This window comes from Ruegeria sp. O11 (genome assembly GCF_056535285.1).
In genome coordinates, this window is the sequence record NZ_JBQERS010000003.1 from 57672 (window position 1) to 113250 (window position 55579).

Annotated in this window: 57 protein-coding genes and 3 tRNA genes (2 of these 60 only partly in view); 32 read left to right on the forward strand and 28 right to left on the reverse strand. The window is 55.7% G+C overall.

Going from position 1 to position 55579, the window contains the following annotated elements; translation table 11 throughout:
* Positions 1-1250, reverse strand: the 5' portion of a protein-coding gene (locus ACRZ91_RS08555) for an ATP-dependent helicase (RefSeq protein WP_480904242.1). Its footprint begins 1147 nt before the window's first position; 1250 of the gene's 2397 nt are visible here — the first part of the coding sequence; it begins with the start codon at positions 1248-1250; its stop codon lies off the left edge, out of view.
* Positions 1251-1417: 167 nt separating this feature from the next.
* Here ACRZ91_RS08555 and ACRZ91_RS08560 point away from each other — a divergent pair, with 167 nt between their 5' ends.
* The 3 genes from ACRZ91_RS08560 (at position 1418) to ACRZ91_RS08570 (ending at position 7425) form a co-directional block, all read left to right on the forward strand.
* Positions 1418-3208: a sensor domain-containing diguanylate cyclase gene (locus ACRZ91_RS08560; RefSeq protein WP_480904245.1), complete on the forward strand. Its 1791-nt coding sequence runs from the start codon at positions 1418-1420 to the stop codon at positions 3206-3208.
* A gap of 324 nt (positions 3209-3532) precedes the next feature.
* Entirely contained in the window at positions 3533-6970 is a 3438-nt protein-coding gene (locus ACRZ91_RS08565) for a pyruvate carboxylase (protein WP_480904247.1), read from the forward strand.
* Between the two features lie 71 nt (positions 6971-7041).
* Positions 7042-7425: an MAPEG family protein gene (locus ACRZ91_RS08570; RefSeq protein WP_480904249.1), complete on the forward strand. Its 384-nt coding sequence runs from the start codon at positions 7042-7044 to the stop codon at positions 7423-7425.
* Positions 7426-7440: 15 nt separating this feature from the next.
* On the opposite strand, the gene ACRZ91_RS08575 is transcribed toward ACRZ91_RS08570, so the two are convergent.
* On the reverse strand, positions 7441-7596 hold the full coding sequence (locus ACRZ91_RS08575) for a hypothetical protein (RefSeq protein ID WP_170543596.1): 156 nt from the start codon (positions 7594-7596) through the stop codon (positions 7441-7443).
* 146 nt (positions 7597-7742) lie between these two features.
* Here ACRZ91_RS08575 and ACRZ91_RS08580 point away from each other — a divergent pair.
* The 5 genes from ACRZ91_RS08580 (at position 7743) to ACRZ91_RS08600 (ending at position 10230) form a co-directional block, all read left to right on the forward strand.
* Positions 7743-7817: transfer RNA gene (locus ACRZ91_RS08580), tRNA-Gly, on the forward strand.
* A gap of 34 nt (positions 7818-7851) precedes the next feature.
* Positions 7852-7926: transfer RNA gene (locus ACRZ91_RS08585), tRNA-Gly, on the forward strand.
* Between the two features lie 112 nt (positions 7927-8038).
* Positions 8039-9256 carry a RidA family protein gene (locus tag ACRZ91_RS08590; RefSeq protein ID WP_480904251.1) on the forward strand — a complete coding sequence of 406 codons (1218 nt, stop codon included), beginning with the start codon at positions 8039-8041 and terminating at the stop codon, positions 9254-9256.
* Positions 9257-9660: 404 nt separating this feature from the next.
* On the forward strand, positions 9661-9825 hold the full coding sequence (locus ACRZ91_RS08595) for a hypothetical protein (protein ID WP_010442610.1): 165 nt from the start codon (positions 9661-9663) through the stop codon (positions 9823-9825).
* A complete protein-coding gene (locus ACRZ91_RS08600; protein ID WP_480904253.1) occupies positions 9826-10230 on the forward strand; it encodes a hypothetical protein in 405 nt (134 codons plus the stop codon).
* Here ACRZ91_RS08600 and ACRZ91_RS08605 read toward each other — a convergent pair.
* Positions 10227-10466: an Lrp/AsnC family transcriptional regulator gene (locus tag ACRZ91_RS08605; RefSeq protein WP_480904256.1), complete on the reverse strand. Its 240-nt coding sequence runs from the start codon at positions 10464-10466 to the stop codon at positions 10227-10229. The genes ACRZ91_RS08600 and ACRZ91_RS08605 overlap by 4 nt on opposite strands.
* Positions 10467-10620: 154 nt before the next feature.
* On the opposite strand from ACRZ91_RS08605, the gene hisB reads away from it, so the two are divergent.
* On the forward strand, positions 10621-11208 hold the full coding sequence (hisB, locus tag ACRZ91_RS08610; protein WP_480904259.1) for an imidazoleglycerol-phosphate dehydratase HisB: 588 nt from the start codon (positions 10621-10623) through the stop codon (positions 11206-11208).
* On the forward strand, positions 11209-11847 hold the full coding sequence (hisH, locus tag ACRZ91_RS08615; RefSeq protein ID WP_480904262.1) for an imidazole glycerol phosphate synthase subunit HisH: 639 nt from the start codon (positions 11209-11211) through the stop codon (positions 11845-11847).
* A 4-nt stretch (positions 11848-11851) separates the two neighbouring features.
* On the opposite strand, the gene ACRZ91_RS08620 is transcribed toward hisH, so the two are convergent.
* On the reverse strand, positions 11852-12253 hold the full coding sequence (locus tag ACRZ91_RS08620) for a DUF2147 domain-containing protein (RefSeq protein WP_010442615.1): 402 nt from the start codon (positions 12251-12253) through the stop codon (positions 11852-11854).
* 133 nt (positions 12254-12386) lie between these two features.
* Here ACRZ91_RS08620 and hisA point away from each other — a divergent pair, with 133 nt between their 5' ends.
* Together hisA and ACRZ91_RS08630 are read left to right on the forward strand one after the other, a co-directional pair.
* Complete coding sequence (hisA, locus tag ACRZ91_RS08625) at positions 12387-13109, forward strand: 1-(5-phosphoribosyl)-5-[(5-phosphoribosylamino)methylideneamino]imidazole-4-carboxamide isomerase (protein WP_480904266.1); 723 nt, start codon at positions 12387-12389, stop codon at positions 13107-13109.
* A gap of 4 nt (positions 13110-13113) precedes the next feature.
* Positions 13114-13578, forward strand: a complete 465-nt coding sequence (locus ACRZ91_RS08630) for a DUF2867 domain-containing protein (RefSeq protein ID WP_480904269.1) — start codon at positions 13114-13116, stop codon at positions 13576-13578.
* Positions 13579-13590: 12 nt separating this feature from the next.
* Here the strand turns inward: ACRZ91_RS08630 and ACRZ91_RS08635 are convergent, their stop codons facing one another.
* Positions 13591-14037, reverse strand: a complete 447-nt coding sequence (locus ACRZ91_RS08635) for a DUF302 domain-containing protein (protein ID WP_029622109.1) — start codon at positions 14035-14037, stop codon at positions 13591-13593.
* Positions 14038-14157: 120 nt separating this feature from the next.
* On the opposite strand from ACRZ91_RS08635, the gene hisF reads away from it, so the two are divergent.
* From hisF to ACRZ91_RS08655, 4 genes are all read left to right on the forward strand, one after another.
* Complete coding sequence (gene hisF, locus ACRZ91_RS08640) at positions 14158-14919, forward strand: imidazole glycerol phosphate synthase subunit HisF (protein ID WP_480904273.1); 762 nt, start codon at positions 14158-14160, stop codon at positions 14917-14919.
* Positions 14916-15233 (forward strand): phosphoribosyl-ATP diphosphatase, encoded by a 318-nt coding sequence (locus ACRZ91_RS08645; RefSeq protein WP_480904276.1) that lies wholly within the window; start codon positions 14916-14918, stop codon positions 15231-15233. Before hisF ends, ACRZ91_RS08645 begins: the two co-directional genes overlap by 4 nt.
* 69 nt (positions 15234-15302) lie before the next feature.
* On the forward strand, positions 15303-15869 hold the full coding sequence (locus tag ACRZ91_RS08650; RefSeq protein ID WP_170543578.1) for a hypothetical protein: 567 nt from the start codon (positions 15303-15305) through the stop codon (positions 15867-15869).
* A gap of 186 nt (positions 15870-16055) precedes the next feature.
* Positions 16056-16652: a LysE family translocator gene (locus ACRZ91_RS08655; protein WP_480904280.1), complete on the forward strand. Its 597-nt coding sequence runs from the start codon at positions 16056-16058 to the stop codon at positions 16650-16652.
* 114 nt (positions 16653-16766) lie between these two features.
* On the opposite strand, the gene ACRZ91_RS08660 is transcribed toward ACRZ91_RS08655, so the two are convergent.
* The 4 genes from ACRZ91_RS08660 to rlmB form a co-directional block, all read right to left on the reverse strand.
* Complete coding sequence (locus ACRZ91_RS08660) at positions 16767-17237, reverse strand: CoA-binding protein (RefSeq protein WP_480904283.1); 471 nt, start codon at positions 17235-17237, stop codon at positions 16767-16769.
* Between the two features lie 201 nt (positions 17238-17438).
* Positions 17439-17810: a YHS domain-containing (seleno)protein gene (locus ACRZ91_RS08665; protein ID WP_170543575.1), complete on the reverse strand. Its 372-nt coding sequence runs from the start codon at positions 17808-17810 to the stop codon at positions 17439-17441.
* Positions 17811-17985: 175 nt separating this feature from the next.
* A complete protein-coding gene (locus ACRZ91_RS08670) occupies positions 17986-18258 on the reverse strand; it encodes a hypothetical protein (protein ID WP_480904808.1) in 273 nt (90 codons plus the stop codon).
* A gap of 12 nt (positions 18259-18270) precedes the next feature.
* Positions 18271-19044, reverse strand: a complete 774-nt coding sequence (gene rlmB / locus ACRZ91_RS08675) for a 23S rRNA (guanosine(2251)-2'-O)-methyltransferase RlmB (RefSeq protein ID WP_480456464.1) — start codon at positions 19042-19044, stop codon at positions 18271-18273.
* A gap of 116 nt (positions 19045-19160) precedes the next feature.
* On the opposite strand from rlmB, the gene ACRZ91_RS08680 reads away from it, so the two are divergent.
* Positions 19161-19244 (forward strand) — tRNA-Tyr (locus tag ACRZ91_RS08680).
* A 203-nt stretch (positions 19245-19447) separates the two neighbouring features.
* Here the strand turns inward: ACRZ91_RS08680 and ACRZ91_RS08685 are convergent.
* A complete protein-coding gene (locus ACRZ91_RS08685; protein WP_480904286.1) occupies positions 19448-20293 on the reverse strand; it encodes a LysR family transcriptional regulator in 846 nt (281 codons plus the stop codon).
* 106 nt (positions 20294-20399) lie between these two features.
* Here ACRZ91_RS08685 and ACRZ91_RS08690 point away from each other — a divergent pair, with 106 nt between their 5' ends.
* The 5 genes from ACRZ91_RS08690 to ACRZ91_RS08710 are packed head-to-tail and all read left to right on the forward strand — an operon-like array spanning position 20400 to position 25194.
* Positions 20400-20999 (forward strand): amino acid synthesis family protein, encoded by a 600-nt coding sequence (locus ACRZ91_RS08690; protein WP_480654411.1) that lies wholly within the window; start codon positions 20400-20402, stop codon positions 20997-20999.
* Positions 20971-21759 carry an alpha/beta fold hydrolase gene (locus ACRZ91_RS08695; RefSeq protein WP_480904289.1) on the forward strand — a complete coding sequence of 263 codons (789 nt, stop codon included), beginning with the start codon at positions 20971-20973 and terminating at the stop codon, positions 21757-21759. Before ACRZ91_RS08690 ends, ACRZ91_RS08695 begins: the two co-directional genes overlap by 29 nt.
* Entirely contained in the window at positions 21746-22669 is a 924-nt protein-coding gene (locus ACRZ91_RS08700) for a flavin reductase family protein (protein ID WP_480904292.1), read from the forward strand. The genes ACRZ91_RS08695 and ACRZ91_RS08700 overlap by 14 nt, the downstream gene beginning before the upstream one ends.
* 3 nt (positions 22670-22672) lie before the next feature.
* Positions 22673-23707 carry an LLM class flavin-dependent oxidoreductase gene (locus ACRZ91_RS08705; RefSeq protein ID WP_010442631.1) on the forward strand — a complete coding sequence of 345 codons (1035 nt, stop codon included), beginning with the start codon at positions 22673-22675 and terminating at the stop codon, positions 23705-23707.
* Between the two features lie 8 nt (positions 23708-23715).
* On the forward strand, positions 23716-25194 hold the full coding sequence (locus ACRZ91_RS08710) for an aldehyde dehydrogenase (RefSeq protein ID WP_480904296.1): 1479 nt from the start codon (positions 23716-23718) through the stop codon (positions 25192-25194).
* A gap of 126 nt (positions 25195-25320) precedes the next feature.
* Here ACRZ91_RS08710 and ACRZ91_RS08715 read toward each other — a convergent pair whose 3' ends face one another.
* The 6 genes from ACRZ91_RS08715 to ACRZ91_RS08740 all read right to left on the reverse strand — a co-directional run bounded on the left by ACRZ91_RS08715 (position 25321) and on the right by ACRZ91_RS08740 (position 31380).
* The gene (locus ACRZ91_RS08715; protein WP_170543561.1) at positions 25321-26016 is read right to left on the reverse strand and encodes an ABC transporter ATP-binding protein; all 696 of its coding nucleotides are present in this window, start codon (positions 26014-26016) and stop codon (positions 25321-25323) included.
* A complete protein-coding gene (locus ACRZ91_RS08720) occupies positions 26009-26740 on the reverse strand; it encodes an ABC transporter ATP-binding protein (protein WP_170543559.1) in 732 nt (243 codons plus the stop codon). Before ACRZ91_RS08720 ends, ACRZ91_RS08715 begins: the two co-directional genes overlap by 8 nt.
* Positions 26728-27669 (reverse strand): branched-chain amino acid ABC transporter permease, encoded by a 942-nt coding sequence (locus ACRZ91_RS08725; RefSeq protein WP_480904301.1) that lies wholly within the window; start codon positions 27667-27669, stop codon positions 26728-26730. Before ACRZ91_RS08725 ends, ACRZ91_RS08720 begins: the two co-directional genes overlap by 13 nt.
* Positions 27669-28595, reverse strand: a complete 927-nt coding sequence (locus ACRZ91_RS08730) for a branched-chain amino acid ABC transporter permease (RefSeq protein ID WP_480904304.1) — start codon at positions 28593-28595, stop codon at positions 27669-27671. Before ACRZ91_RS08730 ends, ACRZ91_RS08725 begins: the two co-directional genes overlap by 1 nt.
* Before the next feature lie 30 nt (positions 28596-28625).
* Positions 28626-29918, reverse strand: coding sequence for an ABC transporter substrate-binding protein (locus ACRZ91_RS08735; RefSeq protein ID WP_480904307.1), 1293 nt, complete (start codon positions 29916-29918; stop codon positions 28626-28628).
* A 91-nt stretch (positions 29919-30009) separates the two neighbouring features.
* Positions 30010-31380 (reverse strand): hypothetical protein, encoded by a 1371-nt coding sequence (locus ACRZ91_RS08740; RefSeq protein WP_480904310.1) that lies wholly within the window; start codon positions 31378-31380, stop codon positions 30010-30012.
* Positions 31381-31434: 54 nt separating this feature from the next.
* On the opposite strand from ACRZ91_RS08740, the gene ACRZ91_RS08745 reads away from it, so the two are divergent.
* On the forward strand, positions 31435-32202 hold the full coding sequence (locus tag ACRZ91_RS08745) for a copper chaperone PCu(A)C (RefSeq protein WP_480904312.1): 768 nt from the start codon (positions 31435-31437) through the stop codon (positions 32200-32202).
* A gap of 69 nt (positions 32203-32271) precedes the next feature.
* Here the strand turns inward: ACRZ91_RS08745 and ACRZ91_RS08750 are convergent, their stop codons facing one another.
* Positions 32272-33075 (reverse strand): ferredoxin--NADP reductase, encoded by an 804-nt coding sequence (locus tag ACRZ91_RS08750; protein WP_480904314.1) that lies wholly within the window; start codon positions 33073-33075, stop codon positions 32272-32274.
* A 225-nt stretch (positions 33076-33300) separates the two neighbouring features.
* Here ACRZ91_RS08750 and ACRZ91_RS08755 point away from each other — a divergent pair, with 225 nt between their 5' ends.
* The gene (locus ACRZ91_RS08755) at positions 33301-34467 is read left to right on the forward strand and encodes an amidohydrolase family protein (protein WP_170775395.1); all 1167 of its coding nucleotides are present in this window, start codon (positions 33301-33303) and stop codon (positions 34465-34467) included.
* A gap of 61 nt (positions 34468-34528) precedes the next feature.
* On the opposite strand, the gene ACRZ91_RS08760 is transcribed toward ACRZ91_RS08755, so the two are convergent.
* Genes ACRZ91_RS08760 through ACRZ91_RS08790 form a run of 7 tightly spaced genes read right to left on the reverse strand, consistent with a single transcriptional unit; the run spans position 34529 to position 42018 of the window.
* On the reverse strand, positions 34529-34954 hold the full coding sequence (locus ACRZ91_RS08760) for a MarR family transcriptional regulator (protein ID WP_170776845.1): 426 nt from the start codon (positions 34952-34954) through the stop codon (positions 34529-34531).
* Positions 34955-34962: 8 nt separating this feature from the next.
* Complete coding sequence (locus ACRZ91_RS08765) at positions 34963-35547, reverse strand: amino acid synthesis family protein (RefSeq protein WP_480904317.1); 585 nt, start codon at positions 35545-35547, stop codon at positions 34963-34965.
* Positions 35544-36125, reverse strand: coding sequence for an amino acid synthesis family protein (locus tag ACRZ91_RS08770; protein ID WP_480904320.1), 582 nt, complete (start codon positions 36123-36125; stop codon positions 35544-35546). Before ACRZ91_RS08770 ends, ACRZ91_RS08765 begins: the two co-directional genes overlap by 4 nt.
* Entirely contained in the window at positions 36112-36975 is an 864-nt protein-coding gene (locus tag ACRZ91_RS08775) for a UPF0280 family protein (RefSeq protein WP_480904323.1), read from the reverse strand. The genes ACRZ91_RS08770 and ACRZ91_RS08775 overlap by 14 nt, the downstream gene beginning before the upstream one ends.
* Positions 36972-38456 (reverse strand): 6-hydroxynicotinate reductase, encoded by a 1485-nt coding sequence (locus tag ACRZ91_RS08780; RefSeq protein ID WP_480904326.1) that lies wholly within the window; start codon positions 38454-38456, stop codon positions 36972-36974. Before ACRZ91_RS08780 ends, ACRZ91_RS08775 begins: the two co-directional genes overlap by 4 nt.
* A complete protein-coding gene (locus ACRZ91_RS08785; protein WP_480904329.1) occupies positions 38456-41191 on the reverse strand; it encodes a molybdopterin-dependent oxidoreductase in 2736 nt (911 codons plus the stop codon). The genes ACRZ91_RS08780 and ACRZ91_RS08785 overlap by 1 nt, the downstream gene beginning before the upstream one ends.
* Positions 41191-42018, reverse strand: coding sequence for an FAD binding domain-containing protein (locus ACRZ91_RS08790; protein ID WP_480904332.1), 828 nt, complete (start codon positions 42016-42018; stop codon positions 41191-41193). Before ACRZ91_RS08790 ends, ACRZ91_RS08785 begins: the two co-directional genes overlap by 1 nt.
* A 172-nt stretch (positions 42019-42190) precedes the next feature.
* Here ACRZ91_RS08790 and ACRZ91_RS08795 point away from each other — a divergent pair, with 172 nt between their 5' ends.
* Genes ACRZ91_RS08795 through ACRZ91_RS08825 form a run of 7 tightly spaced genes read left to right on the forward strand, consistent with a single transcriptional unit; the run spans position 42191 to position 48723 of the window.
* The gene (locus ACRZ91_RS08795; RefSeq protein ID WP_480904335.1) at positions 42191-42922 is read left to right on the forward strand and encodes a GntR family transcriptional regulator; all 732 of its coding nucleotides are present in this window, start codon (positions 42191-42193) and stop codon (positions 42920-42922) included.
* Between the two features lie 5 nt (positions 42923-42927).
* Positions 42928-43953 (forward strand): ADP-ribosylglycohydrolase family protein, encoded by a 1026-nt coding sequence (locus ACRZ91_RS08800; protein ID WP_480904338.1) that lies wholly within the window; start codon positions 42928-42930, stop codon positions 43951-43953.
* A complete protein-coding gene (locus tag ACRZ91_RS08805; protein WP_480904340.1) occupies positions 43950-44882 on the forward strand; it encodes a PfkB family carbohydrate kinase in 933 nt (310 codons plus the stop codon). Before ACRZ91_RS08800 ends, ACRZ91_RS08805 begins: the two co-directional genes overlap by 4 nt.
* Positions 44883-44923: 41 nt before the next feature.
* The gene (locus ACRZ91_RS08810; protein ID WP_480904343.1) at positions 44924-45964 is read left to right on the forward strand and encodes an ABC transporter substrate-binding protein; all 1041 of its coding nucleotides are present in this window, start codon (positions 44924-44926) and stop codon (positions 45962-45964) included.
* A 28-nt stretch (positions 45965-45992) separates the two neighbouring features.
* Positions 45993-46856, forward strand: coding sequence for an ABC transporter permease (locus tag ACRZ91_RS08815; protein WP_480456439.1), 864 nt, complete (start codon positions 45993-45995; stop codon positions 46854-46856).
* Entirely contained in the window at positions 46853-47638 is a 786-nt protein-coding gene (locus ACRZ91_RS08820) for an ABC transporter permease (RefSeq protein WP_480904347.1), read from the forward strand. The genes ACRZ91_RS08815 and ACRZ91_RS08820 overlap by 4 nt, the downstream gene beginning before the upstream one ends.
* Positions 47638-48723 carry an ABC transporter ATP-binding protein gene (locus ACRZ91_RS08825; protein ID WP_480904350.1) on the forward strand — a complete coding sequence of 362 codons (1086 nt, stop codon included), beginning with the start codon at positions 47638-47640 and terminating at the stop codon, positions 48721-48723. The genes ACRZ91_RS08820 and ACRZ91_RS08825 overlap by 1 nt, the downstream gene beginning before the upstream one ends.
* A gap of 397 nt (positions 48724-49120) precedes the next feature.
* Here the strand turns inward: ACRZ91_RS08825 and ACRZ91_RS08830 are convergent, their stop codons facing one another.
* The 4 genes from ACRZ91_RS08830 to ACRZ91_RS08845 all read right to left on the reverse strand — a co-directional run bounded on the left by ACRZ91_RS08830 (position 49121) and on the right by ACRZ91_RS08845 (position 55070).
* Complete coding sequence (locus tag ACRZ91_RS08830; RefSeq protein WP_480904353.1) at positions 49121-50638, reverse strand: ABC transporter permease; 1518 nt, start codon at positions 50636-50638, stop codon at positions 49121-49123.
* Between the two features lie 10 nt (positions 50639-50648).
* Positions 50649-51698, reverse strand: coding sequence for a quaternary amine ABC transporter ATP-binding protein (locus ACRZ91_RS08835; protein ID WP_480904356.1), 1050 nt, complete (start codon positions 51696-51698; stop codon positions 50649-50651).
* Positions 51699-51762: 64 nt separating this feature from the next.
* Positions 51763-52731 (reverse strand): ABC transporter substrate-binding protein, encoded by a 969-nt coding sequence (locus tag ACRZ91_RS08840; protein WP_480904359.1) that lies wholly within the window; start codon positions 52729-52731, stop codon positions 51763-51765.
* 35 nt (positions 52732-52766) lie between these two features.
* Positions 52767-55070, reverse strand: a complete 2304-nt coding sequence (locus ACRZ91_RS08845) for a DUF1989 domain-containing protein (RefSeq protein WP_480904362.1) — start codon at positions 55068-55070, stop codon at positions 52767-52769.
* Between the two features lie 122 nt (positions 55071-55192).
* Between ACRZ91_RS08845 and ACRZ91_RS08850 the strand changes: the two genes are divergently transcribed.
* Positions 55193-55579 carry the 5' portion of a LacI family DNA-binding transcriptional regulator gene (locus ACRZ91_RS08850; protein WP_480904365.1) on the forward strand. The gene runs 627 nt beyond the window's last position, so only the first 387 of its 1014 coding nucleotides appear in the window; its start codon is at positions 55193-55195; its stop codon lies off the right edge, out of view.

The window sequence follows — 55579 nt, forward strand, 5'->3', positions numbered from 1 at the left end:
CGAATCTCCATCCGCTCATAGAACCGAGGGCCACCAATCACTTTGTAGGGCAGGCCAATGGTCAGGAACCGGTCCTCGAATGCGCGCATCTGGTGCGAAGCCCGCACGAGGATAGCCATCTCATCCAGGTTCATCGGCCGCACGCCCCGCGTACCGCCCTGCATCGCATCGATTTCCTCACCGATCCAGCGCGCCTCTTCTTCGCCATCCCAATGGCCAATCAGACGAACCTTTTCGCCCTCTTCTCGGTCAGTCCAAAGCTCTTTGCCCAAGCGGCTTTCATTGCCACGAATGACGTTGGACGCAGCGGCCAGAATATGCGGGGTTGAACGGTAGTTCTGCTCCAACCGCACCACGAATGCGCCGGGAAAATCCTTCTCAAAACGCAGGATGTTTCCCACCTCGGCACCGCGCCAACCATAGATCGACTGATCGTCGTCACCGACGCAGCAGATATTCTTGTGCGCACCAGCCAACAGCCGCAACCACAGGTATTGGGCGACGTTGGTATCCTGATACTCGTCCACAAGGATATAGCGGAACCAGCGTTGATATTGCTCTAGCACATCCGGATGCGTCTGGAAGATCGTGACCATGTGCAGCAGCAGGTCACCAAAATCCACCGCGTTAAGCTCGCGTAGGCGAGTCTGGTATTGAGCATAGAGTTCGATGCCTTTGTAATTATAGGCCCCCGCATCTGCAGCGGGCACCTTGTCGGGCGTCAGTGCTCGGTTTTTCCAGTCATCGATGATCCCGGCCAGCATCCGGGGAGGCCACCGCTTTTCATCAATATTGTTGACCTTCAGCAACTGCTTGAGCAGCCGAAGTTGATCGTCAGAGTCCAAGATGGTGAAGTTCGATTTCAGATCGACCAGTTCTACGTGGCGGCGCAACAGTTTGACGCAGATCGCATGGAATGTACCCATCCATTGCAGTCCGCTTTTTACGTCAACTGGGTACTGCTGTACCCGATCCTTCATTTCTTTCGCAGCTTTGTTTGTGAAGGTTACCGCTAGTATTTCGTTAGATCGCACACGCCTAGTATGCAGAAGTTCTGCAATTCTCGAGATAAGCGCTCTAGTTTTGCCAGTTCCTGCGCCAGCAAGAACGAGTACAGGGCCGTCCAAAGCCTTAACCGCCTTAAGCTGTTCATCGTTCAACCACTCGAGATGCGATGAGGAACGGGCAGGCATCGCCCGTGCCGATAGCGAGGCGCCCTCGAAGGCGTCCATTTCATCAAAACTGCTCATGGGTTCAAACTACGCTGGATGCGCGCCAAGGGAAAGGGTTTGTTCACGCCTTGTTCACAAGGATTTTGCAGCCACATCCACTAAATTCTAAACAATCATCCACCGCCGTTAACCCCCTGTCAAACCTTGGCAATGATGCTTGGTTCAATGCAGTGGGAGTGCGGAATATGAAATTGAAGGATCGGCGACCGCTTAGCCATCGCCTGAAATGGGCAGGAATCACCATTCTGCTTATAGCGCTGGCTGCGACCGCGGGATGGAGCATTCATGCCCTGCCCGCTCCGGTCGTAGACCGTATGCTCAGAACCGATATTCTTAAACAGGCCGAGCTTTGGAAGCGCCGGGTTGTGTTGCATCTAGAGGATCCAGAAACCGCCCTGCGCACAGGGCATATCGATCATCATGATGCCGAGTTTCTTTCTACAATGCCCGAGGCTTCGGATGTTTATCGCTTCAAACTGTTCGACACGTCCGGACGGGTGGTCTGGTCGACCCGCCCCGAGGAAATCGGCACCTCGGAACCGCGAAACTTCTTTCGCAGTGACGTGGCGCGGGGCATGACCCACTACATTCAGGAAACTGTTCCTTTGTCCGAAATTGACGGGCTTGATCTGCACACGGAAAACACCAGCAAAACCACCCAGCATCACGTGGCCGAGGTATTCATGCCGGTCACCAAGAACGGCCGCTTCATAGGCGCGATCGAGTTCTTTACGGATTTCACCGACCTGCGCAGTACATTCATTTACCGGTTGCGGGTTTCTCTGGCGATTCTAAGCGGGATTGCCCTGTTTGCGTTGAGTGCGGTGAGTCTGGTGACCTATCGCACCAACCGGTATCAGCTCCAGTCGCTGAAAAACAGGTCAGACAAGGAACGCGAGCTCATGGATGAACAACTGCGCCTCGCGCGCGAGGTGCGTCTGCTGGGTGAGCTGAATGAATGGCTGCAATCCAGCCGGTCATTGGATGAGCTTTTCGAGATGGTATCGCGTTTCATGACCCATATTCTGCCTGAGGCAGAGGGCAGCGTGTATGTCTACTCAAACTCGCGCGATGTGCTGGATGGCTGTGCCAGCTGGAATGGTGGCTCGCACAAAGCCCACATTCATCCCGAGGGGTGCTGGGGTCTGCGACGTGGACGGACTTATGAATTCGGTGCCTCCGAGGTCGATTTTGTCTGCGAACATGCCGAACCTCATGACGGGCGGCCCTATTTCTGCTTTCCCATTCTTGCGCATGGCGAGACAGTGGGATTGCTGCATCTGCGCGCTCATGAAGGCAGCGGAGAGGCGTTCCATGACAGCAAGAAACTGGCACAACTGTGTGCAGAGCAAATCAGCATGGCCATCGCGAATGTCAGAATGCGGGATCAGTTGCATGACCAGTCCGTCCGCGATCCGCTGACCGGATTGTTCAATCGCCGCCACATGACTGAGACATTGCGAAAAGCCATCAGTCGCAGTCAGCAAACCGGCTCTCCGCTGAGCCTGATCGCGGTGGACGTGGATCATTTCAAAAAGTTTAACGATACGCATGGACATGACGCAGGTGACATGGTGCTGCGCGCGGTTGGATCGGCCCTTGAAACTGGGTGTGATCGGGATGAAGTGGCCTGCCGGATCGGCGGCGAGGAATTCATGCTGATCCTACCGGACAATACGCCGGATGATGCGATGACCCGTGCGGAACAGATCCGGCAGGCGGTCGAAGCGATCACGGTTCGGTATGGCGAGAAATCACTGCCGCGCATCACCATCTCAGTTGGGGTTGCACATTATCCGACCCACGGTGTGATGCCGCAGGATCTGATGCGTGTTGCTGATGATGCGCTGTATGCGGCAAAGGACAAAGGTCGCAATCAGGTGCAGGTTGGAAAATCCAATCAGACCGTCACGGACATTGCCGACCGAAAAAGGCCGGTGGCTTCAGGTTCCTCGACCTCTCTTGCTAAGCCTTGAGCCCATGCCAGTCGTTGCCTGCTTGCGACCGGCATGGCGTCTAGGACTTCGCTGATCTGGAAATCTTGGCCCTGTGCGCTTCCGAATCACTCGGATTGAGACGGATTTCAGAAGTGAAATCCGCAGCCCTAAGCACTTAGGGTACAGAAAATCTGACATCATAGATACAGTATTTGATGCTGCGGCGCAGCGCGTGTAAAGAAAAGCGGTAATAGGCGGCGATTGCGAGCGTTAACATGCCGGTTCTACCCAGAACTACATATGTACGTGGCTGTATTGTCCGCCTATTCACAAGGCCACACCTAGTAAAGACCGGGACCTGCAATGACAGACTTCAAGAAAATCCTGATCGCCAACCGCGGCGAGATTGCCATTCGCGTGATGCGCGCTGCCAACGAGATGGGCAAACGGACCGTCGCGGTTTTTGCCGAGGAAGACAAGTTGGGGCTGCATCGTTTCAAGGCGGATGAGGCATATCGTATTGGTGCGGATCTGGGACCGGTCGCGGCCTATCTGTCGATCGACGAGATTATCCGAGTGGCTAAGGAATGTGGTGCGGATGCAATCCATCCCGGTTACGGCTTGCTGTCCGAGAACCCGGATTTCGTAGATGCCTGTGTTCAAAATGGCATTACCTTTATTGGTCCCAAGGCCGAAACCATGCGCGCATTGGGCGATAAGGCCAGCGCCCGGAAAGTGGCGATTGCGGCTGACGTTCCAGTCATCCCGGCAACTGAAGTATTGGGCGACGACATGGCCGCCATCAAAACTGAAGCGGCCGAGATTGGATACCCATTGATGCTGAAAGCCAGCTGGGGCGGCGGCGGGCGCGGAATGCGTCCGATCCTGTCCGAAGATGAGCTGGAAGAGAAGGTTCTGGAAGGTCGTCGCGAGGCCGAAGCGGCGTTTGGCAATGGCGAGGGTTATCTGGAGAAGATGATCACCCGCGCCCGCCATGTCGAGGTTCAGATTCTCGGCGACAAGCATGGTGAGATCTATCACCTCTATGAACGTGACTGCTCGGTCCAGCGCCGCAACCAGAAAGTCGTTGAACGCGCCCCTGCCCCTTACCTGACCGATGAACAGCGCGCCGAAATATGCGAGCTGGGCCGCCGCATCTGCGCCCATGTGAACTATGAATGCGCGGGCACGGTTGAATTCCTGATGGATATGAACACCGGTAAGTTCTACTTCATCGAGGTCAATCCGCGCGTGCAAGTCGAGCACACTGTCACCGAAGAGGTAACGGGCATCGACATCGTGCAGGCACAAATCCTGATTGCCGAGGGCAAGACGCTGGCCGAGGCTACCGGCAAAACCAGCCAGAACGAGATCCGCCTGAACGGTCACGCCCTGCAAACCCGTGTGACTACCGAAGACCCGCTGAACAACTTCATCCCCGACTATGGCCGCATCACCGCCTATCGCTCGGCCACCGGCATGGGCATCCGTCTGGACGGCGGCACCGCTTATGCGGGCGGGGTGATCACGCGGTTTTACGATTCATTGCTGACCAAGGTCACCGCCTGGGCGCCTACCCCCGAGAAAGCGATCGCCCGGATGGACCGCGCCCTGCGCGAATTCCGGGTGCGTGGCGTTTCCACCAACATCGCTTTTGTCGAGAACCTGCTGAAGCACCCGACCTTCCTGTCGAATGAATACACGACCAAGTTCATCGATGAGACACCGGATCTGTTTCAGTTCAAGAAGCGTCGCGACCGCGGCACCAAGGTTCTGAACTATATCGCGGACATCACCGTGAACGGGCATCCCGAAACCAAAGATCGCCCCGAACCACGCGCCGACCTGAAAGAGGCCAAGCCCCCCGCGCCCAAGGCCGAGCCCCAAATGGGCACGCGCAACCTGCTGGAGCGAAAAGGCCCGCAGGCAGTTGCCGACTGGATGAAGGCGCAGCGGCAACTGCTGATCACTGACACCACCATGCGTGACGGGCACCAGTCCCTGCTGGCCACCCGGATGCGCTCGATCGACATGATCAAGGTGGCGCCAAGTTATGCGGCGAATCTCCCCCAGTTGTTCAGCGTTGAATGTTGGGGTGGCGCGACGTTTGATGTGGCCTATCGCTTCCTACAGGAATGCCCGTGGCAGCGTCTGCGCGACCTGCGCGAGGCAATGCCGAACCTGATGACCCAGATGTTGCTGCGTGGTGCAAACGGGGTTGGCTATACAAACTACCCCGACAATGTGGTGCAGGAGTTCGTGCGGCAAGCCTCGCAGAATATCGATGTGTTCCGCGTTTTCGACTCGCTGAACTGGGTCGAGAACATGCGCGTCGCCATGGATGCAGTGATCGAGAACGGTAAGATCTGTGAAGGTACAGTCTGTTATACCGGCGATATCCTCGACCCGGATCGCGCCAAGTATGACCTGAAATATTATGTCGGTATGGCAAAAGAGCTGCGCGATGCGGGCGCACATGTTCTTGGCCTGAAAGACATGGCGGGCTTGTTGAAACCAGCCTCGGCACGCATTTTGATCCGCGCGCTTAAGGAAGAGGTCGGGCTGCCGATCCACTTCCACACCCACGACACTGCAGGTATCGCCAGCGCCACTATTCTGGCGGCCTCTGAGGCGGGCGTGGACGCGGTGGATTGCGCGATGGACAGCTTCTCCGGCAACACCAGCCAAGCAACATTGGGCACCGTGGTCGAAGCGCTGCGCCATACCGAGCGTGACACCGGGCTGGACATCAAGGCCATCCGCGAGATCAGCGACTATTTCGAGGCCGTCCGTGGCCAATACGCGGCCTTCGAATCCAGCCTGCAGGCCCCGGCCTCCGAGGTCTATCTGCACGAAATGCCCGGCGGTCAGTTTACCAACCTAAAGGCACAGGCGCGTTCGCTGGGTCTGGAGGAGCGTTGGCACGAGGTCGCCCAGATGTACGCCGATGTGAACCAGATGTTCGGTGATATCGTCAAGGTGACACCGTCGTCCAAAGTGGTCGGTGACATGGCACTGATGATGGTAAGTCAGAACATGACACGCGAACAAGTCGAAGACCCTGACACCGACGTCGCCTTCCCCGACTCGGTCGTGGACATGATGCGCGGCAATCTGGGTCAACCTCCGGGCGGGTTCCCTAACACGATCATCACCAAGGTACTAAAAGACGAAGCACCGAATACGGAACGCCCAGGCAAAAATGTCGAGGCCGTCGATCTGGAAGCCACCCGCGCCGATCTGTCCAAACAGCTTGAGGGCAAAGAGGTCGATGACGAGGACCTGAACGGCTATCTGATGTATCCCAAGGTGTTCCTGGATTACATGGGCCGCCACCGGACCTATGGCCCGGTCCGTACCCTGCCCACGCGCACCTTCTTCTACGGCATGGAACCCGGCGAAGAAATTACTGCCGAGATTGACCCCGGCAAAACGCTGGAAATTCGCTGTCAGGCCATCGGCGAGACTGACGAAAACGGCGAAGTACGCGTGTTCTTTGAACTCAATGGCCAGCCACGTGTGATCCGCGTGCCGAACCGGATGGTCAAAGCCACTACCGCGCAGCGGCCCAAAGCCGAATTTGGGAATCCCGACCATATTGGCGCGCCGATGCCGGGCGTTGTGGCCACCGTTGCCGTCTCGGCAGGTCAAGAAGTACACGAAGGCGATCTGCTGCTGACCATCGAAGCGATGAAGATGGAAACCGGCATCCACGCCGAGCGAGACGCAACGGTCAAGGCCGTCCACGTCCAACCTGGCGGCCAGATTGACGCCAAGGACCTGCTGGTCGAACTGGAATAAGCCAGTTATCACATTGGGGCATACAGGGCCGCGCAGTTCTCTGCGCGGCCTTTTCAATATCAGGAGCTGTCATGCTGTCCATCACCCCGATCTACGCTGCACTGATTGCATTTCTGTTCATTGCGCTCAGCGTGAACGTCATCCTGCAGCGTCGCAAAGGTAAAATCTCGGTCGGAGACCACGGCGACAAGGCCATGATCAAAGCCATGCGGACGCAGGCCAACTGTGCCGAATATGCTCCTTTCGCATTGCTGCTGATCGCCATGGTTGAGTTGCAGGGCGCTGAAGCATGGCTTGTTAATCTGCTGGGTCTGATGTTGCTGGCCGGACGGCTGTCGCACGCCTACGGCTTCGGAAAGACGCCACAAACAATCATCTTGCGACAGATCGGAATGTTACTGACATTCTCGGCGATTTTAGTCGCGGCCAGCGCGGGTCTTATTCTGGCGCTTTGAAGCACCTGATCGCTGCTATCCGATAGGATCGTGCCAACCAGGCTGAGCGCCGCTAAATCGGTGCGAGACTTCGGATTCCATGCGCTCGCTGTCAAATTTCGAAACCATGATCACTAGAATGATCATGACACCCAACGCTATGGCTTTCAAATCTGAGACATCGATCATCATAACACCTTCCCGCGCAGCTTATTTTGCTTTCCATTTGTTCTTGAACGCGTGAGGGGCAAGCATTCCGTCGAAATAATTTTCCAACGGCCCCATTTTCCTCTTGCAGCCACGTGTGGGAATTAATACATCCCTCCTCACTCAACGGCGCGGGCGTAGCTCAGGGGTAGAGCATAACCTTGCCAAGGTTAGGGTCGGGCGTTCGAATCGCCTCGCCCGCTCCATTGAGAGGTCTTCGGACCGACATAAGTATCTGATGCGGGCGTAGCTCAGGGGTAGAGCATAACCTTGCCAAGGTTAGGGTCGGGCGTTCGAATCGCCTCGCCCGCTCCAGATACCAGACCTTCAACACCTGTTTGAATGTGGTGCTTTACGGAACACGTTTCTGTTTTGACATCGTATTGGCTTCCATCCAACAGTTGCCAAATCAGGCGCGGAGGATGGATTGACCAGACGATACAGTTTTCCTGACGGGCATTGGGATTGGCCCGTCAAATTGACTCATCACCACGCCGTCCGTGCCGGGGACATGATTTTCACTGGCGGGCAAGTCGATCTGGATGCGCAAGGCAATGTGCGCAACATTGGCGATCTGACAGCGCAATGCAGAAACTCTATGGCCTATATGGCCAACCTGTTCTCTGATCTGGGTGTTGATTTCGATGATCTGGTGCGCTTGGTCGTCTATTACGTAGGGGATGCGAATGACGAAGGCCATTTACTGGAGCTTCTAGGCCAGATCATTGGCGACACGGCCCGCCCCGTGATCAGTATGATCAACATGCCAGAGCTATGTTATCCGGACATGCTCACAGAGATAGAAGGCGTTGCAATGCGGCGCCCAGACGGTGCCAGAATACCAAAACAATGCCATCGACTTGAGGACATGCCGTATTTGCCAGACGGGTTTTCACATGTGGTTCGTTCCGAGGATATGGTTTTTACCAGCGAGATGTCTGCCCTGACACCACATGGAACGGTAGAGGCCCCAGACAATATTCCAGCGCAAACTGCCAACACCATGGAGCGTTTGATGCGGGCGCTGTCGACGGTCGAAGCGGACTTGCACGACATCGTCAAGCTCAACACATTTTATCAAGATGATCTACATGGCAGTAGCTGGAAGAAAGCCGCAAGTCTAAGAGCTTCGTATTTCTCTGATCCCGGACCTTCAGCGACGGGAATCCCGGTTTCCAACTTTGCGCACGAAGGTCTGACGACCAAAATTGCGGCAACGGCAATTTGCTCGTCGGCGACTGATGAGCCCAAAAATTTTGCCTGGCTCGACGGGCATTGGAACTGGACCACACCGCTTCCGTACAAACACGGTAACAGGTGTGGCAATGTCATCCACATTGGCGGGCAAGTAGCCCTGGATCATCAGGCGCAAGTCCTTCAGCCCGGAGATATGGTCGCGCAAACCAAGATCGCAATGGATAACCTATCCAAAGTTCTAGCCGAGTTTGGTGCGACACTGGACGACGTCGTAAAAGTCACGACCTTCTATCAGGGAAGTGCTTCAGCGGAAGCGCTGCATGAAAACCTGCTGATACGCTCGAATTCTTACACGGCGCCGGGGCCTGCTACGACTGGCATACCCGTGCCCGCGCTTGTCTATGAAGGCATCGTGATCGAAATCGAAGCGATCGCAATATTGGATTGAACGCGCTGTTTTGGACCCGCTTTCACGCCGAGCCAGCAAGGGGCTGGTTCTTATCCGCGGGCTGGGCCACTCTGACCAATACAGCCATAAAACAGGGGCCTGACCATACCGTGCTATGACAAACGCCCTCTCACCGAAGCCGAGGTTCGGCACGCCGTGGATTGGGCCGGGCACGAAGGTTGGAACCCGGGTGTGCATGATGCCGAGTGCTTTCGCCCGACAGATCCTGATGGGTTTCTGGTGGGTTTCTGGATGGCGAGATGATCTCATCTGTTTCGGCAGTGAATTACGACGACAGATTTTCTTTTTTTTTGAGGTTCTACATCGTAAAGCCCGAGCTCAGGCACCACGGCCACGGGCTTGAAATCGCACAGCATGCGCTGAGCCATTGTACGGGCTGAAACATGGGCCTGGATGGCGTGGTCAAACAGCAGGATAACTATTTTAAGTCTGGCTTTTCTTTTGCTTATAACAACAATCGTTTCGCAGGGACAAAACACCAGATTCTGGCAAAGCTAGAGGCTGAGCCGAACAGCCATATATCGGATCTGAAACAAGCGTCTGATTAATTGAAGGTATATGATCGCGCTCTGTTCCCCGCACCACGCGATCTGTTTCTGGAAAGCTGGCTTGGTGCTTTCAGCCACGTTTCAAAGCTTTATACCGAGAACGGCAGGACTAGGGACTATGCAAAACTGCGCCCTTGTCTAACGGGTTATAAGATCGGCCCCCTATTTGCGGACACTGCAGAAATCGCTAGGGCGTTGCTGGCCGCTGTTCTCCCGTCGATTCCCGAGGTTCATAACGCACACGAAATGTTCATCGATATGCCACAGCCAAATGTATCGGCGTTCGCGTTGGCCGAAGAGCTTGGGCTGGAGAATGTCTTTGAGACCGCGCGGATGTATTCCGACCACGAACCCGAGATTGACCTGAACCGAATCTTCGGCGTGACGACGTTTGAACTGGGCTAGAAAGCCTTGAACGTCATCGTGGTCAGCGAGCGTTCGATATTGGGAATCACCAGCAGGTTTTCGTCGATGTAATGGCCCACATCATCGGTTTCGGGGATGTAGAGTTTCAGCAGCAGGTCATATTCGCCGCTGGTGGAATACAGTTCCGAGTGGATTTCGCGGAGGGCAATCTCTTCGGCTACCTTGTAGGTGGTGCCGGGTTTACAGCGGATCTGGATGAAAACGCAGGTGGACATGGGCCGGGCCTTGTTGGTTCGTGTTGACCGCAGGCTGGCACGGGCCGCGCCCGGGTGCAATCCCCTGCAACAGTTTGCACCGAAGGCTCAAAGCGGTCTGGATAGGCTGCTCTTCCGGGTCTATAAGCGCCCCAGAAGCAAAAGGAATTCGCCCATGCGCAGCGCTAAGATCAGCCGTCAGACCGCCGAAACCGAGATCTCGGTCGAGGTCAATCTGGACGGCACCGGCCAGTATGACAACCAGACTGGTGTTGGGTTCTTTGACCACATGCTTGACCAACTGGCGCGGCATTCGCTGATCGACATGACGATCCGCGCCAAGGGTGACTACCACATCGACGACCACCACACGGTGGAGGATACCGGGATTGCTCTGGGTCAGGCGCTGACGCAGGCATTAGGGGGCAAGAAGGGTATTCGCCGCTATGGCGAATGTCACCTGCCCATGGATGATGCACAGGTGCGCTGTGCGCTGGACCTGTCCGCCCGCCCTTTCCTGATCTGGAATGTGGACCTGCCGACATCCAAAATCGGTACGTTCGATACAGAGTTGGTGCGCGAGTTCTTTCAAGCGCTCAGCACCCATGGCGGCATAACCCTGCATGTCGACCAATTACACGGCTTCAACAGCCACCACATTGCCGAGGCCGCCTTCAAGGCAGTCGCCCGCGCTCTGCGTTTGGCGGTCGAGACCGATCCGCGCAAGGCGGATGCGATTCCCTCGACCAAGGGCGCGCTGTAGATGCTGACAGCCATCATTGACTACGAGAGCGGGAACCTGCACTCGGCAGAGAAGGCGTTTCAACGTATGGCGCGCGAGCTGGATGCTGGCGAAGTCGTCGTGACCTCGAACGCTGACATTGTTGCGCGGGCGGATCGATTGGTCCTGCCCGGAGATGGAGCCTTTTCAGCTTGCGCCACCGAGTTGCGCGGCCACAAGGGCATCTATGACGCGATGGTCGAGGCGGTCGAACAGAAGGGCCGACCGTTTCTGGGCATCTGCGTTGGTATGCAGTTGATGGCGACCAAGGGGCACGAATACTCCGAGACCGACGGTCTGGGTTGGGTTGCCGGTGATGTCGTGAAGATCGAACCCTCGGACAGTACCCTGAAGGTTCCGCATATGGGCTGGAACGATCTGGTTTTGGAAAGCGACCACCCGGTTTTTGACGGGGTGAAATCAGGTGATCACACCTATTTTGTCCACTCCTACCACTTTCGGGTGACCGATCCGGTCCAAAGATTGGCATATGTGAATTATGGGCAAGAGGTCACGGCCGTGATTGGCCGTGACACCATGGTCGGGATGCAGTTTCACCCTGAGAAAAGCCAGGACGTAGGCCTGCGCATGATCGGGAATTTCCTGACCTGGACTCCGTGATCGGTTATTGAACTCGGGTCCAATCCTGTCCACGGCAGATCAAACCACCCGCGACACAGCCTTTCACCGTCAGTTTGTTCTGCCCGTTCAGCGACATTTTTGAGTTGTAGGTCTTATCGCGATCCGGTGCCCAAATTTTGCCGCCGCTATAGGCACCGGCACCATCTGGCACCATGTCCCAGATGATCTGCTTCCCAAGGTTCTCGTACTCCAGTTGCTGATTGCCTTCAGCGTCAAACGCGCTGTCGATGGTACCGCAAATGGCACTGCCGCATTCGGATATCGTCACATGCAGATAACCGCCCGTATCTCCTGGGGCAGTCTTCCACAAACCGTCCACCGGATCGGCGGCAAAGGCGGTTGTGGCCATCGCAGCGAATATAGCTGCAAGAGTATATGTCTTCATTGTTGTCTCCCTGTTTTGCAGACAGTCTGACCCGCCGGTCGGTACCGGGCAAGATTGACTTTGCGTCGCGTTGCGCCCTTGCCCCGCCTGTGCGATATCCCGCGCGTGTAACAAAGATATAGGGCCGCCTGACATGATCCTCTACCCCGCTATCGACCTCAAAGACGGCAATGCTGTGCGCTTGCTGCGCGGTGAAATGGACAAGGCAACGGTCTTTAATGAAGACCCCGCCGCGCAAGCCCGCGCCTTTGTAGAAGCCGGCTGTGAATGGCTGCACCTGGTTGACTTGAACGGTGCTTTTGCCGGTGAGCCGGTAAACGCAGCCCCGGTTGAAGCTATTCTGAGGGAGTGCAATGTTCCAGCTCAGTTAGGTGGCGGCATTCGTGACATGGCAACAATCGAGGCCTGGATCGAGAAAGGCCTGGCGCGAGTGATTCTGGGCACTGTCGCGGTCGAGAACCCCGATCTGGTGCGCGAAGCAGCCAAAGCTTTCCCTGGCAAAGTCGCCGTCGGAATCGACGCCCGCAACGGCATGGTTGCCACCAAAGGATGGGCTGAAGAGACCAATGTTCAGGTCACCGATCTGGCGCGCAGTTTCGAGGATGCTGGCGTCGCTGCAATCATCTACACCGACATCAACCGGGATGGTGCGATGCAGGGACCAAATATCGAAGCCACTGCTGACCTAGCCAAAGCTGTCGACATCCCGGTCATTGCCTCGGGTGGTGTGTCTTCTATTTCCGACTTGATTGCCCTGCGTGATTGTGGCGCAGATTTGAATGGTGCGATCTCAGGGCGCGCGCTTTACGATGGCGCCATCGATCTGAAAGAGGCTCTGACAACACTCAGAGAATAGTACGATGCTCAAATCACGCGTGAAGCGATCCGAACTGCCAACCAAGAGTCTGCTGCATAGCCGGCTGGAAGATGGCGATTTTCTGGATTGTTTCAGCGTGGTTTCTGATCTTTCGCCGCGTCAGGCGGCAGAGATTATCACCAGTTTCCCTGCTTGGGCCAAAATGTTGGTTCGACTGCGCGGCATCCTGGTCGCCCCGTTTGGGCTTGATAATACAGGGCCAGAAGCAACTGATAAGGTGGGTATTTTTCCGGTTGAGCACGATGACGCGAGCGAGGTGATCGCTGGCTTCGATGACCTTCACCTCGATTTCCGAGTGTCTGTCTTTTCCGAAGACGGTCGTATTTCCCTCGCGACCTGGGTTCATCGACACAATCTGGGTGGGCGACTATATCTGGCGATTATTTTGCCTTTCCACATCCTGATTGCGCGCAACGCGCTTGCACGGGTGAGCCGCGCAAGCGCCTGACACGAAGCCATATTAGCCCGCTGCGGCTGTGGTCAGCTTTTTCAATGCGCCACGCATCTTTTCGATGACCGGTGACTTTTCGACCTCATCGAGTTCATCCATGGTCTCTTTTGGGTCTTCATAAGCCAGCCATACCTGACCATTCGCATCCTCATAAGCCTGCACCTTCAGAGGCAGAAATAACCCGGCGCGCGGATCGATCAGCATCGCAGGCGTGCCCAGTGCTGGATTGCCGAAGATAAGCACCTGATTGGGTGCAATCGGAGTACCGACCTTTTCTGCCCCAGCCGCGTGATCGATACGGGCAAATACAGTCGCGCCTGCATTGCCTACCGCAGCTTCGAGGGCGTCCAGCGCCTCGGCCACTGTTTTATTGGTTTGTACTTTGATGATGTCGTCAGCCATGGCGGACAGGGCGCCTCCGAATGTGATTATTGAAGCCAAAATAAGATGTCGCATCTGGATAATCCTTTTCATGAATTTCACCTCTAATTTCCATGGCTTCTCGGTAGATCACAATCACAAGTCTGGCATCGGCGAGGCTTTGCCGTTAGAGGTGCCCGCAACAGAGGATACCCAATGCTAAAAACCCGTATCATTCCCTGTCTGGATGTCGCTGATGGCCGCGTGGTCAAAGGTGTGAATTTCGTGGGCCTACGCGATGCGGGTGATCCGGTGGAGTCAGCCAAGGCCTATGATGCTGCTGGAGCCGATGAAATCTGCTTTCTCGACATCCATGCAACCCACGAAAATCGCGGCACCATGTTTGATGTCGTCCAACGCACGGCAGAGCAATGCTTTGTCCCCCTGACCGTGGGTGGCGGAGTTCGCACTAAGGATGATGTACGTGCCCTGCTGTTGGCAGGAGCGGATAAGGTCAGTTTTAATTCGGCCGCTGTGGCCAACCCGGATGTGATTGCTGAGGCGGCGGACCAGTTCGGCAGCCAGTGTATCGTCTGCGCCATCGACGCCAAAACCCTTAGCCCCGGCAAGTGGGAGATTTTCACCCATGGCGGTCGCAAGCCCACCGGTATCGACGCGGTTGAGTTCGCCAAGACCGTTGTCGCCAAAGGCGCGGGAGAGATCCTGCTGACCTCGATGGATCGCGATGGCACCAAGGCCGGATTCAATCTGCCCCTGACCCGCGCGATTTCAGATGCCGTCGATGTGCCTGTGATCGCAAGTGGTGGCGTAGGCAATCTGGACCATCTGGTCGAAGGCGTCGCAAAGGGCGGGGCCAGCGCCGTTCTGGCGGCCTCGATCTTCCATTTCGGCGAATACACCATCCAAGAGGCCAAAGAACATATGGCCGCCGCCGGCATTCCAATGAGGCTGACATGAGTATTCTGCACGATTTGGCCGCAACCATTGAGGCCCGCAAAGGGGCGGATCCTGACAGCAGCTGGACCGCCAAGCTGTTGTCCAAAGGCCCTGAGAAATGTGCTGAGAAATTTGGTGAAGAGGCTATCGAAGCGATCATAGAGGCAGCCAAGGGCGACAACAAAAAGCTGACCACTGAGGCGGCGGATGTGCTTTACCACTTGCTAGTCATGCTGGCCGCGCGCGATGTAGAACTGGACGATGTGTTGGCCGAACTGGCTCAACGCCAGGGCACCAGTGGCATCACTGAAAAGGCATCCCGGCCAAAAGGCTAAGCGGGTTTCGTGCAATTACCCGGCCCGCTATACTCCGGGTTCGGGTGCATTGAGGCAAAGGGCGCGCAGATGATCAGAGCTTTGGTGTTCGCAGCAGCACTTGCCACCCTCGCGGCCTGTGCCACCCCTCCCCCTTCCTCTGGAGATGAGGTCCAGCGGCTTGCTGCCGAGATCCAAAGCCTAGGCCCCGATATCGACCCGGAAGAAGCCACCCGCGCCGCCCGCATCGCCTATGCCTATACTGCGCAACTGGTGCAGGAATACGAAATCACCGACCCTCCGCTTATCCATAACGCCAAAGTCAATAAGGGTCTGCGTCCGCGTGGCCTGTGCTGGCATTGGGCTGAGGATATCGAGCGCCGTCTGGATCAGGAACAATTCCATACGCTCGAGTTGCACCGCGCTATCGCCAATGCGGATAATCCGTTCCGTATCGACCACAGCACCGCCATCATCAGCCGCAAAGGCGAGAGCATGTATGACGGCGTCGTCCTGGACCCCTGGCGCTATGGTGGAGTGTTATTCTGGTCGCCCTTGGTTGAGGACACCCGTTACGAGTGGGTTCCACGCGAAGTGGTTCTGGAAAAGCGTCGTAAGGAACAGGCGGGGCATATAACGTCATTGCCTGCGAATTAAACCCTGCTGGATGCCTGCTGGCTGGGGTATTCCCCATTCAACCAACCGAGAACCGGTAAGGTCGCCCAGATGGCGACCTCAAAGTCAAGTCTAAGGCATCGGCCTGGAAAATTACGCATGAAACGGGTCGCTCTGAGAGGGACAAACCGCCTAAGCCTGAAATTCCATTCATCATGGAATTTCGGAATGTATCAGACCACACTAACGCTTATCTTGTTCTTGCTTCCGCTCGCTTACAGCCCCGGGCCCGGAAACATGTTTTTTGCGGCCAATGGTGCGCGGTTTGGGTTCCGCGCTACCGTCCCCGCGAACGCCGGATACCACATCGCGACTTGGTTCGTGACAGCTGCAATCGGCTTTGGATTTCTGGCGACCATTGAGCGTTTTCCTCAACTATTTACGATCCTGAAAATCGCGGGTTCGCTCTATGTTCTTTGGATTGCATGGAAAATGCTGCGAGCGGGAACGCTTCAAGGTGCAGAGGACGCGAAGCCGGCCACGTTTATGGACGGTTCAATTCTGCTTCTGCTCAATCCAAAAGCATATGTCATCATAGCTTTGATGTTTACGCAGTTTCTGAGACCAGAAAGCCCGAGCAATTTCGCCCCTGTCATTCTGATCACGACCGTCTTTACACTTAACAACCTGATAGCATTCGTGGTGTGGACATTGGTTGGAGACTGGATCGCAAGCTTCTTCCGGTGCCCAGAAAGCGCCCAAAAACTCAACCGACATTTTGGGTCTGTTTTAGCAGCAGTGGCGATCTGGATGTTAGTATCGTAAGTTCGCTTGTTACGCGAAACTGTCCTGAGTGAAGAACCATAACAGGCGAGAAGTGTAGAACCTCACGCCAAGGTGTATATCACTTAATAGCAATGCCCCTAAGTATTCTGCCCTCTACAACTTAGATGAAATCACCCCGGTGGCGAACCCACCCATCCGCAGTTCACCAAACAAACGCTGATATTCGATTTTGGGGCAGCGGTTCATGACCACGTCAATATCGCGGGCCTGCGCTTTGGCAGCGGCCTCGGCATGTTCTACGCCGATCTGCATCCAGATCGTGCGTAGATTCGGCAACTCGGTCAAAGCCTCGTCAACGATAGGCGGAACGGCTTCAGAGCGTCGAAAAATATCAACCATGTCTACCGCTTCAGAGATCTCGGATAACGACGCCCTGACCGTCTGACCAAAGAGAGGTTTACCGGCATACCCCGGGTTCACCGGAATCACCGTATAGCCTTTGAGCGACAAGTAACGCGCAACGTAGTAGCTGGGCCTTACTGGATTCATAGATACTCCAACCACGGCAACAACCTTGGTACGTTTCAACACTGTGGTCAGGAACTGGTCAGAGTAATCAGGCATGATCGCACCCTAGACGCCCTGCCAAAAAGAAAAAAGCGCTCAGGTCTTGCCTGAGCGCCAGTTGTTGGAACGAGGGACAGTGAAATGACCCGCGGCAGTTCCATTCCGCGGTCACTGTGACATTTAAGCCTAAGTTTGTGAAAAAAAAGAGGGCGCGCGCATTTTTGTGATGACAAGTCACAATTGGCGGAGATTTGCCGATCAGTTATACAGTACTTGAGGCCAATGCCCCTCGGCCTCGCGAATGTTCTGCGACACGTTCTGTTTCCAGATACGCTCAATCGCTTCCGAATGGGTCAAGTACAACTTTCCGTCAACGATCTGCCATGCTTGCGGGTCAGTGCTGCTGAGCATCCCCTGCACCATCGCATACGCACAATATCCACCAAACTGAGGAGCAAAAGCCCGTGGGTTGCGCTCGAATCTGTCACGATTTTCTTCCGATGTGAACTGCCACACGGCCCCCTTCCACATCAGGGAAAAATCAGACTTCCCCAGCGCAGGCGTTCCGATCCTGAAGTATGAGACCGCATCATAGCCAGAAACAGCCAATCCGCCGTCCGAATAGAACATCGGCTTTTCCTGCGCTCTTACTGAAGGCGCTACGGCGAGACATGCGAGACTGGTTAAAAAGGAACGTCGGGACAGCATCACTGATTCATCGATTGATTTTGAGAGGGTTTTAAGTTGCACAATTCATCTGGTCACGAAAACCCCCATGACGCCCTTGTGAACACGCGTGCGGTCTTCAATCGAAAACGTCTTCAATAGCATCCCAGGCTTCGTCCAATACGCGCGAAAACAGGCCCTTTTTCTTCTTTGCCTTTTTCTTATTGTAATGGGCCGGCCTAGATTTTTGTACCGGATGATCAACAAGCTTGACCTTTGGAACCATCTTGAGGTTATGCAAAGGCGCACCACAGCTTGAGCAACTTAGTTCATGTTGCTGTTTCCCCCTAAGAACCAGCGCGGCGCGGGTTCCACAATAACAGCAGGTGGCGATTTTGTGCGGCGTGGAAATGTGAACCTCCTGTCATCTGGGCTGTGACGCATATAGTGCAATTGCGGCAGCATTTGAGACATTGAGTGACCCAAATCCGCCCGCCGCGTCAATCTTGACCAGCTGGTCCACAGTTTCTTTGGTCTTTTGACGCAGGCCCGGTCCCTCGGCCCCCAATACTAACGCTACTGGCTGCGTTCGTTTGCCCTCCAATACGGTTTCGATGGTTTCGTCTGCCTCACCATCCAGACCCAGAACCAAAAAGCCCATATCCTGCAGCGCATTGATCGTGTCAGCCAGATTACGGACACGCAGATACGGTTGCCGTTCCAACGCCCCGCTGGCAGTTTTCGCGAGTGCGCCCGTTTCAGGGGCCGAATGGTGCCGCGTGCCAATTACTGCACTTGCGCCAAATACTTCCGCTGAACGGAGAATCGCCCCAACGTTATGTGGGTCCGTTACCCGATCCAAAAGCAGCACACGCGGGTTTTCCTGCCCGATACAATTCTCGGCAAGTCCACCCCAGTCCAGTGGCTTGACCTCAAGCGCAGCCCCCTGATGAACAGAGCCTGGATCAATCGGAGCCGTGAATTTCCGTGGATCAACTACCTCGGCCTCAATCCCGGAAAAATCAATGGATTCGGCTAGCTTATCGCGGGCGTTTCGCGTCACGATCAAGCGTAACTTCTGCCGTTTCGGGTTCATCAAGGCATCACGAACAGCATGTAATCCAAACAGCCATACGGTTTCGGCAGCAGCAGCTTTTCGCGCCTGTTCTTTCTCGACGACCCACTTTGGTTTCTTCATTTTACGGGCCTCCGGGCCGGGAATTCGGTTTCCTGCGTCAAAGCGGTATTTTCCTGTTGACGCCCTTTAGACGCGCTAGTAATCACGCCTCCACGTCAGGTGCAACGCCTGACAGTGGGCGACAGGCCGCAAGGTGTGGCAGGGGACTGTAACTCCCTCGCGGAGACGCACGCCTGGTTCGATTCCAGGGTCGCCCACCATTCAGCTTCTCAGTCTTTGGGTCGGTAAATGCCATTTATGGTGTTCCAATTAGCTTTGCGTCCGCTTTGGTCGATTTTTTGTTTGTTGCAAATTGGAAATCTAGACTAATGCGAATGGCCCACATCCTCTAACTGGAAATTTGTCTCTGGTACTAGATAGGGCAAACCACTCGTAGATTAGTGTTTTCGAGACATTGATCTCTTTATTGTTGTGGTAATTGCTCCAACAGCCAGCCCTGAAATTGCTTTGCAAATTCATTCTCTTCATTGCTCGACAGGTAATATCCTTCGTTACTTTCGACGGTTGCCGGATGCGCCCTTTCAAGCACACCAGAATTGATCGCGTGTTTGATCAGAAGTTCGCTCACAAGCGCAATTCCATTGCCGTGGGCAGCAAAGTGCAAGGCCACACCGTACGAATCCGCAAAAATCTGAGGCTCCGGAACAGGCTCAACCTTTGCGGACCATTCTTTCCATCCGCTGGATGTGCCGACCGCTTCGATCAACGGCAAATCACTTACCCCACCTTTTAGGCTGGGTGATTTGAGGGCAATGAGCTGGTTAGGTGTGAGCAATCTGGCATTTCTTCCTACCTGTTTTTCCGATCCGAAGCGGATTTCTACATCTGCGCGTGCAGAACTGAACTCGTCCGGCCAGACCGCACTTAGAAGACGAACGCGGATATTCGGATGCCTCTTCCTAAATTCAGCAAGGTTTGGTGCGATAATCCACTGGGCAACACTGACTGACGATGCGATGGTCAAAAGGTTCTCTGACGGGCCAGTATCAAATGTATCTGTCGCTGCAGACAACACCCCCAGTGCCGCCCCGACCTGAGGCAGCAGTTTGCGCCCTTCGTCGGTCAGCGACAATCCACGCGCATGGCGCGTAAACAAAGCTGCACGCAGCCGTGTTTCAAGGGATTTTACCTGTTGGCTGACCGCAGATTGGGTCAGGCCGATCTCTTCACCGGCAGCGGTAAAACTCAGATGGCGCGCAGCGGCCTCGAACGCGCGAAACCAGGTCAGCGGGGGCAGCGATTTTTTCATGGGTCAAGTAAGCCATTAGTCTTTTTAATACATAAGCCCTTAAATCAATCGTTTGTCAAAATCGGTGTAATCTCTGAATTTCTCGGGTAGCGAACAGGAGAAATTTATGCGCCCCGAGATACGGAAGATCGTGACCTATGATGAAGAGGTTCTCATCGAAGGTTTCAAAGAAACACAACAACCTTGGCGCATGTTCGCTGTTGCCGCTGTTGTCAAAAACCCGTGGGCGGGGCGGTTTGTTGAGGACCTGAAACCCGAAATACAGGCCTATGGCCCTGTTTTGGGAGAGATGATGACCAACCGGATGATCACCCTGGCCGGCGACGGAGATGCAATCGAAGCTTATGGCAAAGCCGCCGTGGTTGGTCTGAACGGCGAGGTCGAACATGCCTCGGGGCTAATTCATACGCTGCGCTTCGGCAATTTTTATCGTGAGGCGGTCGGCGCCAAATCTTATCTGGCGTTTACCAATACACGCGGAACGGCCAATGCACCGATCATGGTTCCGCTGATGGACAAAAACGATGCAGGCCGGCGATCACACTACCTCACCATCCAATTCTCGATCCCTGATGCGCCTCGGGATGACGAGATTGTGGTGGTGCTAGGCGCAGCTACCGGCGGACGCCCCCATCATAGGATTGGAGATCGCTATCAGGACTTGAAGGATTTAGGCCATGATCTGGACAACCCGGCCGCGGTCTGATTTCGGACGCCTCCGCGCGATCCGCCAAGGTGACGGTCCTGCGGTTCTGTTGATACATGGTGTCGGGCTTCGGGCCGAAGCATGGAACGCGCAACTGGACACCTTGTCGTCAATGTTCCGTGTCACCGCAGTGGACATGCCGGGCCATGGCGCAAGCGCCTTGCCAGCCGGAGCAAAAGACCTCCGGGGTTATACAGATACGATTGCATCCGGCCTGGATACCCCGGCAATCGTCATTGGTCATTCCATGGGGGCCATGATCGCACTGGATCTGGCTGCGCGACATAAGGGAAAGGTGCTGGGTGTGGCGGCACTGAATGCCATATTCAATCGAAGTGATACAGCTGCCAAAGCCGTAAAAGCGCGCGCATCTCTTTTGGACACGGAAACAGGCGCTGACCCGACGCCTACCCTGGCCCGTTGGTTCGGTGATGCAGATGTCATCGAGAAAGAGGTTTGCAGAAATTGGCTCACAAACGTCGACCCGATGGCCTACCGCAGAGCCTACAGCATATTTGCGCATGAAAATGGCCCAGATATCGACACTCTCTCTGCGCTGACCTGCCCCGCACTTTTCCTGACGGGGAGCGCCGAACCCAATTCGACACCCGAGATGTCTGAAACCATGGCCTCGCTTACCCCGAAAGGAAAAGCCCAAATAATCAAGGGTGCTGCGCACATGATGCCCATGACACATGCAGCCGAGGTTAATGCTGCGCTGCTGGAATTTGCTAGAAGGTCAGCTCATGACAGAGATTGATCCCCGCACCCTACGCAGCGCGTTTGGCCGTTTCATGACGGGCGTGACCGTGGTGACCTGCCGTGCAAATGACGGAACGCTTTGCGGTTTCACCGCCAATTCCTTTTCGTCGGTCTCGCTTGACCCGCCTCTGCTTCTGGTTTGTCCGGGTCGGTTTCTGTCGACCTTTGACCAGTTCTCGAACTGCAGTCACTTCGCAATCAGTATTCTGGCCGAGGGGCAGCAAGAAGTATCCAATACATTCGCCAGTTTCACCGGAGATCGTTTCGCCGCGGTGCCCCATACGCTCGATCTGAACGGCATTCCGTTGATCGATGGGGCTATTGCTCAGTTTTCTTGCAGCACATGGCAATCATTGCCCGCAGGGGACCACCAAATCCTGATCGGAGAAGTGCAAGCGTTCAATGAATCCGACGCCCTTGGGCTTGGATATTCCGGCGGGCAGTATTTCAGCCTTGGCCTCGAACGCGCCGCGATGGACCGGAATGGTGGCACAACAACTTGTGGCGCAATTATCAACACAAACGACTGCGTTTTGCTGGAACTCACTGACGATGGATACCGACCGCCTCAGATCAGCCTAAGCGACAATGGCAATCTGCGACAGGACTTGGCCGACGCCCTCGCATCGCAGGGAAGCCCCGTCGAGCTTGGCCCGGTTTATTCTGTCTATGACGATGCGCAAAGCCAGACTCACCATGTTTACTTTCTGGCCCAAAGTGGCGTGCAAACCGGACAATCTTCGTTGCAACCCATCCCGACCACTACCCTGCCGACCCTCTCATACACGACCTCCGCGATTGCCGACATGATGCAGCGGTATGCGCTCGAATCCCGTACGAACAGCTTTGGGTTTTACCTTGGAAATGCGGATCGCGGCGATGTTCATAGCTTGATTGAAAGGAACTGATCCATGGATTTTTCGCTTTTTGCGCACATGGAACGCATGACCCCTGATCAAAGCCAGGAAAATCTTCACAGCGATTTCATCGAGCTGTGCAAAATGGCCGATGATGCCAGAATGCGTGCAGTCTGGACGGGTGAGCATCATGGAATGGATTTCACCATTTCCCCTAACCCTTTGTTGGAACTGGTCAACCTCGCCAATCACACCAACCATGTGAAACTTGGGACCGGTACAGTCATTGCCCCTTTCTGGCACCCCATCAAACTGGCAGGCGAAGCTGCATCGGCGGACCTGATTACAGGTGGTCGGATCGAGCTTGGCATCGCCCGCGGTGCTTACTCTTATGAATACGAACGTCTCATGCCGGGTATGGACGCGTGGGAGGCCGGGCAACGCATGCGCGAATTGGTGCCCCTGATCCCCAAACTATGGGCTGGCGATTGTGCACATGAAGGAGAGTTCTTTCAGTTTCCCGCAACGACCTCTGCGCCGAAACCTGTTCAGAAAGACGGGCCTCCGATCTGGATCGCCGCGCGTGATCCCAACAGCCATGAATTTGGCGTTCACAACGGATTTAACATCCAAGTCACCCCACTCTGGCAAGGGATGGAAGAGATTGAGAGTCTGGTCGGCCGTTTCAATGACGCTTGTGAAGGGTATGCTGGGCCACGCCCCAAAATCATGCTCTTGCACCACACATATGTCGGAAAAGATGCAGCCGATGTAGATTTAGCTGCACAAGAGTTGTCGCGGTTTTATTGCTATTTTGGTGCATGGTTCCAGAACAAGCGGCCAGTGAAACAAGGTTTGATCCAACAACTGACGGCAGAAGAAATCGCTGCCAACACGCTGATGGCCCCGGAAAACCTGCGGCGTGATCTGACGGTCGGAACCGCAACTGAGGTGATTGATCAGATCAAACGCTACGAAGATTTAGGGTATGATGAGTTCTCATTCTGGATCGACAGCGGCATGAGTTTTGAGCGTAAGCGCGCCTCGCTTGCCCGCTTTATCGACGACGTCATGCCAGCATTCCAGTGAGGGAAGAGATGGACCAGAAACCACATTACCAGCTTTTCATCGACGGGGAATTTACCGACGGTGCCCAAGGGCAAACCATGTCCTCGGAAAACCCCGCCACCGGAACACATTGGGCCACCTTTGCCTGTGCGGCACCCGACGATGTTGATCGCGCGATCAGTGCCGCTCGCCGGGCCCTCAACGACCCTGCATGGCGCGACATGACCCAAACTCAGCGTGGCAAGCTGTTGTATCGTCTGGCAGAATTGATCGAGGAGCATGCCGAACAGATCGGCCGCATCGAAACTACCGACAGCGGCAAGCTGCTGGCTGAGACTGCGGCGCAATCCGCCTATGTCGGGGATTACTATCGCTATTATGCGGGACTGGCAGACAAGATCGAAGGTGCAGTTCTGCCCATTGATAAACCCGACATGCATGCGTTTACCCAGCGCGAACCAATCGGCGTTGTGGTCGCGATCGTCCCCTGGAACGCACAGATGTTCCTGACCGCAACCAAGTTGGGACCGGCGCTGGCTGCGGGCTGTGCTGTTGTACTAAAAGCCTCAGAAATCGCTCCTGCGCCTCTGCTTGAATTTGCCCGTCTCATTGAAAAAGCCGGGTTTCCGCCTGGCGTTATATCGGTCCTCACTGGTGATGCCGAAAACTGCGCCATACCCTTGACGCGCCATCCGGATGTAGACCGTATCGCCTTTACCGGCGGGCCGGAAACCGCGCGTCATGTCGTTCGCAACTCGGCCGAAAATTTCGCGGTTACCTCGCTTGAGCTGGGGGGGAAATCCCCGATGGTCGTTTTCGATGATGCTGATCTCGATGGTGCCGCGAATGGATTGATTGCAGGAAATTTTGGCGCATCAGGGCAAAGCTGTGTGGCTGGTAGTCGTGGGCTTGTCCACCGCACGGTATTTGAAAAGATTGTATCTCTGATTGAATCCAAAATGGAGGGCGTCACTGTCGGCGATCCTCTTGCGCCCGATACGCAAATCGGACCTCTTTGTACGTCAGCGCAGATACAGAAAATAGAGGCCGCGCTAAATGCCGCCCGTTCCGCGGGCGCGAGTATCCGTTTTGGTGGAAGCAGGTTGGAGCGCGCTGGCAACTATATGGCGCCGACGCTTGTGGAATGCCCCAATACCGACATCGAGACCCTGAAGGTTGAGATGTTTGGCCCGGTTATGTCCTTGATCCCATTTGATACGGAAGAGGAAGCCATCGCAATCGCCAATCAAACGCCATATGGACTCGGCGCGGGGGTATTCACCCAAAACGTCGCCCGTGCGCATCGTGTGTCAGGACGGCTCAAAGCAGGGATTTGCTGGGTGAACACGTATCGCGCAGTCTCTCCCATTGCCCCATTTGGTGGGTTTAATCAGTCCGGCTATGGGCGAGAGGCCGGGATTGACGTGGTTTATGACTACACGAGAACCAAAACCACCTGGATCAATACGTCAGATGCGGCAATGGCCAATCCATTCACCATGCGCTGACATTCATATGAACTGGAAATTTTTGAACCAACTTCTGACGGTTTGGTGACGGAATAGGCACCGCTTACAGCGATGATTTCGACCCAAATCCAGAAAAACTACAGATGCTTAACTGGGTCGACGCTGTTAGACACCGAGGTAACGAGTAAGGATCGTCTGATCTTCAGCGACATCTGCGGGTTGGACAGTCACACGATCTTGGCCGTTTTCAATAAAGGTTATCCGGTCAGCAATCGACAAAACCGCATCGATACGCTGTTCCACAAGGACGATAGCGTAGCCCTCTGCTTTCATTTTGACCACGACTTGCCGGATCTGTTCGATCATTGAAGGCTGCAAGCCTTCGGTCGGTTCGTCCAAAAGCAATACCTTGGGGCGCAGGCATAACGCTCGGGCTGTGGCCAACATCTGCTGTTCGCCTCCTGAAAGTGTACCAGCGACTTGGCTCAAACGTTCCTTGAGCCGGGGAAAGAGTTCAAGCACCCAATCTCGTGTATCTGCACCTTCACCCCGCGCCAAAAGGCCCATTTCGATGTTCTCTGAAACCGTAAGCTCAGGAAAAAGCCGCCGTCCCTGCGGGATATAGCCGATCCCACGTTGTGGCACGAGGTGTGCAGGCAGGCCGCTGAGGCGTTCGCCATCCAAGATGACCTCACCTTGGCTCAGGGGTAGTTGCCCCATGATTGCTTTCAGCAATGTCGTTTTACCCGCCCCGTTGCGGCCCATCAGGCAATGAATTTCCCCTGCACTGACGGTCAACGATACGCCAAACAGCACTTTTACCTTGCCATAGCCGGTGTGGATATTCTGGACCTCAAACATCGGCGGGCGCCCCCAAATAGGCGGATTGCACGGCAGCGTTCGCGCGAATTTCGTCAAAGGTACCTGATGCCAGAAGGCGCCCCTGATCCAGCACCGCAACATGATCAGCGGTTTCGGCAACCACCCGCATATTGTGCTCGATCAGCAGGATCGTAGTCTCTTCGGCCATCGTCCGCATGAGCGCCACAAACGCTTCAACTTCACCTTCGGCCAGACCTTGGGTCGGCTCGTCAAGGATGAAAAGCTTGGGATCCTGCGCCAGACCCATGGCAATTTCCAACACCCTTTGGTGACCATAACTGAGGTCCGAGGCGACCTGGCCAGCGCGATCCTTCAATCCAATTCTATCCAGCACAGCAGCCGTCTTTTCAGCATGGGCTACTTTGTCATGCGCAAGCCTGCGGCCGGCAGCAAGGGCGACGTTGTCTTCAACCGTCAGTCCGGGAAAGATCGAAGTGATTTGGAACGTATAGGCCATGCCGAGTTGCATGCGTTTATGTGCGGGCAGTTGGCTGATGTCCCGACCTTCGAATGAAACACTGCCGCGGGTTGGTGGAGTCCGCCCGCTAACCATTCCAACAAATGTCGACTTGCCCGCGCCGTTTGGCCCTATCAAAGCTGTAATTGCATTCCTTCGCAGAGAGAAATCTATGTCAGTATTGGCCTGGAGCCCGCCATAGATCTTAGTCAGGCCTTTGGTCTCAAGGATATTTACGGCAACCATGACACAGCCCTCTTGCGTATTGTGCCCGCAATACCTTGGGGGGCGAACAGGGTCAGCAGAACCAAAGCAACACCGGCAACAAGCATATATGCGTTGGTGAAACTGCTGGAAATGTCGATCAGATAGAACATGAAGATGACACCGATGAGAGGTCCGATCGTGGTTCCGGCCCCTCCCAGCAAAACCCATAGCAGCGGGAAGATGGAATAATGCACCGCAGCAAAGCTTGCACCGACATAGCCGAACAGCATCGCGTAGGCGGCGCCTGCGACGCCTGAAAACAGGCCAGATACAACTAGCGCAGCAAGTTTGAGCCGCCCTACGTCATATCCCAACATCCGGGCTCGCTCTTCGTTTTCCCGTATGGCAACCAGTCGCTTTCCAAATGGGCTTTGCACCAAACGCGCCATGGCGAGAAAGCAGATGGCGAAAAGGGTAAATGCAGCGAAGTAACGCGCCGTTTCCGTTGTCAGGTCAATCCCAGCGAGGTTGCGTTGGGCCTGTTGAATGATGAAGCCTTCGTCACCGCGCGTGTATTCTCCGAAATACAGGATCACGAGATAGAAAGTTTGAGCAAACATCAGCGTCACGATCATGAACGCGACACCGATAGTGCGCAGCGCCAGAAAACCAACACCCAGAGCCAAGAACCCGGCAGCAAGGACGCCAACTGCAAAAGCTGGCAGCACTGTCAGCCCGCCGAAATTCATGCTCAGTCCAAACCCGTACATTCCGGCGGCAAAGAACATGGCATGGCCAAGGCTCAACAGACCGGTATAGCCAAACAGCAGATTGAACCCGATGGCATAAATCACAAGCACCATGATCCGCGAGAAGGCTCCGACGTGATAGGCGGGCAGCACGAAGAACAATGCGATAAGCACAAGTAAGGTGCCGTAATGCAAAGCGGTTGTTCTGGACACCGTCATCAGGCCGCCACCCGCCCCATCAAGCCTTGCGGCTTAAACACAAGCACCATTGCGACAAGGAAGGTCGCGATGATTTTGGCCAGAGTCGGCGAGAAAAAGACCGAGATAATGCCATCGCTCATTCCGATCAGCACCGCTGCAATCACAGTGCCGGGCAAACTTCCGAGACCGCCAATGATTACCACGATAAACGCCAGCAACAATGGATCTCCGCCCATCAGATAATGGGCCTGCTGAATTGGAACCACTAACACAGCACCTAGTGCTGCCAGCCCTGCACCCAGGCCAAATACCCAGGAGTACACACGATTGACCGGCACCCCAAAGGCCTGAGCCATCTCGCGATCCTGCTGCGTTGCACGCATGATCAATCCGATCTTGGTGCGCGTCAGCACAAACCAAAGCACCCCCAACACGGAAATCGCCGCAACTATCACGAACAGCTTGTAGGTCGTCACGCTTAGCCCCCAGGGCCAGATCATTTGGAATCCATCTGCACCAAATTCGAACCAGGGCAGTGCCAAGCGAGTGTTGAACGGTGGCGCGACGGGCCGCGCCTCGGGTCCATACAGCATCAGCGTCGATTGCTGCACAATATAAAGTACGCCAATCGTGGCTACGATGGTCCGGTCCACGTCATAGTCGATCCGCTTTAGGATCAGCTGATCGACCCCCGCCGCAATGCAGCCGACCAAAACCGGCACTATAAGCAGGGCAGCCACGAAACCGAAACCAGCATGGCCGTCGATCATCGTGCTTACCGCCCAGGCAAATACCGCACCCAGCATGAAGAACTCGCCATGGGCGACATTCACAACGCGCATGACGCCGAACACAATGCTGAGCCCCATTGCCGTCAGCACAAGAATAGCCGAAATGACCGCCCCCTCGATGGAGGCGAGCATCAGGTGAGGCCCGAAGTCCATACCCAGTCTCGCTTTTGCCTAATGTCGGGATCAGAAGGATTGCGTGGTGTAATCCACCTCATCTTCATAAAGGCCATCCTCGATTGACGCGGTATGCACCACATCAAGACGGCCATCACCAACCTTTGAGATATACTGTTTGCCAAAGGTCTGATGGGTCTTGCCGTTAAAGACTTTTTCACCCTGCGGATGTTCGATGGATTCCGGCATGTCAGTCATCGCCTCAACCGCTTCGATCAGTTTGGAGCGATCTGCAGGCCCTTGGTAGCCCGCTGCTTCCATACCAGCTTTGATGATATGCATCGTTTCCCAACACCCGAACATATGAGCGTAAGTGGCAACATTGGCCGGGTCATCGATCGCAGCGCCACTGTCATTCACGCCAACTGCCGCACGATAGGCTGAGGCCGCCTCCGATTCGTTGGCTTGCTTATAGCGCGGCATGCCTTCCCAGAAATACGTGCCTTCGAGGAACTCAAGCCCGGGGCTTTGTATATCAACCGCTTCAAGGCTGTCGATAAAACCAAAAATCTCGGGTCGGCTGGGCCCGAAGAATTCGCCCATTTCTTTGACGAATGTCAGCACTGCCGGGCCCACCATCACATGATAGATCACTTCGGTTTCGCGCGGGATGCTTGGGAAATAGCGGGTGAAGGTTGTCTCGGTGGGCGGGATTGCAATCTTCGCAACAACTTCGCCTCCTTGCGCCTCGATCGCTTGAGAGAAAAAGTCGCGATGATCATGGCCGAAAGCAAAGTCAGGATAAATCATCGTGACCTTCTTACCCAGATTGTCGGCGACAAAGGGTGCCATCGAAATAACCTGACTTTTCACATCGGTGATACCTGGTTGCAGCGTATAGCGATTCAGCATGCCGCTGGCGACATGGTGACCTTCGGAGACAACAAAATAAGGCAGTTTCAACTCGCCCGCGCGGGGCGCAGAGCCAATTACCACGTGGCTGAACAAGGTACCGAAAGCGACGTCTACCTCGTGTTGGTTGGCAAATTTCTCAAGCACTTCAGCCCCACGCCCAGGATCGGTTGCGTCGTCTTCTGTGATGATCTCGACCGGGCGACCATTGATGCCGCCCATTTCGTTGATGCGCGCAGCAGCGGCGTTGGTTGCCACGTCATACCAGCGGCCATATGCAGCGCCAATGCCAGTCGCGTGCTTCTGAAATCCGATCTTGATCGGTGCCGAACTTTGCGCTTGCGCAAAGCCAAGAGAACCGGGCAACACCCCACCCGCGGCCAGAGCACTTGCACCGGCCCCGAGACCAAGCAGTGTACTACGGCGACTGATCTTTGAAGTCTTTGTCATGGCGTTCATCTCCTCTGTTGTTATTAGGGCGATGTTTCGCCTCTCTTTTTTTGATCAGTTTGTATGTATACTAACGAGTTGTCTACATTTTTTAGGCTCCGCGCGGGCTGGAAAGCAGCCACAGCCCGAAAATCGTATAGAAAATCATCAAGATAGACAGACCCAATTGCAACAGCAGAATGTCCCTGCGGGATGTGCAAAGAGCCTCAGCTGTCCTATGGCACAAGATGACGGCCAAAACATGCGACAATACAACGACACCCGCCTGGGTGAGCCAGATGGTCTTCACAGTTTCTGGAACCGTCAGAAACCCGACCCTGACGGGGCGGCTGCCTAGCCCGAACAGATTCCAGCCAAGCGCGAAAGGATCGGCCAGTGTTGCGACTACAACCTGAATTTGAACCAGAAACGTCACGAAGTAGTGGGCAAAATGATAGCCGATCGCAATCGGAAGCAAGGTGATGGAAAAGCGGATGAAGGCTATTTTGAAGGAAACGGTCTCGTGCACCAGTACCGTTCCCAAGTAAACGGCGAGCGCAAAAATACACGTCAGCAGTAGCATACCGGTGTAGAGGCCAAGCGTCGTCGGCCAGATCATCGCGGTTCGCCCCGGATACTCCAAGGGATTGACCCCTAACTGATCCAGCCACCAGAAGGTCTCGTAGAGGCCATCGAAACTGCCGGATGCGAGAATAACTATTACAAAGACCGCATGGCTTAGATCAAACTTATTACCGTGAAAGACTTGCCATCCCGGCACGCCAAATGCTGCCCCGCGCACCGATCTGATTGTGCCGATCAGTGCGAACAAGACCGAAAAGCACTCGACCTGACCAAGCCAGGATTTGCGCCCAAAAAGGGTCATACCCAGTACTGTAAAACCCCAGTATCCAAGCGCGAAACTCGCAAGCCTGCCCGGATCGTTTGGTGCTGCATCGGCAAGAACAAAGCCCTGAAACGCCGCCATAAGAACAACAGCCGGCCAAATCGAAAGTTTTTTTGCAAGTGTCAGAGGCGCTTTGTGATCTGGGGCCAACAGACGGTGCAAGCCCGGCCAGGGATTAACCCATTTCCAGACATCGAAGATCAGCGCTTGCACCATGAAAAGCAACATCCACCATATGGTCCACAGCACCAAAGGCATGAGGTTCGCTTGCGGGTCCGTTGGGCCCCTTAGACCAATCAGGATTAACAACATCAGACAAAGGGAGGCTGCGATCTGACCCCAGTTGCACCATCGGCCTCGACCGCGCTTGAGAGGCAATGTAATGGGCCGCAGTATAACCTCAATCTGCCCTGGTCTCAGGCAAACAAGCAGCAGGATTGTCGCAGCCACAGTCGCTGTACCACCAGTGATGTAGGCGGTGGTGGGCAAAAGAAGCACAAAACCCTGATCGGCGGCATGGGCAAAGGCTGGTCCAGCAACCATAGTGGCGCAAATTAACGCTAGAAATGACTTCACAATCAACTTCACTTCGTTAGCATACACACAAATTCTTGCAAGGAGGCAAGTCAGATGAGCAAACGCTGGTTCGCTGTGGCAGGTATCGCGGCCGCGTTGGGTTTCGCCTACATATTCGCAGGTACGCCGCAAACTGCTGTAAAGGTCAGCGACGGGCGCGCCGCGCCGATGGGGGCGTCGGGATCGCTGTTCATGGTCACTCTTAAGCTGCAAAATGACGGTGACCCTCGCATTCTTCAAAGCGTCACGTCGCCATCTGGAGCCCACACGTCATTAATGAACCCTGGCCATGACAAACCACTTGTAGTGCCTGGCGGCGATCCGGCGCAACTGGCAATGGACGGGGCCCACATCATGTTGCAAGTGCCCGACGGAAGCTTTCCCGAAGGCACTTATCATTCGCTTGCGCTCACGTTTGACGATGGCAGCGAGGTGGTGACTCGCATCCTGAACCCAGAGGCAACCGGCAGTATGACGTCAATGGACCACAGCAATGCCAACGGCATCGAAATCTCACCTAGCCCGACGATCACGCTGGTTCAGGATCCGCAGGTCAGTACTAACGGACTTGCCGTTCAAATCAGCGTCAAAAACTTCGAATTTGTCCTTGTCGAGGACGGCACACCGCATATCGACGGTCAGGGTCACGCCCACATCTATCTGAACGGCCTGAAGCTTGGCCGACTTTACGAAAACAGCTTTCAGGTCGGAGCGCTGATGCCCGGCGATTATGAATTAACTGTTGCGCTGAACTCTAACGACCACCGCCCTTACATGTCCAATGGCGCCCCCATCTCGGTAACCTACAGATTTACATTATGATGCGGATTGCTTTTGGCAAGTGACAAGCCTTCAGTGATTCAGAGAAATACAGAACACAAGCAGTTGTTTTTAATCGACAAAAGCACGCTCAACAACAAACGTGTCTGGCTTACTGTTCGACCCCTCGACCAGACCAAACCCCTCGAGTAGAGCCTTGGTATCTTTGAGCATATTCATTGAGCCGCAGATCATGCCCCGGTCGGTATCTGGCGAAATTGGGGGAACCTCTAGGTCTCTCAACAGCTTGCCATTGGTCATTAGATCGGTAGTGCGGCCCATGAACGGATAGTCTTCGCGTGTGGTGGTCGCATAAAGGCGCAGACCATGCGCAAACTCTCCGCACAACGGATCGTCTTTCACAGACGCAACCAGGTTCTTGCTATAGGTGAGTTCAGCAACTTCGCGGCAGGTGTGGGTGACGATGACTTCGTCAAACTTCTCATAGGTCTCGGGGTCTCGGATCAAACTGGCAAAGGGCGCAAATCCGGTACCTGTTGAAAACATCCAAAGCCGTTTGCCGGGCAACAACGCATCATTCACCAAGGTGCCCGTTGGTTTTCTGCGCATTAAAATAGTGTCACCTTCCTTGATCTTTTGCAGATGCTCGGTAAGTGGGCCATCCGGAACTTTGATCGAATAAAACTCCAACTCCTCATCCCAACTGGGAGACGCCACAGAGTAGGCCCGGAACACAGGCTTCTCGGCATTTGGCAGGCCAATCATCACAAATTCACCGGACCGGAAGCGGAAAGATGCAGGCCGCGTCATACGGAACCGAAACAGCCGATCAGTATAGTGCTGCACTTCAGTTACGGTCTGGGCAAATACACCCGCCGGGATCGGGAACTTTGTCTCTTTGGAATCGAGCGCCATCAGATCACCTCCTCTTGCCACCAAGAAAGCGGCCAGATGCCCTAACCATGAGGCATTCTTTGTCAGCCACCTTTGTCAGGTCATTCATTTCATTAGTATACTAATGATTATGGGGTAATGGAGTATCCTGTCAATTGATTTGTGAAGAATGCCTCTCTTCCCAGAATTATCTTGACGCATGCCCGCTAATTATATTCGTATACTAATGAATAGTGGGAGGATCTTATGGAAAAACTTGTCATAAAGAACATCGGCATGATCCTGTCAGGAAAAATGGAAGAACCGATTTTTGATGGCGATTGTCTGATTGCCATAGATGGTAAGATAGACGCATGGGGCAATGAAAAGGACCTCGATACCGACGACGCAACCAGCATCGTAGACGCCCATGGTGTGACGCTTTCCCCCGGTCTGATCGACAGCCATGTGCACCCGGTGGTAGGTGACTACACGCCCCGTCAGCAACAACTCCACTGGATCGACTCCACTCTGAACGGCGGTGTGACCACAATGATCTCGGCCGGAGAGGTTCATATGCCGGGGCGACCCAAAGATGTGATCGGCCTCAAGGCGATGTCGATCGCGGCACAACGCTGGTATGAGAATTTTCGCCCCTCCGGTGTCAAGGTCCATGCCGGCGCCCCTGTAATCGAACATGGCATGGTTGAGGAGGATTTCGCCGAACTGGCCAACGCCGGAGTGAAATATCTGGGCGAAGTCGGCTTGGGTTCGGTCAAGGACGGCAAAACCGCAAACCAGATGGTCGAATGGGCCAGAAAACATGGGATTCAGTCCACGATCCACACGGGTGGCCCATCCATCCCCGGGTCCGGCCTCATCGACGCGGATATGGTGATCGAGACAGGTACCGACGTGATCGGGCACATCAACGGAGGTCATTCGGCACTGCCGGATGATCAGATCATCTGCCTTTGTGAAACCTGCACCAAGCAAGCCTTTGAAATCGTTCATAACGGCAATGAACGCGCCGCGGTGCTTACGGTGAATACCGCGCGCGAGTTAGGCAAGCTGGATCAAGTGATCTTGGGTACCGACGGGCCAGCAGGGTCAGGTGTGCAACCGCTTGGAATCTTGCGGATGATTGCCATGCTGTCGGCCTTCGGAAACGTCCCCGCCGAGATTGCCTTTTGCTTTGGCAATGGGAACACCGCACGGCAGCGTGATCTGGATGTTGGTCTTATTGAAAAGGGGCGTTGCGCCGATTTCGTCCTGCTGGACCAAGCGCAGCACGCGCCCGGAAAAAACATGCTTGAAAGCGTCGCGCAGGGGAACCTGCCGGGTGTTGGCATGACGATCATTGATGGCGTGATCTGCTCGGAACGTTCTCGCAACACACCGCCCGCACAACGCCTGCCGGAACGTATTCTGTAAACTCGAATTTCAGTGACTTGGGTTGTTTGACGCAAACTGCGGGCTACGCGATCTTTGAAGGTCAGGTGATCTTTTTGAGCAATGCCAGAAGCGTCTTTTGCTCGGACTTCTTGAGAGGTGCGAGGGTTTCTTGCGAAATCCCAAACCCGTCGGCGTAAAGCTGTTCCATCAACTCAACGCCCACCTCGGTCAATGAGATGATCGAGCGGCGCTTGTCACCGGGATCGGCGGTCGCGCGCAAAAGCCCCTTAGCTTTCAGACGGTCAACCACCCCTTTGATCGTCGCAATATCCATTGCTGCAAGTCGGCCCAGCTGGTTTTGCGACACCTCTTTCTTCTCGGCCACCCGGATCAGCGTGGCAAACTGCGTCGGCGTCAGATCTTTGGAAATTCGGTTCTGAAAGATGATCGAATGGCGCTGACTGGCCAGCCGCAAAAGATATCCGACCTGGTCTTCAAGATGGTAGGGATCGACGCTGTTTGACATAAGTGCTCCTAACGAAGCCCGTCTTTGCCTTCTGCTTCATCGTGGGTCAAGCCACCTACACGGGGTAATGGCCGCCCGCTGTCGGTCACGGCCACGGCCACCATGATTTCATTTGCACGCGGCGCATCGTTCAGCCGTACTTCGATGCCATCAAAGTGGCTGCGCACATAAGCTGCGTCCTTGTGCCCAAGCGGTACATCAAGCACCTGACCGGGCGAACCCATCTTTTTTGAAGACGGCACCAAGGCGGCCCCTTTTTCCACTTCTTTACGCAACGGCGCGCCCAACTTGGGATGGAGGATCGCAGCGGCATGTTCCAACTCGCCATTTTCGCCGACCATGGCCGACTTACCATAGCTCTCTGCCTGCTCCGGCATGATGCCAAGGGCTTCTACGCATTTGCGACCCAAGAGCGTTCCCAGCTCTGCACCGATCTCCATCAATGCGTTTAAGTCCTCGGTATAGGTGCCCGCAAACGGGTTCTCGATTACTGCAACGGCGACGGCCTTGCGGGTGGCCGGGTCGATCTTTCGTCCGATTTCGGAATGCGTTTCTTCAATGTTTACAGCGATCTTACGAATCTTAGCGCTCATCTCAGGCCGTCCTCTCCTTTGATATCCTTGGCTGCCAGGCCGCCAGCGCGGTCGTGGATGCGTGGTCCCGTGCTCATGACCAGAATGACGGCCATTTCATGAGCTTTGGGCGCGTCGTTCAGGCCGACCTCCATACTGTCAAAGTGGCTTCGAACGTAAGAGGCATTTATATGGGTGATCGGCACATCGAGCCGCCCGCCAACGCCCGTGACTTTCTTGGTAGAGGGTACGATCGCGTTGGAATCATTGAGAAGTTTGCGCATCGCGTAACCTCCCGGAGCGTGCCACAGGGCACCATGTTCCAGCTCACCCGCCTCACCTATCAATGCGCCTTTGCCATAGCCTTCAATCTTGTCCGCCCCATCCAGCATCTCGACCAATCGCCTCGCCATCTGCAAACCAAGTGGCTTGAGGTCCTCCATGAACCACTGAATATCAGGCTCGTAACGCCCGGCAAATGGGTTCTCGATGATCGCAATCGCCGCCGCCCGGCGCAGGGGGCTCGCCGGAGCCGGACCACCTTCGTGGAAAATCTCTTCGACAGAATAGGCTGTTTTCCGGACATTAAGCTGGGACATGTTGTATCTCTTGTTGGAACGAAAATGCGTGTGCACCGGTTGTGACAGATCGGCCCTGGAGGAACAAACCCGCAGACGCGATCCGTCCCAGGGCCTGAAACGACGTCGCGCGGTTGAGACCTCGGGCCAAAGCGCGTTCACAATCCTCGGCTGACAAAGCACCACAGCTAACAGTGACCGGCAACTCCCCCAAATCACTGTTCTCGTCGATATCGCAAGCGGCGCGACGTGTTATCGATGGATGACCCGGCAGGTCCACCGCATTGGCGATGAGTGTTGCCGCAACGTCAGCCTCGGCGGCCGATGAGGCGAGCACCGTCACGCTGTCCGCGATGCCCAGAGACAGGCTGCGCCCGTGGCGACCAGAGGTCGCAATACCCCCGATACGATCCTTGTCCGTAACTTCAATCCGACCCAATTCGCCGCCGTCATGGGCTTGGATCGAGGTATTGAAGCCCGTTCCTGGGGTCAGATATAGAGCAATATCTCCACCGTTGTTGACATAAGCGCGCGTGACATTCGCGCTTTGGGTCATTGCCGCAAGCACCTCATCCGCGATGCTTCCGGCCACGGCGGCCATCCGTGTGACGTACCCCACATCAGTCAACGGCAGACACGCGTCATGCATTCGACGCGCAACTGTGCCGTTGGGACGTTTTGTTAGTGGAGACAGCATCCCCCGAAGGTCCGGCAGTTCCTGTACAATTTCGGCGATGATCGTTTCGAACCGCTTTGCTGCGGCCCGGTACGCCTGATCCCGATCCCCTTCCACCCAAACAATCAGATCACTGGGACCATGCTGCAGATGCAGCCGTTGGCCATCGGGCAAAAGGCGCGCGCGCGGCCTCATTCTGCGTCCGCCTTCCAATTGTAGTTTCCAAGATCCATCGGATCCCCGGCATTAGGTTTTTGTCGTACGTGGCGAGCCTGATCCGAATTGATGTCACTGACGCGGCGCATGTGGTCCACATGTCCGCCCAGGGCAGCGTAATCTCTGACACGCAAGGTAAATTCGATGGGGGCGACAAGCGCGGGAGTTGGAACATAACCAAAAGAATTCGTGGGCATATCCAACACATCTACCATCACAGTGATCCCGCCTCCGGGCCACACATAGGCATCTGCACCACCGCAAGACACGTGGGTCAGCGCGTCCTTGACCGATTTGGTCAGGCGTACGGGATTCTCAGTAACGCCTGCGCGCAGCGATCCCCCTGCCCCACCCATGAACAGCACTGAACAAACCGAAGGTTCGCAGTTTTCCGCAATTAGCGCAGCTGAAGCCGCCAGTTTCGCGGGTACGTCCCGCAGTTGCGGAACAAGATCGGCGTCGAGTTCATAGTATGAAAACTGCTCACCCGTTGTGGACACCATAAACAGCCGCAGGCCTTCCCATGCTGTTTTGGGGTTGAAGGGGCCAAGGATCGCAAGAGGGTCCTCGATATCTGTGCCGCCCCAACCGGTGCCGGGCTCAGCCACTTGGAAGTATCGCCCAGGCGTCGAACGCCGTCCTTTGATCTTGATCCCCGTTGCCGGTACATCAAGCTGCTTGCCGGTCTCGTGCTCGCTGAGCACTCCGGTGATGTGGTCATCCACCACCACGACGTCGTCGACATGACCGATCCACTGTTTCGGGAACATGCCTATCGTGGCAGAACCGCATCCTACGCGCATCAAGCTTTCAGTCACGCCATTGATGATAGGCGGTTTTCCCGCTTCAACCACAACTTCGGTGGCGTGATCATCTTCGCCAATGACCATCGTGACAGGTTCTCGGTTGCACAGCCGCAGCAGGGCGTCACAGGTTACGCGGCCTTCTTTCTTGCTACCACCTGTGAGGTGCTCGACACCACCCAAAGACAGCATCTTTGAGCCGTATTCAGAGGTCATGACATGGCCGATCGGTTCCCCGTCGACGCGCACCACGTCTCGCTCATGGCCGATGTGGCGATCAGTGTCGATCTTCACCTTCACACCGCAATAGCTAAAGATGCCCTCGGTCACGACGGTGACCATATCGACGCCTTCAACCTCTTGGCTGGCGATAAAAGGCGCGGGCTTGTAGTCGGGATAAGTGGTTCCCGCTCCTACAGCTGTCACAAACTGACGCTCACCTTTGAAGATATCGCCATCCCATTCCTCTGTCGCGCCCTCGCCCATGAACGGAACGAGGTCTTGGCCGCTTTGGATGATTGTCAACGGATCAAGGCGAACCAGTTCGCCGCCGTGGTTTGCATAGCGGTCGCAGGCACCGGAATTGCCTTCTGCGATATAGCACATCACCGGGCAGGCGTCGCAGCGGATCTTTTCTGGCTTCGCAACATCCGTCATCACGTTACACTCTTCTTGAGGGCTGCATGGACGACGCTGGGGATTGCCGGTCCCTTGAACAGTCGTACCCCTGTTGCATGTTTGATTGCGTTCAGGATCGCCGGTGCCGTTGGGATCAAAACATGCTCTCCCAGTCCCTTGGCGCCATACGGGCCATGCGCGTCAGTTTCTTCTATGATAATCGTCTCAATCGGGGGGATGTCCCCGATTGTCGGGATCAAATAGTCATGCAGGTTCTCGGTCCGTCCCGGGATGTATTCCTCCATTAGCGCCATCCCCAGACCCTGAGCAATGCCGCCATGGACCTGCCCTTCGACTAGCATCGGGTTGATGGCCTGACCGACATCATGAGCCGCAATGAATTTCACTGGCGTGACTGTGCCCAGCGCGGTATCCACTTCGACAACAGCCAGATGCGCGGCATAACCGAATTGGGCGTAAGGATGCCCCTGCCCATTTTTATCCAAGGGCTTTGTCGGCGGATCATAGCTTTCTTCAGCGCGAAGAACATACCCATCCGAGTCCGCTTCTAGAGCCGAAAGATCCAGCACACGAGCCCCCCCGGCATCAGTCGCCTGAATTTCCCCGGCGCTGAACTCCAAGGCAGCATCTTCGGCAACGTTCAGACGTTCCAGTATCATGGCCCGCAATGCCTCACCCGAGAGCCGCGCCGCATTGCCCGAGACAAAAGTCTGGCGCGAGGCCGAGGTTTTGCCCGCATCCGGTGTCACATCCGTATCCGCTCCGACAAGCGTAATCTGACCCACCTCGGCCCCAAGTGCGGTAGCAAAAATCTGGGTAATGACGGTATTGGCCCCCTGACCGATATCCATCGCGCCTTGATGCAGCACCACCGTGCCATCAGCGCGAATGCCGCATTTGATGGCCGATGGATTGGGCAAAGACGTATTGCCACAGCCATACCATCCGCTGGCGATACCCACACCGCGTTTTACAGTGTCATTTTGTGCATTGAATGCCTCAACACCTGCACGCTCTTCCGTCCAGGCAAACCGCAACGCCTCAAGGCAGGCCTTGATCCCGACACCCTGGTCAAATACCTGTCCGCACACGGTCGGCACACCATTATCCAATGCGTTGAGAATACGGAACTCCAGCGCATCCATTCCCAGCTTCTCGGCCAGATCGTCGAAAAGACATTCTTGTGCAATGGCTGCCTGAGGCACACCAAAGCCGCGAAACGCCCCCGATGGCGGGTTGTTGGTATGCACACCCTTGGCCTGCGCGATGTAGTCCGCCACGCGGTACGGTCCCGAAGCATGGACTGGCACCCTGTTCGCCACCGTCGGTCCCCAACTGGCATAAGCCCCCGTGTCAAAGCGGCCACGAAAGTCAAAGCCACAGAGCTTGCCCGTCTTATCAGCACCGATCCTAAGCGTGATGTCTGAGGGGTGCCGTTTGGTCGAACATTGCATGGATTCAGTACGCGTGTAGCAAAGCCGCACAGGTTTGCCCGTCTTCAGCGCCGCGAGTGCCAGGTAGGGCTGTACGCTCATATCCAACTTGGAACCGAAACCGCCCCCGGTGGCCGTTGGCACAACACGTATGTCCGAGCGGTCAAGCCCCAGAACACGCTCGAGCCCTTCGAGATCCATAACCGGGGCTTGCGTGCAGGCATGCACCTCAACGCGACCGTTTACGACTTCGGCGAAACCCGCTTCAGGTTCAATATAGGCATGCTCGACAAAGCCGCTTTCAAACCGGCCTTCCACGATTACATGCGCGCGTGCCAGGGCCGCATTTGGATCGCCACAGGTCACAAAACCAGCACACATCACATTGTTGTCCCGGCCATCATGTAGTTGATCGGCTCTTTCACCTTGGGCTGCGTCCATGTCTTGTAAGGCAGACAGTTCGGTCCAAGTAATCGGTACCATTTCTGGATCGATGGCGCGAAGCACATCCCGAGCACCAATCAGGGCCGCGACAGCCTCTCCCCTGAAACGCGTTTCCCGCTCGGCAAAGACGGGCTGGTCTTCAAATCCGGGTATCACACCAAAGTTGTTCTGGCCCTTCACGTCTTTCGCAGTCAGAACCGCGTCCAGTCCAGCCGCCTGCGCGAATCCTTCGAGGTCACCAATTTCAAAAACCGCCCGGGCATGGGGGGAGCGAATGACCAAAATCTCGAGGCACCCCACGGGTGCAATATCATCGCCGTACTTGACGGTAGCCGAAACTTTTTCGATCCCATCCAAATGCTGAACTGCATCGCCCACCTTACCCGCTTTCGCAATAGCAACCGAGGGCGCACCCATCACCGCGTCGATGATTTTGCGATAGCCTGTACAGCGACATAGCACACCCCCTAAAGCATCCTGCACTTGCGCCTCGGTGGGCTCGGGCACGTCCCGCAGCAGCGCAACGGCAGATACCATCATGCCGGGCGTACAGATCCCGCATTGCGCCGCGCCATGATCCAGAAAGCTCTGCGCCAGCTTGGCTGCCACGGGGTCATTGGCATGTAATCCTTGCACAGTTTCGACCTCGCACCCCGCAACCTGATGTGCTGGGGTCAGACAGGCGCAAACGGGCTCGCCCTCAATCAGCACAGTACACGCGCCGCAATCCCCCGCATCGCAGCCAATCTTCACATCGCGTTGCCCCAAACCCTCGCGCAGAACTTCGGACAGTCGTTGGCCAGGGAAAAGCAATGGGGCCGCTTCACGTCCATTCAAACGAAATGGGGTCGGGGTACCTGAAAGCGCTTTGTTCATCACGAAACCGCCTTGTGAATTGCACGCTGAATTTGATGACGCACTGCATCGAGACGATACGAACTTGTCCCTCGGACATCATCGATCGGCGTTAATGCTGCGACATCAATCGGAGAAATCCTGACATCCGCGGGATCCTGACCGATCAGGCTCGCCTCTAACGCCGCAAGCCGTTGCGCTACGGCGGAACAGGACCCTACTGCGATGCGAGCCTCGGCTATTCTTCCCTGTGTATCCAAAAGAACATTTGCCGCTGCCATAGCAATGGAAATGACCAAATAGCGACGGCTCCCTAATTTTTCAAAACCAGACGTCATGCCAGCATGGGGTTTCGGCACGATGATCGCTGTCACCAGCTCGTCATCCATCAACGCTGTTTGCCGCACACCCCTGATAAATGCCTCGAGGGGAAGAACACGCTTTCCCTTTGCTGCACTGGCCAGCTCAACCTCAGCATTCAATGCAAGCAGAGGTGGAACACCATCGGCGGCGGGAGAGGCGTTGCAAATGTTTCCGACAACCGTACCTGCATTTTGAATTTGCAGGCTTCCGACCTCGCGCGCCGCCTGCTTCAAGGCATCAAAGGCCCGAGGAAGATCAGTTCTAACAACATCCGACCATGTGACGGCTGCACCAATTCTTGTGCCCCCTTCAGATTGCGTGATGTCCGAAAACCCATCTATTCTTGTTACATCTAACAGATTTTCGGGATGCTGGCCTGCTTTCAACGCCGGATAGAAATCTGTCCCACCTGCAACAACGCGGACCCCAGCCTGCTTAAGAATGCCCAGCGCATCGGGCAACAAGCTTGGTTGTGAGTAGGCCATGCACATATCCACTTTCATTAGCACACTAATGATAAGTGTGGACGTTTGCCAGAGTCAACAGAACTGTCCTGAGAACACATCCAATCAAACATGGGCCGCAGTTTGAGCCAAGTGGGCCTCCGCATACCCAAGTTGACAGATAATCGAATCCGGATAAGGTACAAGCATGAACATGTCTGAACAAGAATCAACAAGCTCTGATCGGATCGGAGCACCGAAATCTGTCAGGATCGCACTCATGCTCGAGGAAGAGATCCGGTCAGGTGGGTTGGATACAGGCGCACCGCTGGCCAGTGAGAACGCGCTGGTCAAACGGTTCTCGGTCAGTCGAAACACGATACGCAAAAGCCTCGATATCCTCAGCCGCAAGGGTCTGATCACGACCCGGCGTGGCATCGGATCATTTGTTACCTTTGGGGGAAAAACGATCGACGACCGGAAAGGTTGGAGCGTTGCATTATCCTCGGTTGAAACCGAACTTGCGACGCGGATTCTTCGCCTGACACGCGGTAAAATGGATTTAGCGGACGCACCTGAAAGTGTCGGCACCGATGTCCTGATGGTCGATCGTTTACGTTTTCGTGTGAACACCGGTCAGGGAGTGTCGCTGGAACGCAGCCGTGTCCCATGGCGTTCGGAGTTTTCCGAGATAATTGAGACCGGTCTGAAAAACGGCTCTTTGACGGAAACGCTTCGCAGTCGCGGGTTGGCAGTCAACGGCGGTAGCGAATGGGCGCGTGTTTTGCCTGCGCTCAGCGCTGAAGACGCGGCTGTCATGGGGCGCGTGTCAGGAGAACCGATGTTGCGGCTGTGCCGGTTGACCCGTTCGGCCGACGGGGACTCCCTGGAATTTGTCGAGAGCATTCTGGACCCAGACCTGTTTGGTCTGCACATGGAGTTTTGACGGCTATGGCCACTCGAGAACTGGCTTTCAGTCGCGCTTGCGGCGCTCTTGCCGGAATGGCCATCGGGGATGCGTTGGGTATGCCCTCACAAACGCTGTCGCGCTCAGAAATAGCGCAACATTATGGCGAGATCACAGCTTATGTCGCCCCCTACCCCGACCATCCGGTCTCTCATGGCCTACAGGCGGCGCAGGTGACGGATGACACCGAGCAGGCATTGCTGTTGGCTCAACGTTTAGTGAAAGATGGCGAAGGGTTTGACGAGGCGCTTTGGGCGCAAGACCTGCTGGATTGGGAGGGTGACGTCCGAGCGCGTGGTTTGCGCGACCTGCTGGGTCCATCTTCCAAAGCGGCTCTTGCAGCGATGCTGAACGGAGAACCAGCCAGCGAAACGGGGCGCAACGGAACGACAAACGGCGCTGCGATGCGAATTGCACCGGTTGGGATCGCCACGCATTTCTCACCAACGCAGAATTTCTTGGACCGCGTGGAACTGGCCTGCCGTATGACGCATAACACGGGCGAAGCCATCGCCGCTGCTGCTGCTGTTGCCACTGTCGTCAGCTGTGGTGTGGATGGTCTTGATTTCGACTCAGCACTCGACGCAGCGCTGGACGCCGCAGAGCAAGGGCAGAAACGCGGCCATCGGTTTGGCGAAGCAAACATGCGCCGTCGGATTTCAAACGCACTTGATCTCGCTGATCAGGGCCTGACCGATGTAGAATTCGCGCAAATCGTCGGAACTTCTGTCTCTTCGTATGAATCTGTCCCGGCGGCCTTTGGCATCGTAAGGATGGCGTCGGGGGATGTCTGGAAGGCCACCCGGATTGCTGCGAATATCGGCGACGACACAGATACAATCGGCGCTATTGCCGGAGCGATGGCCGGGGCATGCGCCGGAATTGAAGCCATCGCGCCCGCTGTACTCGACCCTGTTCGTGCCGCCAACAACCTACCCATCGAAGCAATAGCGGAACAGTTGCTTTCTCTTCGCAATACGTCTGATTCAAAGACGGAGGCCGCAAGATGACCAATCGTCTTCTTCAGATGTCAGGTGTTGTGGCTGATCTGCTCTATCAGGTCGAAGCTGTTCCAGCGGTTGGTGAAGAAGCTATCGTCAAGAGTTTCTCCATCGCACCTGGTGGCGGGTTCAACGCCATGCTGGCCGCGAAACGCGCAGGCATGATGGTATTCTATGGTGGTTCTATCGGATCTGGCCCATTTGCCAAGATTATTCGCGAAGGTCTTAACACCGAAGGTATACCGTTCCTGCGGGCACAAGACCTAACGCGCGATCAGGGCTGCTGTACCGTGATGATCGACCCTCAGGGTGAGCGGACCTTTGTGGCAAGCGACGGTGCTGAAGGGCACGTAACTGCCGAGGACTTAACGCAGATCAGCTTTGCCGAATTCGACTGGACCCTTTTGTCTGGCTACGCTCTGCACTACACGGGCTCGCGTGATGCGCTGCACCAGAGGTTATCTGCGGATGCCCGCATCAATAACCTGGTGTTCGATCCTTCGCCCATCATCGCTTCTCTCCCACATGAAGTGCTGCAGACGGCGTTGAGACGGGCCACATGGATCAGTGCAAATGCGCGCGAAGCTGCGGTTCTGACTGGTCACACGGACCCTGTTGCTGCTGCCAGAGCACTTGCTGAAACCCGCCCTGATGACGGTGGAACTGTTGTGCGACTGGGGGAAGACGGCTGCATTCTGGCTCGGCCCGATGCTCTTCACCATATCCCACCTTACCGCGTTCAAGCGGTGGACACCAACGGCGCTGGTGACACCCATGTTGGCAGTTTCATCGCGCGAATGGCGCGCGGTGATACCCCAAAGGAAGCAGCCATTTACGCAAATGTCGCTGCGGCGTTGTCAACCACACAACAAGGGCCCGCAACGGCGCCGACCCAAGCGGTCGTGGCGGACGCCCTTAACAAGAAAGAGGCGGGTTGATCGAGAACCAAAGCTAAAGACCATTCAACCGGGAGATCACAATGAACAAACGTATCCTATTAGCAACCACAGTTGCTTTGACAACAACGGGCGCGGCCGTTCTGGCCGATGAGATCCGAGTTCTCAATTGGCAAGGGTATGGAACCGACGAAGACTGGGCCATTTCTGCCTTTACCGAGGCAACGGGCCACACCGTCGTTCATGAATACTTCAATTCTGAACAAGAGATGTTGACCAAGCTTCGGACCAACCCCGGTGCCTATGATGTCGTGCTGATCAACGCGGCCTTTACTCCGCAGGCGCAGGCCGAGGGTTTGATAGGGCCAGTGGACAGCTCGATGGTCGCGAATTTTAGTGACGTGCCTGAAAATCTGGCCGCCAATCCGGACCTCAACGCCGGAGGTGCGCTGCATGGAATGCCTTGGACCTGGGGCCTGACATCCTTTGCTGTGAACACCAATGAATTCAATGAGATGCCAACGTCGATTGAGGTATTTTGGGACACGACGCACGTAGGCAAAGTCTCGATCCGCGATGACGCGTTGGAAGCCGTACAATTCGCAGCTATCGCAACGGGCCAGAATATCAACGACATCCAGGATCTTGATGCCATCGAAGCCAAACTTGCCGAGCTGATGCCTCAGATCAAAACCTATTGGGGGTCGGAAAACGACTGGAACCAGTTCATGGCCGCAGGCGATCTGGATGTGGCAACCTTTTGGTCAGGTTCTGCGAGCCGCTCGATGGCTTCCGGATTACCGGTTCAGTTCATCGTGCCAGACGAGGGTGCAATCGGCTGGTTGGATGGTCTGTCGATCCCAACATCATCGACCAAGAAAGAGGCTGCACACGCCTTTATCAATTGGATGATCGACCCAGAGTTCTACGTCAAGTGGGCCGAAAGCGGTGCCCCGGCTTCGGCCAATGCCAAGGCCGCCGCTGCGTTGCCTGATGACGCCTTCAACAAGCGCGTTCTTGGGGATCCCGCAGTCGTGGCACGCGTCCAGTTCCAGCGTCCGGTCTCGGATGAAAACCGCGAGAAATACCTTGAGCTCTGGCAAGGGTTGAAAGCCGCCCAATAAGCCCAGGCACGCTAAGGAGAAAGCAGACATGTCAACGGTTCTCGCCCGACAAGACAGGCTCAAGATCGTCAGCCTGCTTTCTCCGGCTTATATTTGGCTGACGGTGGCAATATTTTTGCCGCTGTCGGCGATGCTGTATTTCAGCTTTTTGTCCGATGTGCCTTTTGGCGATGCCGAATGGCACTATACGTCTGAAAACTATCAGGCCTTCTTCCAGACCTCGACTTACGCAACGCTGCTTTGGAAATCCATAAAGCTCGGCTTGACTGTGACGGTGATTTCCGTGCTGGTTGGCTTTCCCTGCGCCTATGTTCTGGCTAAGGCGATTAAGGGTAAGTCGCGCGAAGCACTATTCCTTCTAGTCATCCTGCCCTTCTGGTCGAATTCTCTGGTCCGGATATTTTCCTGGGCCATCGTTCTGCGCGGAAATGGAGTGCTAGAGCTCGGCCTCAACGCGATCCTGCCGTTCGAGGTCGATGTGAACCTGATGTTCTCGACCCCTGCGATCGTTATCGGCCTGGTCCACTCTTACCTACCTTACGTGATCTTGACTTCGTATCTGGCCTTACAGGCCATCGACGACAATCTGATCGACGCCGCGCGGTCAATGGGGGCGAACAAACTGACCATCCTGTGGCGCGTCATCCTGCCTTTGTCCCTGCCCGGGCTGCTGGCCGGTGCGGTACTGATTTTTGTACCTGTCGTCGGCTCTTTCATGGAACCACGCATATTGGGTGGTCGTGTCGGAACTTATTTTGGCACCGTGATTGAGGATCAGTTCGTGGCCGTGTTCAATTGGCCCTTAGGGGCTGCCTTGTCCTTTATCCTGCTTGCGGTGGTTTTGGTGATCCTGGCAACCGCCAGCCCGGTATTGCGGAGGGCGCAGACATGAGGAACTCTTATCTGGTTTTGGCAGGCAAGGTTTGGCTGGGATTGATCCTGTTCTTTCTCTACGCGCCTATCATCGTCATGGCGTTCATGTCATTCAACGCATCCCAATATTATCAATTGCCCTTTGAGTTCTCGCTGAAATGGTACGAAAAACTGGGCCAGAATACCGAAATCCTGAATGCGGCCACCCGCTCGGTCCTGATCGCGCTGGCTACAACTGTGATTGCCACCATCTTGGGTACAGCCGCCTCGCTGGCCCTGTTCCGGTTTGAGTTTCGTGGCAAGCGGTTCCTGCAAGTGATGCTGTTCCCGCCGATCGCAATTCCATGGCTGATCACCGGTACGGCAATGCTGATCTTTTTCTACGGCGTCGGTCTTGGCCGCGGCACACCTTCGGTTCTGATCGGCCATGTCGCCTTGGCCCTGCCTTACGTAATCGTTGTCGTCAGTGCCCGCTTGGCGACATTTGATCCCACGTTGGAGGAGGCCGCACGATCCATGGGCGCCGACAGCTGGACCGTGACCCGCCGCGTCACCCTGCCCTGGATCGCTTCGGGGATCATTGCCGGTGCTCTGTTCGCTTTTGCGGTCAGCTTTGACCAGTTCGTTGTGTCGTACTTCCTTTCTGAGCCCGGAGACAGCACGCTGCCGGTTTTGATCTACACCTCGATCCGCAAAGGCTTCACGCCGGAAATCAATGCAATCTCGACAATCATTATCGTAATATCGATGGCCGTGATGCTGTTTGCGGCCCGGTTCTCAAACTTCGGAGGAGAACGCTGATGGCTGATGTTTCTGTTCAAAACGTCACCAAAACCTTTGGGACGCTCAAGGCATTGAACGACGTCACAATGCACTTCCCGGATGGAGGGTTCTTTGCGCTGCTCGGCCCATCAGGTAGCGGTAAGACGACGTTGCTGCGCGCCATTGCGGGCTTTATTTTTGCGGATAGCGGCTCGATCCATATCGGTGATCAGTCGGTCGAGCACATTCCCGTCGAAAAGCGTGACATCGGAATGATGTTCCAGAACTATGCTCTGTTTCCCAATATGACCGTCGCCGACAATGTGGGTTTTGGCTTGCGTGTACGCAAAGTAGGTGCCGCCGAGGAACGCCGCCGCGTGAGTGAAGCGCTGGAATTGGTACAGCTTGGGCAACTGGGCGACCGCAAACCTCATCAGTTGTCTGGTGGTCAACGACAGCGCGTGGCATTGGCACGGGCTATTGTCACTAATCCAAAGGTGCTTCTATTGGACGAGCCGCTGTCGGCCTTGGACAAATCTTTACGCGTTGACATGCAGATAGAATTGAAGCGTATTCAGCGTGAGATTGGCATTACAACGATCTTTGTGACCCATGATCAGGAAGAAGCCCTTACTTTGTCAGACAAGATTGGCATCCTCAGACAGGGAACGATGATACAGGCAGGCCCGCCACGCGAAGTCTACAACAATCCCGTCGACGTCTTTACCGCCGAATTTCTGGGCGAAGCCAATATTCTGACAGGTCAAAGCGGCTTGGCTCTGAATTCTGTCGGTGCGGATATCATATTACCACACGGAGCGACACCGCAGTCGACCCTGGCCGTCAGACCCGAGAACATGAGCATATCTATCTCAGAGCCTGACGGCGACGAGATCTCAAAACTCCCCGCCACGCTGGTCCGTCGCATCTTCGCCGGAGCGATGGCGACCTGCGTCCTGAAACACAACGACAACACCTTCAAAGTCATTGCGCGCGATCAGGACATCCCGGATTTGCCCGAAGGTGGCGAAATATGGCTGAGCTGGAAACCCGAGCACACGATTGTTGTCCCGAAGGATCAGTTGGGTTCGATCCCAACTGAGCCGAGCCAGATCAAGATCTAAAACCCTCCTGCGTGGCGCTACGACAAACACGGCCTGACGTGCGTTGACCTCGTGATAAACGAAGTGACTGCACGCGACCGGATCAGCCTACTAGTTGAATGACGCCTCACTGGGTGGCGAATGCGATTAATAGTCCGGCGATCTGGGTTCAAACATCAATCCAACATATGCGGCACTGGATCTGCGCTGCCACCGGGTTGGAAAACAATTCGAACCAGCTTCAATCAGATTAGTAGAACAACATAGCCTGTCACCTTGTAGGTGCCTGCGCCGCCCACATGCCCGGGCCAGTGAGCTTGCTTCAACTAAGGGTTCAGACGAAACCGTGACATCTGCGAACAAATCTGCATCGCCCACCTCGAAATACTGTCGAGTGATCGTGCGCTTGACGTATTCGTCATTTTCTTCCAGCCACAATCCGATCCAGGATGAGCGCGCAGAACAGGATCGCCAATCCAGCCAAAATTCCTTGTCCTGCGGCGGCATATTGAAGTGCCTCCAGCACGTCCTCGCCCAAGCCTTTTGCACCGATCAGCGAGGCGACGACCACCATCGCCAGAGACATCAGGATAGTCTGATTCACACCCGCCATGATAGTCTTGTGCGCCAGGGGCAGATCTACCCTCCATAGCAGATACCGGGGCGTCGCTCCGAAGGCTAATGCGGCCTCCCGCACGGTTTCGGGGACTTGCTGCAGGCCAAGAACGGTAAAACGGATCACCGGGGGGCTGCCAAAGATCATTGTAGCGACCACGCCCGCTGGCTTGCCTGATCCGATAAAGGCCACGACCGGGATCAAGTAGACGAAGGACGGCATCGACTGCATGAAATCCAAAATCGGTCGCACGATTGCAAACGCCCGCGGGCGGCGCGCACAATAGATGCCCAGCGGGATACCTAGAGTGATCGAGATCAGCGCCGCCGCGCCCAGCAGGGCAATCGTGGTCATCGCTTTTTCCCAGAAATCCAATAGGCCCAGATAGGCCAGCGCCGCACCGGTGAAGATTGCCACGCGCGGTCCGGCAGAGAGATAGGCCAGCATGATAATCACGAGTGCCACGACCGGCCACGGCGTATCGACCAGTACTACCTCAATCCAGTCCAACAGGGTGCGCATCCCATAGGTCAGCCCATCGAAGAAGCCGCGCCCGGCGGTTTTGGTCCATTCAAACACTGCTTGTACGCCATCGCCGACGTTCAAACGCCAGTCCCGGTTGGTTGGGAAAGTTTTGAGTACTGCTAGCGCATCGGGTTGCGCAAACTTGATCATCGACAAAATTACTACCACGGCAGTCAGCGCCGTCGCGACGACTACTCGAGGCAGCGACCAGCCATGCGCTACGCTCGGGTCCGAACGCCAGCGCGCGAACTGCCCTTCAAGCGTCCAGTTGGCCAACGAGGCGGCCAGGAACTTAAACGCCAGCAGAAGGACGATCCCGATAACCAGATAGGTGAATCCTGTCGAATCCGCTGAACGTGCGGCCTCCTGCGCGCCTGCCAATGCACCCTCAAGCGATTCCGCGGCGCGCTTCAATGACTCCAAAGTGGTTGAACCGGATTGCTCTGCCGCTGCAATTTGCTGGCGGCGCAGCTCCAATGTCTGCTCAATCTGTTCCGCGCGTTCCCGAAACTCACGGCCCAGATCACCGAACAAGCCCAGACCGATTTGGATATAGGCAAGCGTTTCCAACACCAAAAACCCAAGGAACCACGACCACAGCCCCCGCGCCCCGAACCATATCGGACCCAAAATTGCAGCAGCTTTGTTCAGTGTAAAGCGGTAGCCGGGGGCCTGCATAATGTAGGCAAAAGTCTTTTGGTAATAGGACTGCCCCTGCCCCACGAAATCTCCGATCAAGCCATTCAGGCGGTCGGCGGTTTCCGGTTGGATCTGTTGTGTATCAACATGTTTCATAGCGGTCCCCCTAGGCTTGACTGTCCTGAATCGCGCGGATCAGACCCGCTCGGTTGATAACACCCACGGTCTTGCCATCCTGAGTGACGGCTACAACTCCATGACCATCAACGCAGAGGTTCATCAGATCGGACAAATCCATGTCCGGATGCGCCTCTTTGGCATCTTCTGGCACTTCGCCGTGATGCGCCTCGAACTCTTCAACCGGTTTCATCACCGCATGGGCGAAGATCATGTTGAGTTTGGAAATCCCTGCCACAAAGTCGGCCACATAGTCATCGGCGGGGTTGAGGATGATCTCTTCCGGCGTACCGATCTGCACAATGCGCCCATCCTTCATGATCGCGATACGATGGCCGATGCGGATCGCTTCATCTAGATCGTGGGTGATGAACATCGTGGTTTTGTTCAGCTTGTGGCTGAGGTCCATGAACTGGTCCTGCAACTGCTTTCGGATCAGCGGGTCGAGGGCCGAGAACGGCTCGTCCATCAGCAATATCTCGGGGTCGGCGGCGATGGCACGGGCCAGACCCACACGTTGCTGCATACCGCCCGACAGCTCATGCGCATATTTGTCTTCCCAACCGTTGAGCTCGACCAGTTCCAGCACCCGGTCCGCTTCTTCCCAGCGGCGCGCCTTGCCGGTGCCTCGAATTTCCAGCGGCATCGCTACGTTGTCGCGGACAGTACGGTGGGGCATCAGGCCGAAGTTCTGGAACACCATAGCGACGCGCCGGTTGCGCAGATCGCGCAGGCCCTCATCATTCAGGCCCATCACGTCCTCGCCATCCAGAAAGATATGGCCGTCCGTGGGCTCCAGCAGACGGTTCACATGCCGCACAAGGGTCGACTTGCCTGAGCCCGACAGGCCCATGACGCAGAACAATTCACCCCGCTCGATTTCGAAACTTGCATCGGCGACGCCGACAACGCAGTTGAAGCGCTCCAGCACTTCGGCCTTGCTCAGCCCCTCGCTGTGGATGGCCTGCAATGCTTCCTGCGACCGCGCACCAAAAACCTTCCAAACGCCTTTTGCGTCGATTGCGATTTCCGCTGTCATACTGACCCCACCGCAGTTGAATGAATCGAGCAACGCCCCCGAAATCATCGGGGGCGCACAGGTTTTAGTTGGTGGTCAGACCAAGCCAGCTGTCGACGGTATCGCCATTGGCGGCGATCCACTCGGCCACGACCTCGTCTGTGTCACGCCCTTTGACCACGACCTCGTAAGTCAGGCCGCTTAGCTCACCGGCATCCATGTCGATATTGGCCAGAAAGGACGCCGCTGCCGGGTTGCGCTGCTCAAGCGATTTGGAATGGGCGACGGTCACAGTCTTGACCGGTTCACCGGTGCTGATATGAGACTTGTTGAACCAATCCGCGTCCTGATCGGGCTGCACCATCTTGTAGGTGGCCGCATCATGTTCGGGTTCTTCCAGAATTGTCACATCATACAAAGCATGCACGTAATGCGGCGCATAGCAGTAGAACGCCGCACCCTTCTGTTGGTCAACCTGGTCCTTCAAGCGCGAATAGAACACGGTTTCATCCTCGGTCGTTGGTGTCAGGAAGGTCTCGATCCCATAGTCCCGCACCCGCACTTTGAATGTGTTGGTCGAAGCCCAGCCCGAAGCACCAACCCAAACCTCACCCATGCCGTCACCATCCGAGTCGAAGAGCTCTTGCGCCATTGGGGTAGCCAGATCGTAGATTGAACGAATGTTGTGATCCTCAACCATATAGTTCGGCACGCAGATGCCGGCGCGCCCCTCGTAGCTGCCAGAAGACAGCGCGACGGTGCCCTTCTGATCGACATACTCGTCGGTGAAGGACGACTGGTTCGGCAGCCAGACATCCGGGTGCACGTCGATATCTCCACGCCCGCCATCCATCGCTGCAAAGATCACCGCATTGGCGCCAGGCGCATAGCCAACCTCGCCGCCTAGACGTGTTTCGATAACCTGACCAATGACGCGGCTCATAATCTTGGCACCGGGCCAGCTGGGTTCACCGACCATCACTTTGTCCTGCGCGATCGCGGTTGTCGCGCCCAAAGTCAGGGTCAATGCTGCTGTTAGCATTCCTTTTTTCATATTAATTCTCCCGTTTCGTTGAGTTGCATGCGCCATCAGGCGCGCGCCCGCTTGCGTTGCGGGTCTATGAATGGAATGTCCGAGACCGTCGCGCACAGGCGTTTCATCCGTCCGTCGAGCTGTCCGATCTCCAATTGAGTGCCGTTTTCCGCCTGCTCGACCGACAATCGGGCCATCGCAATCGCATGCTCCAGCATCGGTGAACGTATAGCCGAGGTCACCACACCCACCTGCCGCTCTCCCGCGTAGACCGGGGCACCGTGGGCTGGCACGTCATCGCAACCGATCAGCAGCCCTTTGAGCACCCGGCGCGGGTCGCGTGCGTTGCGTTGCAGAGCCGACTTGCCGGTGAAGTCAGACTTGGTCAGATCGACCGCAAAGCCCAATCCAGCCTCGAACGCATCGACGCCCGGTGCGAATTCGGCGTTTGCGGCGGCCAGACCTGCCTCAATCCGGATGATGTCTAGTGCGGCTGAACCCATTGGGGCGATCCCGAACTCTTCGCCGGCTGCCATTACCGCATCCCAGATCGCGACAGCATCGGATTTTGAGCAGAAAACTTCATACCCTAATTCGCCGGTATAGCCCGATCGCGACAGCATGAACGGCGCACCTTCGCGATCGTTCAGCCGTGCGACGGTGACACCGAACCATTTTAGATGATCCAGGCTGGGTACATGCGGTTGGGTAAAAGCGATCTTGCGTAGCAAGTCGCGCGATTTCGGCCCTTGAATAGCCAGGTTTGGCATCGTTCCGCGCAATGCGTGGACCCGCACTTGCAAGCCGCGCACGTCTGCCAGTTCTTGCAACACCCGCCCGCTTTCCTCGGACCCACAGCACCAACGGAAAATCTCGGGCGCCAGACGGAACAAGGTGCCATCGTCAATGACCGATCCACTTTCGTCGCACATCAGCGTGTAAGATCCACGCCAAACCGGCAGTTTCGCCACGTTTCGAGTGGTGGCCAGTTGCAGCAGCGCCTCGGCATCCGGGCCGACGATGTCGAATTTGCGCAGACCGCTCATGTCCTGCACTGTCACAGCCTCGCGGCAGGCCCAATATTCACCCAAAGTACCATGGGCCGGGTAACTGACCGGTGCCCATAGATCACGCGCTGGCGCGAAATGCTGGGTCAGCGGGGCCAGACGGTCATGAAAAGCGGACTCCTGGCTGATCGACATGAGGGCGTCTTCCTTTTCGCGATAGGCAACCGCACGGCGGATCGGTGTTTCAGGGCGGTAGATACGTACATGCACATCCGTCGGGTTCCAGCCGTTGATCGGATCAATGTCGTCTGGACAGGCGGTCGAGGTGCAGACCAGATCCTCCAACGCTCGCATGGCAACATAATCACCGGGGCGCGAACGGGATTCTTCAGTCAGGATATGATGCGAAGCCGGGTCAACCCACGTGCTCCAGAAGAAATTGATTGCGGGCCAAGCGGTCCGCTTTTTGACACCGTAGGGCACCAGAGCATTGGTCATGTTGTCGGAACAGTTTAGATGGCCGGGAAAGCCTCTCTCTTCGTAACCACGAGCGGTGCACGCCAGACCGAATGTATCGTGTTGACCACAAGTGTCCTGAACCACATTCAGTAACGGGCGCATATCGCGATCAAAGAATTTATCCAGCAAACCGGGACCGGGAAAAGCCCGTCTAACCATGGACCGAGTGGCAGTGGAGTCGATCATCCATTCCTCGCCACGGTCCAGGCCATCAGCCCGCAACGCCATGAAATCGGAACATTGCTGGCCTTCAACATCGATGATTTGAACGAATTCGCCAGCTTTAAGCTCATATGCCATGGCGCTGCCGCGAGCGATGGTGAATTCGTCTCGTATATCACCCAGCAAAGGCGGCAATTGCACATCACGTTTGGCTGCGGATTTGTGCAGAACCGTCACATTTCCGGCGCCTGAGCCTTCGATTAGCCCGGCGACTCCGACGGGTCGGATCAACCAGACGGTCATCGTCTGACTGGCACGTATTATCACTGGCTCGGATGATTGATCAAATCTGTAACAGGGAACCCGCTGATCCCCATCCCGCGCTGCTATCCAGCCCGAGAACTGGGCACTGTCAAAACCGTCCCATTCAACCAACCCGGTTTGGCTCAGCCCAAGCGCCGCAAGCATCGGCTGCCCACCCTCTGCCAAAGCAACGAGATCCAATGGCTGCATTGAACCAGCCCCTTCTACTGACAGCAAATCTCCGGGGTTGATCGACAGCTTCACCGCCTCGCGCGGCGACAGGACATGCGTGCGTGCGTCAAGGGCATTTGGGAAGCCCGGGAACCGGCGACCGGGGCCGTCGTACCCCGTGTTAGTAAAAGTATGCAAAACCGTAGACCCGTGCATGGTGCAGCCAGATTCCCAAAATGTAACTAGTTACAGAGCTTGATGAAACCAGTTACATATGTCAACTCTTTACTTGGAAATTGGCAAGACGGGCCCTAAAATCAGTGACGCAGAAAACCCCCGAGCCTAAAAAACGCTCAAATCTCAGAGATGTAGCAAAAGCAGCAGGCGTGTCCGTTGCAACGGTGTCCAGGGTGCTTAATGAACCGACCGTGGTGAAGAAGGAAACGCTCGAAAAAGTTCAGACCGCGATTTCCGAGCTAAAATTCGTTCCTAGCGCGGCCGCCAGGGCAATCAATTCTGGTCGCACCCGCTTTGTTGGGGCTTTGGTCCCTACGCTGGACAATGCGATCTTTGCCCGATTCCTTGCTGCTCTGGAGCGTAAGCTTTCAGACCATCAGTTGTCTCTGATCGTTGCGACAACCGAGGCGAGCCTAGAGATTGAAGCCGAGAAAGCCAAAAGCCTGCTGGATATCGGGGCAGAAGGACTG

Bases quoted from the DNA above. Each gene is read 5' to 3' on its own strand.
- ACRZ91_RS08775 (WP_480904323.1), bottom strand. From the start codon at position 36,975: ATGAGGCCGCGCGCGCGCCTTTTGCCCGATGGCCAACGGCTGCATCTG.
- rlmB (WP_480456464.1), bottom strand. From the start codon at position 19,044: ATGAAGAAACCAAAGTGGGTCGTCGAGAAAGAACAGGCGCGAAAAGCT.
- ACRZ91_RS08790 (WP_480904332.1), bottom strand. From the start codon at position 42,018: ATGGCCTACTCACAACCAAGCTTGTTGCCCGATGCGCTGGGCATTCTT.
- ACRZ91_RS08765 (WP_480904317.1), bottom strand. From the start codon at position 35,547: ATGAGCGCTAAGATTCGTAAGATCGCTGTAAACATTGAAGAAACGCAT.
- ACRZ91_RS08660 (WP_480904283.1), bottom strand. From the start codon at position 17,237: ATGCCTGATTACTCTGACCAGTTCCTGACCACAGTGTTGAAACGTACC.
- ACRZ91_RS08760 (WP_170776845.1), bottom strand. From the start codon at position 34,954: ATGTCAAACAGCGTCGATCCCTACCATCTTGAAGACCAGGTCGGATAT.
- ACRZ91_RS08780 (WP_480904326.1), bottom strand. From the start codon at position 38,456: ATGACGGATGTTGCGAAGCCAGAAAAGATCCGCTGCGACGCCTGCCCG.
- ACRZ91_RS08665 (WP_170543575.1), bottom strand. From the start codon at position 17,810: ATGTTCTATTCGGACGGCGGATTGGCTGTTTCTGGCTATGATGCGGTC.
- ACRZ91_RS08825 (WP_480904350.1), top strand. From the start codon at position 47,638: ATGGCTGATGTTTCTGTTCAAAACGTCACCAAAACCTTTGGGACGCTC.
- ACRZ91_RS08830 (WP_480904353.1), bottom strand. From the start codon at position 50,638: ATGAAACATGTTGATACACAACAGATCCAACCGGAAACCGCCGACCGC.
- ACRZ91_RS08725 (WP_480904301.1), bottom strand. From the start codon at position 27,669: ATGACGGTGTCCAGAACAACCGCTTTGCATTACGGCACCTTACTTGTG.
- ACRZ91_RS08770 (WP_480904320.1), bottom strand. From the start codon at position 36,125: ATGTCCCAGCTTAATGTCCGGAAAACAGCCTATTCTGTCGAAGAGATT.
- ACRZ91_RS08705 (WP_010442631.1), top strand. From the start codon at position 22,673: ATGGATTTTTCGCTTTTTGCGCACATGGAACGCATGACCCCTGATCAA.
- ACRZ91_RS08635 (WP_029622109.1), bottom strand. From the start codon at position 14,037: ATGCGACATCTTATTTTGGCTTCAATAATCACATTCGGAGGCGCCCTG.
- ACRZ91_RS08605 (WP_480904256.1), bottom strand. From the start codon at position 10,466: ATGTCCACCTGCGTTTTCATCCAGATCCGCTGTAAACCCGGCACCACC.
- ACRZ91_RS08565 (WP_480904247.1), top strand. From the start codon at position 3,533: ATGACAGACTTCAAGAAAATCCTGATCGCCAACCGCGGCGAGATTGCC.
- ACRZ91_RS08575 (WP_170543596.1), bottom strand. From the start codon at position 7,596: ATGATGATCGATGTCTCAGATTTGAAAGCCATAGCGTTGGGTGTCATG.
- ACRZ91_RS08690 (WP_480654411.1), top strand. From the start codon at position 20,400: ATGCGCCCCGAGATACGGAAGATCGTGACCTATGATGAAGAGGTTCTC.
- ACRZ91_RS08800 (WP_480904338.1), top strand. From the start codon at position 42,928: ATGGCCACTCGAGAACTGGCTTTCAGTCGCGCTTGCGGCGCTCTTGCC.
- ACRZ91_RS08655 (WP_480904280.1), top strand. From the start codon at position 16,056: ATGTATCAGACCACACTAACGCTTATCTTGTTCTTGCTTCCGCTCGCT.
- hisA (WP_480904266.1), top strand. From the start codon at position 12,387: ATGATCCTCTACCCCGCTATCGACCTCAAAGACGGCAATGCTGTGCGC.
- ACRZ91_RS08685 (WP_480904286.1), bottom strand. From the start codon at position 20,293: ATGAAAAAATCGCTGCCCCCGCTGACCTGGTTTCGCGCGTTCGAGGCC.
- ACRZ91_RS08620 (WP_010442615.1), bottom strand. From the start codon at position 12,253: ATGAAGACATATACTCTTGCAGCTATATTCGCTGCGATGGCCACAACC.
- ACRZ91_RS08750 (WP_480904314.1), bottom strand. From the start codon at position 33,075: ATGGCGCTCGATTCCAAAGAGACAAAGTTCCCGATCCCGGCGGGTGTA.
- ACRZ91_RS08570 (WP_480904249.1), top strand. From the start codon at position 7,042: ATGCTGTCCATCACCCCGATCTACGCTGCACTGATTGCATTTCTGTTC.
- ACRZ91_RS08840 (WP_480904359.1), bottom strand. From the start codon at position 52,731: ATGAAAAAAGGAATGCTAACAGCAGCATTGACCCTGACTTTGGGCGCG.
- ACRZ91_RS08720 (WP_170543559.1), bottom strand. From the start codon at position 26,740: ATGGTTGCCGTAAATATCCTTGAGACCAAAGGCCTGACTAAGATCTAT.
- ACRZ91_RS08810 (WP_480904343.1), top strand. From the start codon at position 44,924: ATGAACAAACGTATCCTATTAGCAACCACAGTTGCTTTGACAACAACG.
- ACRZ91_RS08595 (WP_010442610.1), top strand. From the start codon at position 9,661: ATGGGCCTGGATGGCGTGGTCAAACAGCAGGATAACTATTTTAAGTCT.
- ACRZ91_RS08805 (WP_480904340.1), top strand. From the start codon at position 43,950: ATGACCAATCGTCTTCTTCAGATGTCAGGTGTTGTGGCTGATCTGCTC.
- ACRZ91_RS08795 (WP_480904335.1), top strand. From the start codon at position 42,191: ATGTCTGAACAAGAATCAACAAGCTCTGATCGGATCGGAGCACCGAAA.
- hisH (WP_480904262.1), top strand. From the start codon at position 11,209: ATGCTGACAGCCATCATTGACTACGAGAGCGGGAACCTGCACTCGGCA.
- ACRZ91_RS08755 (WP_170775395.1), top strand. From the start codon at position 33,301: ATGGAAAAACTTGTCATAAAGAACATCGGCATGATCCTGTCAGGAAAA.
- ACRZ91_RS08695 (WP_480904289.1), top strand. From the start codon at position 20,971: ATGATCTGGACAACCCGGCCGCGGTCTGATTTCGGACGCCTCCGCGCG.
- ACRZ91_RS08700 (WP_480904292.1), top strand. From the start codon at position 21,746: ATGACAGAGATTGATCCCCGCACCCTACGCAGCGCGTTTGGCCGTTTC.
- ACRZ91_RS08645 (WP_480904276.1), top strand. From the start codon at position 14,916: ATGAGTATTCTGCACGATTTGGCCGCAACCATTGAGGCCCGCAAAGGG.
- ACRZ91_RS08820 (WP_480904347.1), top strand. From the start codon at position 46,853: ATGAGGAACTCTTATCTGGTTTTGGCAGGCAAGGTTTGGCTGGGATTG.
- ACRZ91_RS08815 (WP_480456439.1), top strand. From the start codon at position 45,993: ATGTCAACGGTTCTCGCCCGACAAGACAGGCTCAAGATCGTCAGCCTG.
- ACRZ91_RS08710 (WP_480904296.1), top strand. From the start codon at position 23,716: ATGGACCAGAAACCACATTACCAGCTTTTCATCGACGGGGAATTTACC.
- ACRZ91_RS08730 (WP_480904304.1), bottom strand. From the start codon at position 28,595: ATGGACTTCGGGCCTCACCTGATGCTCGCCTCCATCGAGGGGGCGGTC.
- ACRZ91_RS08735 (WP_480904307.1), bottom strand. From the start codon at position 29,918: ATGACAAAGACTTCAAAGATCAGTCGCCGTAGTACACTGCTTGGTCTC.
- ACRZ91_RS08835 (WP_480904356.1), bottom strand. From the start codon at position 51,698: ATGACAGCGGAAATCGCAATCGACGCAAAAGGCGTTTGGAAGGTTTTT.
- ACRZ91_RS08560 (WP_480904245.1), top strand. From the start codon at position 1,418: ATGAAATTGAAGGATCGGCGACCGCTTAGCCATCGCCTGAAATGGGCA.
- ACRZ91_RS08630 (WP_480904269.1), top strand. From the start codon at position 13,114: ATGCTCAAATCACGCGTGAAGCGATCCGAACTGCCAACCAAGAGTCTG.
- ACRZ91_RS08785 (WP_480904329.1), bottom strand. From the start codon at position 41,191: ATGAACAAAGCGCTTTCAGGTACCCCGACCCCATTTCGTTTGAATGGA.
- ACRZ91_RS08715 (WP_170543561.1), bottom strand. From the start codon at position 26,016: ATGTTTGAGGTCCAGAATATCCACACCGGCTATGGCAAGGTAAAAGTG.
- hisF (WP_480904273.1), top strand. From the start codon at position 14,158: ATGCTAAAAACCCGTATCATTCCCTGTCTGGATGTCGCTGATGGCCGC.
- hisB (WP_480904259.1), top strand. From the start codon at position 10,621: ATGCGCAGCGCTAAGATCAGCCGTCAGACCGCCGAAACCGAGATCTCG.
- ACRZ91_RS08745 (WP_480904312.1), top strand. From the start codon at position 31,435: ATGAGCAAACGCTGGTTCGCTGTGGCAGGTATCGCGGCCGCGTTGGGT.
- ACRZ91_RS08650 (WP_170543578.1), top strand. From the start codon at position 15,303: ATGATCAGAGCTTTGGTGTTCGCAGCAGCACTTGCCACCCTCGCGGCC.